Annotated in this window: 57 protein-coding genes, 1 tRNA gene and 1 pseudogene (1 of these 59 only partly in view); 34 read left to right on the forward strand and 25 right to left on the reverse strand. The window is 62.3% G+C overall.

The window, feature by feature from the left end:
- Positions 1 to 84: 84 nt before the first annotated feature.
- Complete coding sequence (locus PQQ96_RS18610) at positions 85 to 1,665, reverse strand: S41 family peptidase (RefSeq protein ID WP_408294724.1); 1,581 nt, start codon at positions 1,663 to 1,665, stop codon at positions 85 to 87.
- A gap of 306 nt (positions 1,666 to 1,971) precedes the next feature.
- Positions 1,972 to 2,718, reverse strand: a complete 747-nt coding sequence (gene gpmA, locus PQQ96_RS18615; RefSeq protein ID WP_408294727.1) for a 2,3-diphosphoglycerate-dependent phosphoglycerate mutase — start codon at positions 2,716 to 2,718, stop codon at positions 1,972 to 1,974.
- Between the two features lie 137 nt (positions 2,719 to 2,855).
- On the opposite strand from gpmA, the gene PQQ96_RS18620 reads away from it, so the two are divergent.
- The 5 genes from PQQ96_RS18620 to PQQ96_RS18640 all read left to right on the forward strand — a co-directional run bounded on the left by PQQ96_RS18620 (position 2,856) and on the right by PQQ96_RS18640 (position 5,841).
- Entirely contained in the window at positions 2,856 to 3,281 is a 426-nt protein-coding gene (locus tag PQQ96_RS18620) for a rhodanese-like domain-containing protein (RefSeq protein ID WP_408294730.1), read from the forward strand.
- Positions 3,278 to 3,538 (forward strand): glutaredoxin 3, encoded by a 261-nt coding sequence (gene grxC / locus PQQ96_RS18625; RefSeq protein ID WP_028199035.1) that lies wholly within the window; start codon positions 3,278 to 3,280, stop codon positions 3,536 to 3,538. Before PQQ96_RS18620 ends, grxC begins: the two co-directional genes overlap by 4 nt.
- Before the next feature lie 165 nt (positions 3,539 to 3,703).
- Positions 3,704 to 4,174 (forward strand): protein-export chaperone SecB, encoded by a 471-nt coding sequence (gene secB / locus PQQ96_RS18630; RefSeq protein WP_054035743.1) that lies wholly within the window; start codon positions 3,704 to 3,706, stop codon positions 4,172 to 4,174.
- 21 nt (positions 4,175 to 4,195) lie between these two features.
- On the forward strand, positions 4,196 to 5,194 hold the full coding sequence (locus PQQ96_RS18635; RefSeq protein ID WP_408294733.1) for an NAD(P)H-dependent glycerol-3-phosphate dehydrogenase: 999 nt from the start codon (positions 4,196 to 4,198) through the stop codon (positions 5,192 to 5,194).
- Positions 5,195 to 5,292: 98 nt separating this feature from the next.
- Positions 5,293 to 5,841 carry an O-acetyl-ADP-ribose deacetylase gene (locus tag PQQ96_RS18640; protein WP_408294736.1) on the forward strand — a complete coding sequence of 183 codons (549 nt, stop codon included), beginning with the start codon at positions 5,293 to 5,295 and terminating at the stop codon, positions 5,839 to 5,841.
- On the opposite strand, the gene trmL is transcribed toward PQQ96_RS18640, so the two are convergent.
- Positions 5,814 to 6,284, reverse strand: a complete 471-nt coding sequence (trmL, locus tag PQQ96_RS18645; RefSeq protein ID WP_408294739.1) for a tRNA (uridine(34)/cytosine(34)/5-carboxymethylaminomethyluridine(34)-2'-O)-methyltransferase TrmL — start codon at positions 6,282 to 6,284, stop codon at positions 5,814 to 5,816. The genes PQQ96_RS18640 and trmL overlap by 28 nt on opposite strands.
- Positions 6,285 to 6,313: 29 nt before the next feature.
- A complete protein-coding gene (locus tag PQQ96_RS18650) occupies positions 6,314 to 7,108 on the reverse strand; it encodes a ComF family protein (protein ID WP_408294742.1) in 795 nt (264 codons plus the stop codon).
- A gap of 84 nt (positions 7,109 to 7,192) precedes the next feature.
- On the opposite strand from PQQ96_RS18650, the gene PQQ96_RS18655 reads away from it, so the two are divergent.
- The 8 genes from PQQ96_RS18655 to PQQ96_RS18690 all read left to right on the forward strand — a co-directional run bounded on the left by PQQ96_RS18655 (position 7,193) and on the right by PQQ96_RS18690 (position 14,431).
- On the forward strand, positions 7,193 to 8,158 hold the full coding sequence (locus PQQ96_RS18655; protein WP_408294745.1) for a methyltransferase domain-containing protein: 966 nt from the start codon (positions 7,193 to 7,195) through the stop codon (positions 8,156 to 8,158).
- A gap of 312 nt (positions 8,159 to 8,470) precedes the next feature.
- Complete coding sequence (locus tag PQQ96_RS18660) at positions 8,471 to 8,944, forward strand: DUF2244 domain-containing protein (RefSeq protein WP_074285554.1); 474 nt, start codon at positions 8,471 to 8,473, stop codon at positions 8,942 to 8,944.
- A 66-nt stretch (positions 8,945 to 9,010) separates the two neighbouring features.
- Positions 9,011 to 10,630 carry a cytochrome c oxidase subunit II gene (gene coxB / locus PQQ96_RS18665; protein WP_408294749.1) on the forward strand — a complete coding sequence of 540 codons (1,620 nt, stop codon included), beginning with the start codon at positions 9,011 to 9,013 and terminating at the stop codon, positions 10,628 to 10,630.
- A 44-nt stretch (positions 10,631 to 10,674) separates the two neighbouring features.
- A complete protein-coding gene (gene ctaD / locus PQQ96_RS18670; RefSeq protein ID WP_120297519.1) occupies positions 10,675 to 12,288 on the forward strand; it encodes a cytochrome c oxidase subunit I in 1,614 nt (537 codons plus the stop codon).
- A 117-nt stretch (positions 12,289 to 12,405) separates the two neighbouring features.
- Positions 12,406 to 12,540, forward strand: coding sequence for a cytochrome oxidase small assembly protein (locus tag PQQ96_RS18675; RefSeq protein ID WP_220700811.1), 135 nt, complete (start codon positions 12,406 to 12,408; stop codon positions 12,538 to 12,540).
- A 43-nt stretch (positions 12,541 to 12,583) separates the two neighbouring features.
- Complete coding sequence (locus tag PQQ96_RS18680) at positions 12,584 to 13,198, forward strand: cytochrome c oxidase assembly protein (protein WP_175051996.1); 615 nt, start codon at positions 12,584 to 12,586, stop codon at positions 13,196 to 13,198.
- Positions 13,199 to 13,232: 34 nt separating this feature from the next.
- Complete coding sequence (locus PQQ96_RS18685; protein WP_408294754.1) at positions 13,233 to 13,442, forward strand: DUF2970 domain-containing protein; 210 nt, start codon at positions 13,233 to 13,235, stop codon at positions 13,440 to 13,442.
- A gap of 131 nt (positions 13,443 to 13,573) precedes the next feature.
- Positions 13,574 to 14,431, forward strand: a complete 858-nt coding sequence (locus PQQ96_RS18690) for a cytochrome c oxidase subunit 3 (RefSeq protein WP_408294757.1) — start codon at positions 13,574 to 13,576, stop codon at positions 14,429 to 14,431.
- Between the two features lie 187 nt (positions 14,432 to 14,618).
- On the opposite strand, the gene PQQ96_RS18695 is transcribed toward PQQ96_RS18690, so the two are convergent.
- The gene (locus PQQ96_RS18695; RefSeq protein ID WP_007179452.1) at positions 14,619 to 14,828 is read right to left on the reverse strand and encodes a twin transmembrane helix small protein; all 210 of its coding nucleotides are present in this window, start codon (positions 14,826 to 14,828) and stop codon (positions 14,619 to 14,621) included.
- 111 nt (positions 14,829 to 14,939) lie between these two features.
- Here PQQ96_RS18695 and PQQ96_RS18700 point away from each other — a divergent pair, with 111 nt between their 5' ends.
- From PQQ96_RS18700 to PQQ96_RS18720, 5 genes are all read left to right on the forward strand, one after another.
- On the forward strand, positions 14,940 to 15,656 hold the full coding sequence (locus PQQ96_RS18700; protein WP_408294759.1) for an SURF1 family protein: 717 nt from the start codon (positions 14,940 to 14,942) through the stop codon (positions 15,654 to 15,656).
- Positions 15,657 to 15,728: 72 nt separating this feature from the next.
- Positions 15,729 to 16,391 carry an SCO family protein gene (locus tag PQQ96_RS18705; protein WP_408294762.1) on the forward strand — a complete coding sequence of 221 codons (663 nt, stop codon included), beginning with the start codon at positions 15,729 to 15,731 and terminating at the stop codon, positions 16,389 to 16,391.
- 22 nt (positions 16,392 to 16,413) lie between these two features.
- Positions 16,414 to 17,523, forward strand: coding sequence for a COX15/CtaA family protein (locus tag PQQ96_RS18710; protein ID WP_408294764.1), 1,110 nt, complete (start codon positions 16,414 to 16,416; stop codon positions 17,521 to 17,523).
- 6 nt (positions 17,524 to 17,529) lie between these two features.
- On the forward strand, positions 17,530 to 18,435 hold the full coding sequence (cyoE, locus tag PQQ96_RS18715; protein ID WP_408294767.1) for a heme o synthase: 906 nt from the start codon (positions 17,530 to 17,532) through the stop codon (positions 18,433 to 18,435).
- Positions 18,436 to 18,440: 5 nt separating this feature from the next.
- Positions 18,441 to 19,070: an SCO family protein gene (locus PQQ96_RS18720; protein ID WP_408294770.1), complete on the forward strand. Its 630-nt coding sequence runs from the start codon at positions 18,441 to 18,443 to the stop codon at positions 19,068 to 19,070.
- Positions 19,071 to 19,136: 66 nt separating this feature from the next.
- Here the strand turns inward: PQQ96_RS18720 and PQQ96_RS18725 are convergent, their stop codons facing one another.
- Positions 19,137 to 19,427: a YciI family protein gene (locus PQQ96_RS18725; protein ID WP_201072279.1), complete on the reverse strand. Its 291-nt coding sequence runs from the start codon at positions 19,425 to 19,427 to the stop codon at positions 19,137 to 19,139.
- Positions 19,428 to 19,707: 280 nt separating this feature from the next.
- Here PQQ96_RS18725 and PQQ96_RS18730 point away from each other — a divergent pair, with 280 nt between their 5' ends.
- Complete coding sequence (locus PQQ96_RS18730) at positions 19,708 to 21,273, forward strand: methyl-accepting chemotaxis protein (protein ID WP_408294774.1); 1,566 nt, start codon at positions 19,708 to 19,710, stop codon at positions 21,271 to 21,273.
- Positions 21,274 to 21,424: 151 nt separating this feature from the next.
- The gene (locus tag PQQ96_RS18735) at positions 21,425 to 22,237 is read left to right on the forward strand and encodes a MetQ/NlpA family ABC transporter substrate-binding protein (RefSeq protein ID WP_408294777.1); all 813 of its coding nucleotides are present in this window, start codon (positions 21,425 to 21,427) and stop codon (positions 22,235 to 22,237) included.
- Between the two features lie 174 nt (positions 22,238 to 22,411).
- On the opposite strand, the gene PQQ96_RS18740 is transcribed toward PQQ96_RS18735, so the two are convergent.
- Entirely contained in the window at positions 22,412 to 23,338 is a 927-nt protein-coding gene (locus tag PQQ96_RS18740; protein ID WP_408294780.1) for a bifunctional helix-turn-helix transcriptional regulator/GNAT family N-acetyltransferase, read from the reverse strand.
- Between the two features lie 374 nt (positions 23,339 to 23,712).
- Here PQQ96_RS18740 and PQQ96_RS18745 point away from each other — a divergent pair, with 374 nt between their 5' ends.
- The 5 genes from PQQ96_RS18745 to nagE all read left to right on the forward strand — a co-directional run bounded on the left by PQQ96_RS18745 (position 23,713) and on the right by nagE (position 31,140).
- Positions 23,713 to 24,447, forward strand: coding sequence for a GntR family transcriptional regulator (locus tag PQQ96_RS18745; protein ID WP_074285541.1), 735 nt, complete (start codon positions 23,713 to 23,715; stop codon positions 24,445 to 24,447).
- 110 nt (positions 24,448 to 24,557) lie between these two features.
- Positions 24,558 to 25,661, forward strand: coding sequence for an N-acetylglucosamine-6-phosphate deacetylase (gene nagA, locus PQQ96_RS18750; RefSeq protein ID WP_201072284.1), 1,104 nt, complete (start codon positions 24,558 to 24,560; stop codon positions 25,659 to 25,661).
- Complete coding sequence (locus PQQ96_RS18755) at positions 25,654 to 26,661, forward strand: SIS domain-containing protein (protein ID WP_408294918.1); 1,008 nt, start codon at positions 25,654 to 25,656, stop codon at positions 26,659 to 26,661. Before nagA ends, PQQ96_RS18755 begins: the two co-directional genes overlap by 8 nt.
- A gap of 38 nt (positions 26,662 to 26,699) precedes the next feature.
- Complete coding sequence (ptsP, locus tag PQQ96_RS18760) at positions 26,700 to 29,264, forward strand: phosphoenolpyruvate--protein phosphotransferase (protein ID WP_408294784.1); 2,565 nt, start codon at positions 26,700 to 26,702, stop codon at positions 29,262 to 29,264.
- 97 nt (positions 29,265 to 29,361) lie between these two features.
- Positions 29,362 to 31,140, forward strand: a complete 1,779-nt coding sequence (gene nagE, locus PQQ96_RS18765; RefSeq protein ID WP_408294787.1) for an N-acetylglucosamine-specific PTS transporter subunit IIBC — start codon at positions 29,362 to 29,364, stop codon at positions 31,138 to 31,140.
- A 148-nt stretch (positions 31,141 to 31,288) separates the two neighbouring features.
- On the opposite strand, the gene cydX is transcribed toward nagE, so the two are convergent.
- The 5 genes from cydX to rpoH all read right to left on the reverse strand — a co-directional run bounded on the left by cydX (position 31,289) and on the right by rpoH (position 35,735).
- Positions 31,289 to 31,405 (reverse strand): cytochrome bd-I oxidase subunit CydX, encoded by a 117-nt coding sequence (gene cydX / locus PQQ96_RS18770; RefSeq protein ID WP_408294790.1) that lies wholly within the window; start codon positions 31,403 to 31,405, stop codon positions 31,289 to 31,291.
- Positions 31,406 to 31,433: 28 nt separating this feature from the next.
- Positions 31,434 to 32,570, reverse strand: coding sequence for a cytochrome d ubiquinol oxidase subunit II (gene cydB, locus PQQ96_RS18775; protein ID WP_408294793.1), 1,137 nt, complete (start codon positions 32,568 to 32,570; stop codon positions 31,434 to 31,436).
- A 34-nt stretch (positions 32,571 to 32,604) separates the two neighbouring features.
- On the reverse strand, positions 32,605 to 34,200 hold the full coding sequence (locus tag PQQ96_RS18780) for a cytochrome ubiquinol oxidase subunit I (RefSeq protein WP_408294796.1): 1,596 nt from the start codon (positions 34,198 to 34,200) through the stop codon (positions 32,605 to 32,607).
- Positions 34,190 to 34,450: a cytochrome oxidase putative small subunit CydP gene (gene cydP, locus PQQ96_RS18785; RefSeq protein WP_408294799.1), complete on the reverse strand. Its 261-nt coding sequence runs from the start codon at positions 34,448 to 34,450 to the stop codon at positions 34,190 to 34,192. Before cydP ends, PQQ96_RS18780 begins: the two co-directional genes overlap by 11 nt.
- Before the next feature lie 349 nt (positions 34,451 to 34,799).
- Positions 34,800 to 35,735 (reverse strand): RNA polymerase sigma factor RpoH, encoded by a 936-nt coding sequence (gene rpoH, locus PQQ96_RS18790; RefSeq protein ID WP_408294802.1) that lies wholly within the window; start codon positions 35,733 to 35,735, stop codon positions 34,800 to 34,802.
- A 362-nt stretch (positions 35,736 to 36,097) separates the two neighbouring features.
- On the opposite strand from rpoH, the gene PQQ96_RS18795 reads away from it, so the two are divergent.
- Positions 36,098 to 36,661, forward strand: a complete 564-nt coding sequence (locus PQQ96_RS18795) for an acyloxyacyl hydrolase (RefSeq protein WP_408294805.1) — start codon at positions 36,098 to 36,100, stop codon at positions 36,659 to 36,661.
- 43 nt (positions 36,662 to 36,704) lie between these two features.
- Positions 36,705 to 37,088 carry a nuclear transport factor 2 family protein gene (locus tag PQQ96_RS18800; RefSeq protein ID WP_408294808.1) on the forward strand — a complete coding sequence of 128 codons (384 nt, stop codon included), beginning with the start codon at positions 36,705 to 36,707 and terminating at the stop codon, positions 37,086 to 37,088.
- Positions 37,089 to 37,346: 258 nt separating this feature from the next.
- Here the strand turns inward: PQQ96_RS18800 and PQQ96_RS18805 are convergent.
- A pseudogene (locus tag PQQ96_RS18805) lies at positions 37,347 to 38,336 on the reverse strand (2-isopropylmalate synthase); the annotation flags it as partial.
- Between the two features lie 353 nt (positions 38,337 to 38,689).
- Positions 38,690 to 39,661 carry a DNA-binding protein YbiB gene (gene ybiB / locus PQQ96_RS18810; RefSeq protein ID WP_408294811.1) on the reverse strand — a complete coding sequence of 324 codons (972 nt, stop codon included), beginning with the start codon at positions 39,659 to 39,661 and terminating at the stop codon, positions 38,690 to 38,692.
- A 237-nt stretch (positions 39,662 to 39,898) separates the two neighbouring features.
- On the opposite strand from ybiB, the gene PQQ96_RS18815 reads away from it, so the two are divergent.
- Both PQQ96_RS18815 and maiA read left to right on the forward strand, forming a co-directional pair.
- Positions 39,899 to 40,597: a fumarylacetoacetate hydrolase family protein gene (locus tag PQQ96_RS18815; protein ID WP_408294814.1), complete on the forward strand. Its 699-nt coding sequence runs from the start codon at positions 39,899 to 39,901 to the stop codon at positions 40,595 to 40,597.
- Positions 40,598 to 40,622: 25 nt separating this feature from the next.
- A complete protein-coding gene (gene maiA / locus PQQ96_RS18820) occupies positions 40,623 to 41,267 on the forward strand; it encodes a maleylacetoacetate isomerase (protein ID WP_408294817.1) in 645 nt (214 codons plus the stop codon).
- A gap of 75 nt (positions 41,268 to 41,342) precedes the next feature.
- Here the strand turns inward: maiA and ftsY are convergent, their stop codons facing one another.
- Positions 41,343 to 42,509: a signal recognition particle-docking protein FtsY gene (gene ftsY / locus PQQ96_RS18825; protein ID WP_408294820.1), complete on the reverse strand. Its 1,167-nt coding sequence runs from the start codon at positions 42,507 to 42,509 to the stop codon at positions 41,343 to 41,345.
- Between the two features lie 240 nt (positions 42,510 to 42,749).
- Between ftsY and rsmD the strand changes: the two genes are divergently transcribed.
- The 3 genes from rsmD (at position 42,750) to PQQ96_RS18840 (ending at position 44,312) form a co-directional block, all read left to right on the forward strand.
- The gene (rsmD, locus tag PQQ96_RS18830; RefSeq protein WP_408294823.1) at positions 42,750 to 43,364 is read left to right on the forward strand and encodes a 16S rRNA (guanine(966)-N(2))-methyltransferase RsmD; all 615 of its coding nucleotides are present in this window, start codon (positions 42,750 to 42,752) and stop codon (positions 43,362 to 43,364) included.
- 111 nt (positions 43,365 to 43,475) lie between these two features.
- The gene (coaD, locus tag PQQ96_RS18835; RefSeq protein WP_408294826.1) at positions 43,476 to 43,991 is read left to right on the forward strand and encodes a pantetheine-phosphate adenylyltransferase; all 516 of its coding nucleotides are present in this window, start codon (positions 43,476 to 43,478) and stop codon (positions 43,989 to 43,991) included.
- Between the two features lie 63 nt (positions 43,992 to 44,054).
- The gene (locus PQQ96_RS18840) at positions 44,055 to 44,312 is read left to right on the forward strand and encodes a YfhL family 4Fe-4S dicluster ferredoxin (RefSeq protein ID WP_408294829.1); all 258 of its coding nucleotides are present in this window, start codon (positions 44,055 to 44,057) and stop codon (positions 44,310 to 44,312) included.
- 94 nt (positions 44,313 to 44,406) lie between these two features.
- Here PQQ96_RS18840 and hisC read toward each other — a convergent pair whose 3' ends face one another.
- The 8 genes from hisC to PQQ96_RS18880 all read right to left on the reverse strand — a co-directional run bounded on the left by hisC (position 44,407) and on the right by PQQ96_RS18880 (position 51,624).
- Positions 44,407 to 45,486 (reverse strand): histidinol-phosphate transaminase, encoded by a 1,080-nt coding sequence (gene hisC, locus PQQ96_RS18845; RefSeq protein ID WP_408294832.1) that lies wholly within the window; start codon positions 45,484 to 45,486, stop codon positions 44,407 to 44,409.
- 51 nt (positions 45,487 to 45,537) lie between these two features.
- Entirely contained in the window at positions 45,538 to 46,143 is a 606-nt protein-coding gene (gene pth / locus PQQ96_RS18850) for an aminoacyl-tRNA hydrolase (RefSeq protein WP_408294835.1), read from the reverse strand.
- Between the two features lie 142 nt (positions 46,144 to 46,285).
- Positions 46,286 to 46,909 (reverse strand): 50S ribosomal protein L25/general stress protein Ctc, encoded by a 624-nt coding sequence (locus tag PQQ96_RS18855; RefSeq protein WP_408294838.1) that lies wholly within the window; start codon positions 46,907 to 46,909, stop codon positions 46,286 to 46,288.
- Between the two features lie 164 nt (positions 46,910 to 47,073).
- The gene (locus PQQ96_RS18860) at positions 47,074 to 48,030 is read right to left on the reverse strand and encodes a ribose-phosphate pyrophosphokinase (RefSeq protein ID WP_074285517.1); all 957 of its coding nucleotides are present in this window, start codon (positions 48,028 to 48,030) and stop codon (positions 47,074 to 47,076) included.
- Positions 48,031 to 48,075: 45 nt separating this feature from the next.
- Positions 48,076 to 48,152, reverse strand: a tRNA-Gln gene (locus PQQ96_RS18865).
- A 51-nt stretch (positions 48,153 to 48,203) separates the two neighbouring features.
- The gene (gene ispE, locus PQQ96_RS18870; protein WP_408294842.1) at positions 48,204 to 49,085 is read right to left on the reverse strand and encodes a 4-(cytidine 5'-diphospho)-2-C-methyl-D-erythritol kinase; all 882 of its coding nucleotides are present in this window, start codon (positions 49,083 to 49,085) and stop codon (positions 48,204 to 48,206) included.
- Positions 49,086 to 49,150: 65 nt separating this feature from the next.
- Positions 49,151 to 49,783, reverse strand: coding sequence for a lipoprotein insertase outer membrane protein LolB (gene lolB, locus PQQ96_RS18875; protein WP_408294845.1), 633 nt, complete (start codon positions 49,781 to 49,783; stop codon positions 49,151 to 49,153).
- Positions 49,783 to 51,624, reverse strand: coding sequence for a tetratricopeptide repeat protein (locus PQQ96_RS18880; protein ID WP_408294848.1), 1,842 nt, complete (start codon positions 51,622 to 51,624; stop codon positions 49,783 to 49,785). Before PQQ96_RS18880 ends, lolB begins: the two co-directional genes overlap by 1 nt.
- Before the next feature lie 87 nt (positions 51,625 to 51,711).
- Between PQQ96_RS18880 and mutM the strand changes: the two genes are divergently transcribed.
- The gene (gene mutM, locus PQQ96_RS18885; protein ID WP_074285513.1) at positions 51,712 to 52,542 is read left to right on the forward strand and encodes a bifunctional DNA-formamidopyrimidine glycosylase/DNA-(apurinic or apyrimidinic site) lyase; all 831 of its coding nucleotides are present in this window, start codon (positions 51,712 to 51,714) and stop codon (positions 52,540 to 52,542) included.
- Positions 52,543 to 52,549: 7 nt separating this feature from the next.
- A complete protein-coding gene (mutY, locus tag PQQ96_RS18890; protein WP_408294851.1) occupies positions 52,550 to 53,665 on the forward strand; it encodes an A/G-specific adenine glycosylase in 1,116 nt (371 codons plus the stop codon).
- Positions 53,666 to 53,692: 27 nt separating this feature from the next.
- On the opposite strand, the gene PQQ96_RS18895 is transcribed toward mutY, so the two are convergent.
- The gene (locus tag PQQ96_RS18895) at positions 53,693 to 54,325 is read right to left on the reverse strand and encodes an LON peptidase substrate-binding domain-containing protein (protein ID WP_408294854.1); all 633 of its coding nucleotides are present in this window, start codon (positions 54,323 to 54,325) and stop codon (positions 53,693 to 53,695) included.
- A 39-nt stretch (positions 54,326 to 54,364) separates the two neighbouring features.
- Positions 54,365 to 55,074, reverse strand: partial view of an RNase adapter RapZ gene (rapZ, locus tag PQQ96_RS18900; protein ID WP_408294857.1) — the 3' portion only. It continues 184 nt past the right edge of the window; 710 of the gene's 894 nt are visible here — the last part of the coding sequence; its start codon lies off the right edge, out of view — the gene reads right to left on this strand; the stop codon is at positions 54,365 to 54,367.

Genomic DNA, 55,074 nt, shown 5'->3' on the forward strand with positions numbered 1-55,074 from the left:
TGGGGGGGGGGGGCGGGGGGGGGGGCGGCGTCGGCCCCTGGCCGCGGGTTGCGCCGCCAACCCCACGTCGGGTTTGCTGCTTACTTAGTTGCTTTGCGCGGCAGGTGCCGAGGCCGGGACCGATGCGCCCGGCACCGGTTGCGTCGGCTTCACCGCGACCGGCGCGGACGCCGACGTTGCCGGCTTGTTCTGCGCCAGACGCCGCTCGGTCAGCGACTTCGATTCCATTACCGGCTTGCCTTCCAGCTTGTTCAGCGCCTGTTGCAGCATGAAGTCGTCGGTCGAACCGAACTCGACCGGCTTGCGCTCACGATCCTTCTGACGCTGTTCCGGCGTCTTCTTGTCGTTCTGCTCTTCAAGCTGGCGCAGTTGGTCCATGCGCTCCTGTTCGCGCTGATCCGCTTCCTTCTTCTCGTTCGGATCCTGCGTGTTCGCAAGGTGGTTCGAGTAGTCGACTTCGCGGGTCACCAACGCGTCGTCCGGATCGCCTTCCGCGTACTGATCGACCGCGATGTCAGGACGGATGCCCTTGTTCTGGATCGAACGGCCGCTCGGCGTGTAGTAGTACGCCGTGGTCAGACGCAGGGCAGTGTCGGCCGTCATCGGGCGGACGGTTTGCACCGAGCCCTTGCCGAAGGTGGTCTTGCCGACAATCAGCGCACGATGCTGATCCTGCAGCGCGCCCGCGACGATTTCCGAAGCCGACGCCGAGTAGGCGTTGGTCAGCACGATCATCGGCACAGTCTTGAAGATCGGTGCTTCATCTTTCAGCGGATCGCTGTCGAACGATTGCAGGCGGTAGTTATCGTACGTGTCGCGATAGACCTGCTTCGAATCCGGAATCTGGCCATTGGTGGACACCACCACCGAATCCGCCGGCAGGAACGCGCCGGCCACGCCGACCGCGCTTTGCAGCAGACCGCCGCCGTTATTGCGCAGATCGAGCACGAGACCCTTCAGGTTCGGCTGTTGGCGCGCGATGTCTTGCAGCTTGGCGGCCAGATCAGGCGTGGTGCGTTCCTGGAAGCTGGTGATGCGGATATACGCGTAGCCCGGTGCCAGGATCTTCATCTTGACCGACTGGACCTTGATGATTGCACGCGTCACCGTGAGCGGGAACGTACGGTCGTCGGTCTTGCGGAAGATCGTGAGCGTGACCTTGGTGCCCGGATCGCCGCGCATCTGCTTGACGGCTTGATCCAGCGTCATGCCGCGCACGGGTTTGTCGTTGATGCGGGTGATCAGGTCGCCCGGACGGATGCCGGCGCGGAATGCTGGCGTGTCTTCAATCGGCGAGATCACCTTGATCAGGCCGTCTTCGGACGAAATTTCGATGCCGAGACCCGCGAAGCGACCCTTGGTCTGCTCCTGCAGTTCTTCGTAATCGGTCTTGTCGAGATACGACGAGTGCGGGTCGAGGCTCGACACCATGCCCTTGATCGCGGCGGTGAGGAGCTTTTTGTCGTCGACCGGTTCGACGTATTCATGCTTGATTTGCCCGAAAACTTCGGCAAACAGCCTGAGTTGGTCCAGCGGCAGCGGTGCCACGGCGCTCGAGGCGGCGCTGGCGGGTTGCTGGGCCGAGGCGGACAGTTGCAGGGTGGCAAATACGCCGGTAGCAAGGCCCGCGGCAATCAGGCCGATATTTTTCAGGTTCTTTCGCATAGAGTCTGTTGCGGTCGGAAGCGCGTGGCAGCGTCGATAGAGATGGGGACGGACAAGTATAACTGCACACCCGCCCAGTCAGGGCGCAGCACAGGCTATCGTGATTCGACAACCTCGGTCAGGCCTGGTTCTTGAGATAGGCGCCGCGGTGATGAAGTAATGTGCGGTAACAGCAAGATGGCAGCCAGATGGCGCGCTCGCCAGATGCGGACCGCGCCCCGGCCGGCATCTGGCGCCGGCGCGGGCCGGTCCGTTTGCTGCAACCCCGCTGCATTTTTCGCCGCGGGGCTGCGGCTACGGATGGGTTTAGCCCGCCTTGCCTTGCTGGGCAACGGCGGCCTGCGCCTTCGCAATCGCGTCCTGGTCGCCCAGATAGTAGCTCTTGATCGGCTTCAGATTTTCGTCGAGCTCATAGACGAGCGGTACGCCGTTCGGGATATTCAGGCCGACGATGTCGTCGTCCGAAATATCGTCGAGGTACTTGACCATGGCGCGGATCGAGTTGCCGTGCGCTGCAATCACGACCTTGCGGCCCGATTTGATGGCCGGCGCAATCGACTCGTTCCACAACGGCAGAACGCGCGCAACGGTGTCTTTCAGGCACTCGGTCAGCGGCAATTGTTCGCGCGGCACCTTGGCGTAGCGCGGATCGCTGTAGGGTGCGCGGTCGTCCGACGGATCGAGCGCCGGCGGCGGCGTGTCGTAGCTGCGGCGCCAGACCAGCACCTGTTCGTCGCCGAATTTCGCGGCGGTTTCCGCCTTGTTCAGGCCCGACAGCGCGCCGTAGTGGCGCTCGTTCAGACGCCACGAATGCACGACCGGCAGATACATCAGATCCATCTGGTCCTGCACGTGCCACAAGGTGCGGATCGCGCGCTTGAGCACTGACGTGTAGGCGATATCGAAGGTGAAGCCCGATTCTTTCAGCAGCACGCCCGCCTGTTGCGCTTCATGATTGCCCTTTTCGGTCAGGTCGACGTCGACCCAGCCTGTGAAGCGGTTTTCCTTGTTCCACGTCGATTCGCCGTGGCGGATGAGAACGAGTTTGTACATGAGATTGCCGGTCGGTAGTAAGGAAGCGGTAAAGCGTTGCGAGGGTCCTCTGAAGGAGCGCCGCCATCGCGTCAGACGGTTATTTTATAATGGGTGGATTGCCCTTTTCGATTTCTCTCTTTTTCGGCGGATTTTCCGTGAAGTTTTTCACTGATTACACAAACCTTGTACTGATCGCAATCGTCCTCATCTCCGGTGGGTTGCTGCTGTGGCCGACGATCAGCCGGCGTGGCCGTGGAGGCCTGTCGGCCGCTGAGGCGACCCAACTGATCAACCGGCGCAATGCAACGGTCATCGATCTGCGTCCGTCCGCTGATTTTGCTAAGGGCCATTTGCCCGCGGCGCGGCAGCTTGAATTTGCCGAGTTGCAGGCGAAAGTCGCGCAACTCGTGAAAAACAAGACCAACCCGGTGCTGCTGGTATGCCAGACCGGCCAGCAGTCGAACAAGGCGGCGCGTATCGTGCAAGATGCCGGATACGCCGAAGTCCATGTTCTCGAAGGCGGTGTCGACGCCTGGCAGAAGGCCGGCATGCCGGTTGTGAAACAAGGAGCAGCCAAGTGAACAAAGTGATCATGTACAGCACGCAGGTGTGCCCGTATTGCCAGATGGCCGAACGTCTTTTAAAGTCGCGCGGCGTCGAGCACGTTGAAAAGGTACTGATCGACAAGGACCCGGCCCGGCGTGAAGAAATGATGACCCGGACCGGTCGCCGTACGGTGCCGCAGGTGTTCATCGGCGAGACGCATGTCGGCGGGTACGATGACCTGTCCGCGCTCGATCGCGCGGGCGGTCTGATGCCTCTGCTCGAAGCTGCCTGAACGAAGTTGCCTGAATTCACGCGCCAGCCGGCGCGTGAATGGGGCGGATGAAATACAAGCCGGTGCGCTCCCGCGTTTTCAGGGCGGGCAATGCGCCGCAACGATCTGGCGGCCCGTGTACTCATGGGCCGCCGCCATGCATATCTATCAGGGAATCACTCAATCATGTCCGACGAGAATAACCAGCCGTTCTTCAACATCCAGCGCATCTACCTGAAGGACATGTCGCTCGAGCAGCCGAATTCGCCGGGTATCTTCCTCGAGCAGGAAATGCCGTCGGTCGAAGTCGAAGTCGACGTGAAGGCCGAGCGCCTCGCCGACACCGTGTTCGAAATCCTCGTGACGGGCACGGTCACGGCCAAGGTGTCGGACAAGGTTGCGTTCCTGATCGAAGCCAAGCAAGCCGGCATTTTCGACATCCGCAACATTCCGGCCGAGCAGATCGATCCGCTGGTCGGCATTGCCTGCCCGACGATCCTGTTCCCGTACCTGCGCTCGAACATCGCCGACGCGATCACCCGCGCAGGCTTCCCGCCGATCCACCTCGCCGAGATCAACTTCCAGGCGCTGTACGAGCAACGTCTCGCGCAAATGGGCGGCCAGGAAGGCGCGGCGCAAAACGGCGTCACGCATTAACGCGTCCGTTCGGTGCCGGCTATGAAGGTCGCTGTCCTCGGCGCCGGTGCATGGGGCACAGCCCTCGCCGGCCATCTGGCCGCGCGGCAGGACACGGTGCTGTGGGCGCGTGAACCCGCGCTCATTGCCGAGCTCTCCGCTTCGCACGAAAACGCCCGCTATCTGGCGGGCGTTGCTTTGCCGCCGTCCCTTCGCTATGAAGCCGATCTGAACGCAGCGCTCGACCATGCGCTCGCCGACGACGCGTTATGCGTCGTGGCGACGCCGGTCGCCGGTCTGCGCGGTCTGTTCCGGGCGATGCACGACGCGGGAAAAGTGCCGGCGCATGTGGTGTGGTTGTGCAAAGGTTTCGAAGCCGACACGCAGTTGTTGCCGCATCAGGTGGTCGCGGCTGAATTGCCGGGGCATGGCAGTAACGGCGTGTTGTCCGGCCCAAGCTTCGCGCGCGAAGTCGGGCAGGGCTTGCCGGTCGCGTTGACGATCGCGAGTACGTCTTTGACGTGCCGCGAGCGCACGGTCGCAGCGTTTCATCATGGCGCCATGCGCATCTATACCGGCGACGATATCGTCGGCGTGGAGGTGGGCGGCGCGGTGAAGAACGTGCTGGCGATTGCCACCGGTATTGCCGATGGTCTCGGTCTCGGTCTCAATGCGCGCGCGGCGCTGATTACGCGTGGTCTCGCTGAAATGTCGCGCCTCGGTGTGACGCTCGGTGGGCGGGCGGAGACGTTCACCGGTTTGACCGGCCTCGGCGATCTGATCCTGACCGCCACGGGCGATCTGTCACGCAATCGCACGGTCGGCCTGCAGCTCGCCGCGGGCCGTACCCTTGACGATATTCTCGGTGGCCTCGGTCACGTGGCCGAAGGCGTGCGTTGTGCGCAAGCCGTACTGGCGATCGCTCGCGCGCATGCGATCGAGATGCCGATCACGCAGGCAGTTTGCGCCGTGCTGTTCGACGGCGTAGCGCCTCGCGACGCCGTCAGCGCCCTGCTGCGGCGCGATTCGAAAGCAGAATGAGTCTCGTCTTTCAGCCGTTTGGCGCGGAAACGCGCTGAACGGCTGCCTGCCATCGCTGTCCCACGTTTTATCGACGCTTCGGACCAGCGAGGTTGCCCATGCTCAGTTTCAACAATTGGACGCTAGAAGCGCGCGCGGTCGACATCACGACACTCGCGGTGGACGCGATCGTCAACGCCGCGAATACTTCGTTGTTAGGCGGAGGCGGCGTGGATGGCGCGATTCATCGCGCGGCCGGCAAGGAATTGCTGCATGAGTGCGAGGCGCTCGGCGGCTGCGCGACCGGCGACGCAAAGATCACCGGCGGCTACCGCTTGCCGGCCAAACATGTGATTCACTCGGTTGGCCCGGTGTGGCGGGGCGGGGCGCATGGCGAGGCCGACCTGCTCGCCTCCTGCTATCAGCGCTCGCTCGAGGTAGCGCACCAGGCGCATTGCACGAGCGTGGCGTTTCCCGCGATTAGTTGCGGCATCTACCATTTTCCCGCTGACGAGGCGGTGCGGATTGCCGTCGGCACCGTACTCGAAACCTTGCCGCGTACGCCGAAGATCGAGCGCGTGGTGTTCGCGTGTTTCGACGATGCCATGCTCGCGCTTTACGAAGCCGAATTGAAACGCCGTCAGGCGCCGCCGTCGAAGCCGGTCTGACGCCACGCTTCGAACACGACCACGGCGACCGTATTCGAGAGATTCAGGCTACGGTTGCCCGGCCGCATCGGCAGACGCACGCGTTGTTCATGGGTGAAGTGATCGAGCACCGTGTCCGGCAGGCCGCGCGTTTCGGCGCCGAATACGAACCAGTCGCCGGATTGAAACGCATGCTCGTGAAACCGGCCCGAGCCACGGGTGGTGAAGGCAAACATCCGTGCGGGATCGGGCGCTTCCTTGGCGACGAACGCTGTCCAGTCGGCGTGCACGTTCATCTGCGCGTACTCGTGGTAGTCGAGTCCGGCGCGGCGCAACTTGGCGTCGTCGAGTGGAAAGCCGAGCGGCTCGATCAGATGCAATCGCGCGCCGGTGTTGGCGCACAGGCGGATGACGTTGCCGGTGTTCGGCGGGATTTCGGGTTCGACGAGAACGACATTGAACATGATGAGAGCAGGTAAAGACCGGGTAGAGACTAGTTTTTCGGCGTACGCAGGGAAACGAAGTTGGTGACGCGCCGGGCACCGGCGGCTTTGAGCGTACGTGCCAGCGCTTCGAGCGTCGCGCCGGTCGTCATGACATCGTCGACTATGCCGACATGCAGGCCGTGCACCGGTTTGATGACTTCGAATGCGCGGCCTACGTTTAACCGGCGCGCGTCCAGATCGAGCCGTGATTGTGGCGCAGTGTGGATCACACGATGCAGCAAGGTGGCGTCGCTGCGTACATTCAGCGCGCGGGCCAATGGCCTGGCAATTTGCCAAGCCTGGTTATAGCCACGCTCGATAAGGCGCTGCCTCGCCAGCGGCACAGGCGCGAGCACATCGGCTTTTTCGGACGCGTCTTTCCATGAGTCGCCCGCGAGACGAGCAAGGTGTCGTGCAAACTCGCGCGCCAGCATCAGCCGGGCGCGGAATTTGAGGCCGAGCGCGAGGGCGTCGAGCGGCTGGCGGTAATCGGCGAGAGCAAAAGTCGCGTCGAACGGCGGTGGCTCGCCGATGCAATCCGCGCAGCGATATTGCGCGTGACCCGCCGGGCGCGTTCCGGACAAAGGGACAGCACACACCGTGCATCGCAGCCTGCCTTCGTTCCAATACGTTTCGTCGCAACCGGCACATAACGTCTTATGCGACAAATTGCCGCACAGTGCGCACAGGTTCGGCAACGCGGCGTGTATCACATGCGGCCACGCTGAATAGATGCCGTGCGCGAAACGCGCAAAACCTGCGGCCGGGCCGCCGGAAGACGAAGAATATTTTCGGAATGGCATGATTGGACCGCCCGCGAAGGCCTCTCACGCTGAAGGGGAGGAAGCGAGCGAGTATACTTCGTGCTCTACGCCAGAACGACACCCATGCCCCCAACTTCGTCTCAATCTGGCCGTCCGGCCTATGATTCCCGGCGCCTCAGGCAGATTTTCGACCGCCGCGCGGTGACTTTCGATGACGTCGCGTTCCTGCCGCGCGAAATCGCGCAGCGCATGCGCGAGCGTCTCGACTACATCAAGGTCACGCCGGCGAGCGTGCTCGACGCCGGTTGCGGCGCGGGCGAAGACATCCCCGCATTGCGTGAACGCTTTCCCGAGGCGCCGGTGTTCGGCACCGACCTCTCGCATGGAATGCTCGCGCGCGCGCTGCGCCACGATTCCGGCGACACGAGTTGGCGGCGCTTTCTGCCGGCAACGCTCGGCAAGGCGCTCGGCGCCCGTGGTCCGCGTTTCGCGCAAGCCGACTTCTCGGCGCTCCCGTTCGCGGCCGGCGCCTTCGAATTCATCTGGTCCAATCTCGCCTTGCACTGGCACTCGCGGCCGGATCTCGTGTTTCCTGAGTGGCAGCGGGTGCTGAAAGTGAACGGCCTGCTGATGTTCAGCACGCTCGGTCCCGATTCGCTGAAGGAATTGCGCGGCGCCTACGCCGAGGTCGAAGCCGCGCACGGCGTGGCTTCCCGTAAGCATGTGATCGACTTTGTCGACATGCATGACCTCGGGGATATGCTGGTCGAGAGCGGTTTCGAGATTCCGGTGATGGACCAGGAAACGCTCACTATTACGTATAAGTCACCCGAGTCGCTGCTCGCGGACGTGCGCCGCTGGGGCGCCTATCCGTTCGAGCGCGAGGCCACCTCGAATGCCGTCGCGCGCAGGCTGCACAAGGCTTTGCTGGCGGCGCTCGAAGCCCGTCGCCGCGCCGACGGCACGATCGCGCTGACCTTCGAAGTGATCTACGGCCACGCTTGGAAAGCCGTGCCGCGTACCACGGCTGAAGGTCACGGCATTGTGCGGCTCGAGGATATCGGACGAGGTTCGTCGAGGAATCGATAAGGAATCAATGAAGCGGTAAAGAGGACATCTGTTATGTCTGAAATTACCGCTTCAAAAGACGCGCGAAAGTGGTGCCAAAACGGCGCGGAGGCTTGTCGCACCTGGCTTGTGAGCCGATTGAGGCTTGCTTGTGGATGCTATGGATCGCGCCTATAATGCGTCAGTTTGTCGCCCGGAGTTCCCACATTTGGGGCGACAGGCCCGAGGCACAGGGCCGCAACATGAAGTGACGCAACGGTGATTGAGTGGCCGTTCGGCGGTCGCGAGCAATGGCCGCAGGAGGCGATTAGAGACAGTTGGCAGGAGGCAGCGATGGAAGCATCAGATCTGCTGGCGGATTCAGAACCCGTTCTCAAAGACTGGACGATGAAGCGCAACTGTTCATTATCGCCGCGGCAGTTTGTTGGTTTCTACGTATCGCTTGCGTTGTTCTCGTTGGCAATTGCTTTCATGCTGGTTCTGGTCGGCGCCTGGCTGGTGTTGCCGTTCACCGGTATCGAATTGCTGGCGGTGGGCATCGCGTTTGCCATATATGCGCGTCATGCTGTCGATTACGAGCGCGTCCGGTTGTTTCAGAACCGGCTTGTGATCGAGCAGGTCAGCGCCGAGCGGCTCACGCAGTTCGAATTCAATCCGCGCTGGGTGCGGATCGAACCGGGTGCAACGCCGCGTGATCAGATCAAACTGGTCTCGCGCGGCCAGACGATCATGATCGGGCAACATCTCGCGCAGTATCGGCGCGCGCAGTTCGCAGGCGAACTGCGTATGTGGCTCACACGGTGTTAGACGTGTTGAGACGCGCGGCGTTCAGGGGGAGCGTGAGACAGCCTGCCAGCGGGGTCGAGGGTTTGAATGGAAATTTTGGGTAAGGAAGCTATGAAAACAATCAAGCGAGCCCTCATGGGCGTGCTGGCGATGAGCGGACTGCTTTTCGCCGGTGCGGCCCTGGCAGTGGGCGATGTTCCGGGCGGCCCTGCCGTCAACGAGATCAATCTCCAGCCGCCGGCGACAAAAATCGCTGAGGAGCTCTTCAGCCTCCACATGTTCATGCTGGTTCTTTGCCTGGTGATCTTCGTCGGCGTGTTCGGCGTGATGTTCTATTCGATCTTTGCTCACCGCAAATCGAAAGGTCACAAGGCTTCGAATTTCCACGAAAGCACCACCGTCGAAATCATCTGGACGATCGTGCCGTTCATCATCGTCGTGCTGATGGCGCTCCCCGCCACCAAGACCGTCGTCGCGATGAAGGACACCACCAACGCCGACCTCACCATCAAGGTCACGGGCTACCAGTGGAAATGGGGCTACGACTACGTGAAGGGTCCGGGCGAAGGCATCAGCTTCCTGTCCACGCTGGCCACGCCGCGTGCGGAGACGGATGGCCGCGAACCGATTTCCACCACGTATCTGCAGGAAGTCGACAATCCGCTCGTCGTCCCGGTCGACAAGAAAATCCGCATCATCACCACCGCGAACGACGTGGTCCACTCCTGGTACGTGCCGGCTTTCGGCGTGAAGCAGGATGCGATCCCGGGTTTCGTGCGCGACACGTGGTTCAAGGCTGACAAGACCGGCACGTTCCGCGGCTTCTGTACTGAACTGTGCGGCAAGGAACACGCGTTCATGCCGGTGGTGGTCGAAGTGCTGTCGGCAGACGACTACGCGAAGTGGGTCGATACGCAGAAGCAGAAAATGGCCGCTGGCCAGGACGATCCGAACAAGACCTACACGATGGCCGAGCTGATGGAGCGCGGCGGCAAGGTGTACGCATCGAACTGCGCGGTCTGCCACCAGCCGACCGGCAAGGGTGCAGGCGTATTCCCGGCGCTGGACGGCAGCAAGGTCGCCAACGGCCCGATCGCCGAGCACGTGAGCATCGTGTTGAAGGGCAAGAATGCGATGCCTTCGTGGGCGCCGACGCTGAGCGACGTCGAAATCGCCTCGGTCATCACGTTCGAACGTAATTCGTGGGGCAACCACACCGGCGACATTCTCCAGCCGAAGCAAGTGCTGGATGCGCGTAACGGCAAGCTGCCGGAAGGCGGCAACCATCTGGCCGACGCAGGCGCAGCAGCGAGCGGCGCGGGTGCTGAAGCTTCGGGCGCAGCGGCTGCTTCGGCTGCGGCCGGTTCGGACAGCGCGGCAGCATCGCAAGCAGCATTGCCGGCAAACGTCTACTTCGAGACCGGCAAGAGCACGCTGCCGGCTGACGCGAAAGCGGCGGTCGAGGCGGCCGCGGCTTACGCGAAAGCACACCCGGACGCAAAGTTCACGCTGTCGGGCTACACCGACGCCACCGGTTCGGCTGACGTCAACGCGAAACTCGCGAAGACGCGTGCCGAAGCCGTGCGCGACGCGCTGAAATCAGCCGGCATTGCCGAAGACCATATTATTTTGAAAAAGCCGGAAACGATCACGGGCGGCGGCGACGCGAAAGAAGCCCGGCGTGTCCAGATCAGCCCGGCTGCCTGACGTGTTCATGGTCAGCACCGCAGTATTCGTATTAGGAGATTGTCATGTCTAGCATCGGACACGATGTAACCGCGGGCCACGAGCACGTGCACGGCGACCATGCCCACGAAACGCCGCATGGCTGGCGTCGTTGGCTGTTCGCAACCAATCACAAGGACATCGGTACGCTGTACCTGATCTTCTCGTTCACCATGTTCCTCTCCGGGGGCGTGATGGCGCTGATGATCCGTGCCGAACTGTTCGAGCCGGGTCTGCAGATCATGCGCCCCGAGTTCTTCAACCAGTTGACCACCATGCACGGCCTGATCATGGTGTTCGGCGCGATCATGCCGGCCTTCGTCGGCTTCGCGAACTGGATGGTGCCGCTGCAGATCGGCGCATCGGACATGGCTTTTGCGCGGATGAACAACTTCAGCTTCTGGCTGCTGCCGGTGGCCGCGGTGTTGCTGGTCGGTTCGTTCTTCGCACCGGGCGGCGCGACCGCCGCGGGCTGGACGCTGTACGCGCCGTTGTCGACGCAGATGGGCCCGGGCATGGACTTCGCGATTTTCGCGATCCACTTGATGGGTGCTTCGTCGATCATGGGCGGGATCAACATCGTTGTGACGATCCTGAACATGCGCGCACCCGGCCTCACGCTGATGAAGATGCCGATGTTCGTCTGGACGTGGCTGATCACCGCGTACCTGCTGATCGCCGTGATGCCGGTTCTGGCAGGCGCGATCACCATGGTGCTGTTCGATCGCCACTTCGGCACGTCGTTCTTCAACGCGGCAGGCGGCGGCGACCCGGTGATGTACCAGCATATCTTCTGGTTCTTCGGGCACCCCGAGGTGTACATCATGATCTTGCCGGCGTTCGGGATCGTGTCGCAGGTGATTCCGGCGTTCTCACGCAAGCCGCTGTTCGGCTATAGCTCGATGGTGTACGCAACCTCGTCGATCGCGATTCTGTCGTTCATGGTCTGGGCGCACCACATGTTCGCGACCGGCATGCCGGTGACGGGCCAGTTGTTCTTCATGTACGCGACGATGCTGATCGCCGTGCCGACGGGTGTGAAGGTGTTCAACTGGGTCGCGACGATGTGGCGCGGTTCGCTGTCCTTCGAAACGCCTATGCTGTTCGCGGTCGGCTTCCTGCTGGTGTTCACGTTCGGTGGTCTGTCGGGCCTGATGCTCGCCATGGCGCCGCTGGATATCCAGTACCACGGTACTTATTTCGTGGTGGCGCACTTCCACTACGTGCTTGTTGCGGGTTCGCTCTTCGCGCTGTTCTCCGGCTGGTACTACTGGGCGCCGAAGTGGACCGGCTGGATGTACAACGAAACGCGCGGCAAGATCCACTTCTGGGCGTCGATGTTCTTCTTCAACCTCGCGTTCCTGCCGATGCACTTCGTCGGTCTCGCTGGCATGCCGCGTCGTTATGCTGACTACCCGGCGCAGTTCACGGACTGGAACCAGGTGATCTCGATCGGCGCATTCGGCTTCGGTCTGGCACAGGTCTACTTCCTGTTCGCGGTTGCACTGCCGGCCTACCGTGGCGGCGGCGAGCTCGAAAAGGCTGGCGACAAGCCGTGGGACGGCGCAACGGGCCTCGAGTGGACCGTGCCGAGCCCGGCTCCGTTCCACACGTTCGAACACCCGCCGACCGTCGAATAATCGGCGTTTAGTGAGGTTGCCGGTTCCGGCGGTGGCGTGCAAGCCGCCGCCCGAACCGGGCAGCCACGCAAGCCGTGGCGGCACCCTGTAGTCACGAAAGTATTCAGAAAGTCGAGCATGACGCGCAATCCTCAAGAGAGACGTACACCCGAGCAGATTCGCGCGGGCAACCGGCGGATAGGTATTGTGATGTTTGTCATCGCCGCGGCTTTTTTTGCGAGCGTCATCATCCATCAAAAGTGGTTCACCTGACGCGGCAGTTCGAGTCTGGTTTGCAGGTTTGTTGAGGATTGAGATGTCGACGCAACCGCCGGCTCAGGCCGATCGCTCTTTTAACCGTTCGATGCTGATCAAGCTGTTCGTCGTCGCGTTGATGATGTTCGGTTTCGGCTTCGCTCTGGTGCCGATGTACCGCGCGATCTGCCAGATCACCGGCATTAACAACCTCGTGCAGCGTGATGCCACAGTGCGCGAGGCGAAGAACACGCAGGTCGACATGAGCCGCACGATTTCGATCGAATTCGATGCGAACGCGCGCGGCCCGCTGGGTTTCAAGCCGGAGCAACGCAGTCTCGACGTGCATCCGGGCGAAGTGACAACCGTGATGTACGAGGTCAGCAACGAACAGGCGCGCACGATTCAGGCGCAAGCCATTCCGAGCTACGCGCCGAAGCAGGCCACCGAGTACTTCAAGAAGATCGAGTGTTTTTGCTTTACGCAGCAGACGTTGACTGCGAATCAGACAAAGCGGTTGCCGGTGGTGTTCGTGGTCGACCCGAAGTTGCCGAAGGATGTGAAAACGATCACGTTGTCGTACACGTTCTTTGAGTTGAATACGCCGGCAGCGGCGACGGCCGGAAGCGCGGCGCCCACGGCCAATACGGCGGCAACCACCGCCAACCCCGCCTGACGGTGAAAGTCGCCAGGCGAAGGAAGAAGACGTAATGAACGATAGCAGCGGCGGCCCACGCAAGAGCAGTTTTGGCCAGTCGATGAAAGCGGTGTTCTGGTCGTTTTTTGGGGTGCGCAAGCGTCGCGATCTGGAAGCGGACGCAACGCAGTTGAACCCGCTGCATGTGCTTGCAGCCGCGCTGATCAGCGTAGCCATCCTGATCGGGGTGCTGATCCTGATCGTGCACGCCGTAGTGGGTTGAGCCGGCAGGTGGACGTGTCGTACAGGGCGAAGCAGAGCCCACGAATTAGAGTGAAGCGGTGCGGTATCGACGCGCCGCCGAAGATACAGCCGGAGATTCCGGAACAACTGGACTGAAGTGGAGAATCAAGAATGAGCGGTCAAAACGAGAGCCCGTACTATTTCGTGCCGCATCCGTCGCGGCATCCGATCAGCGCCGCTACCGGGTTGCTGGTCATGCTCGGATCGCTTGCGGCATGGATCAACGAGCATGACTGGGCGCCGCTCGGCGTCGCCGTGGGTCTGCTGTGGCTGCTCTATACCTTGTGGCACTGGTTCGGCGACGCGATCACTGAATCGGAAGGCGGCATGTACGGCAAGAATGTCGACAAGTCGTACCGCTGGAGCATGAGCTGGTTCATCTTCTCCGAAGTGATGTTCTTCGGTGCTTTCTTCGGCGCGCTGTTCTATGCCCGTGAAATCGCGCTGCATCAACTCGGTAGCCTCGACTACAAGCTGATCTGGCCGGATTTCTCGGCGGTGTGGCCGAACAACGGACCGGCCGCGCTGGTCTCGACCTTCAAGTCGATGCAGCCGTGGCCGGTACCGACCATCAACACGGCGCTGCTGCTGTCGTCGGGTGCTACGTTGACGGTTTCGCACCATGCCCTGCGTGAAGATCATCGCAAGAAGGCGATCATCTGGCTGGCCGCTACCATTGTGCTCGGCGTCTGCTTCCTGTTCCTGCAAGGCTTCGAGTATTACCACGCGTACAACGAACTCAACCTGACGCTGTCTTCGGGTGTGTACGGTTCGACGTTCTTCCTGCTGACGGGCTTCCACGGCTTCCACGTGTTCCTCGGCGGCACGATGCTGACGGTGGTGCTGGTGCGGTTGATCCGCGGCCACTTCACGGCGGAGCATCACTTTGCGTTCGAAGGCGCCGCCTGGTACTGGCACTTCGTGGACGTCGTGTGGCTTGGGCTGTACGTCGTCGTGTACTGGCTGTAACGCAGTCTGGCCTGCATACTCTGCGAAACCAACCGGTTTCCGGAATGGGTGCAGGCCGTTGTTCGCGCATCGCCTTTCAAGGGCGCGGCGCACGAGCAGTACGCAAGTTATGCAGCGCCGCCCTCGACCCTGTCAGGGCGGCGTTTTGTTTGGTGAGTCTGGTGAAGTGACGTCTTGTCCGCCGAGCTCAACGCCCGTAAGGAATGCCGGTCGACTGAATCCACCCCATCCAGTGAGCGAACAGGATGAACAGGAACAGCGAGATCGACAGGCCCACCCGCGTGGCGAGCGACCAGACCATCCGCTTGGTTTTGCCCTTGTCATGCATCATGAAATACAGCGCCGACACCATGCTGGCGATGATCAGGACGAAGGCGATGGGAACGAGAATGTGCATGGAACCAACTGAAACCAGAAAGCGCAGAGGCAAGACGTTTATTATCTCACCGCGCGCCGGCGTCTGCCGTACGTTCCAGGCGAGGCCAGAAGCCGTAGTGGAGCGCGTCCGATGAAGTTCCGCCTGGTTCCCGCGCTGTTGATTCTGTTTGTCATCGTGGTGACGGTGCGGCTTGGTTTCTGGCAGCGCGACCGCGCGCATCAGAAGGAAGCGCTTGAGGCGCACATCACGCAGTTCGAAGACGCGCCCGCGCAGCCTGTCAGTACTACGCCGGTCGAGCTGAAGGACATCGAGTTCCATCGTGTGAAGGCGCGCGGCAGTTTCGTCGCGGATAAAGTCGTCTATCTGGATAATCGCCCGTATAACGACCAGCCGGGCTTTTACGTCGTGATGCCTTTTAAACTGACCGACGGCGGTTATGTGCTGGTCAATCGCGGCTGGTTGCCGCGTAACACGAGCAATCGCGAGACCATCGCGCCGTACGCGACGCCGCAAGGCGAGATCGAAATCGAAGGCATTGCGCGTGCCGATGCCTCGCGTGCTTTTGAACTGGGGCAGGGCGGGTCGGCCGCGCATCAGAAGATCCGCCAGAATCTGGATACGGCGGCCTACGCTGCGGAAACCGGGCTGCCGTTGCAATCGTTCGTGATCCAGCAATTGAGCGACGACGGCGACAAACTGGTGCGCGACTGGCCGGCGCCGACAAGCGGCGTCGAGCGCAACTATGGCTACATGTTCCAGTGGTGGGGCATGGCGGCCGCGGCCCTCGTCTTCGGCCTGTATGCCGCGCGCCGCGCCGCGAAGAAAGAGCACGCGCCGAACGCATAACGCATCACCCGCGGTATCCCGTGCCCTGAACAAGGGCCCCGAAGCCGCGCAATCATTGAAAGAGGTCCTGTAGTGTCGACGCAATCCCCCCGTTCGCCGCAAGCCGGCAAACCCGTAGCTCCGAAAGTGATGCCTGGTCAACCCAATGGCACGGGATCGTGGAAGCGCGGCCGCTGGATGCTGCTGTTGCTGGCGGTCATCTGCGCCGCGCCGATCGCCGTGTCGTATTTCGTTTATTACGTGGTCAAGCCGACCGGCGGCAGCACGAGCTACGGCATGCTGGTCGAACCACAGCGGCCGATTCCCGACTCGCTCGTCGTCACGGGTGAAGACGGCAAGCCGCTCAAGCTCGCGTCTTTGCGCGGCCGCTGGTTGCTGATCTCCGTCGACAACAGCGCATGCGATAAAGCCTGTGTCACCAAGCTGTACTTCATGCGACAAATCCGCGCAGCTCAGGGCCCGGAACGCGAGCGCGTCGTCGAAGTGTGGCTGCGCACCGATGCAGGCAACGTGTCCGATGTGATACAAAAGGCCTACCCCGGCACCGACATGCTGATCGCCAACCCGGCGCAGGTGTCCGCATGGCTGCCGACCGACACCGGCACCCAACTCACCGACCACATCTACATGGTCGATCCGAACGGCAATCTGATGATGCGTTTCCCGAAAGATCCGAACCCCAGCAAGATCAAGGGTGACGTGACCAAGTTGCTCAAGTGGTCGAGCATCGGCTGATGCCGCAACAAGGGTAAGAAAGATGTTCGTACTGCAACTGGCCCTGATCGGCTTGTGTATCGCGGCGTTGCCGCTGTCCTACATTTGGGTCAAGGCCGACGACGGCAAATTCCGCAAGCTGGTCTGGCTCACCACGTTCCTGACGCTGGATCTGGTGATGTTCGGCGGCTTCACGCGTCTCACTGATTCCGGTCTCGGCTGCCCCGACTGGCCGGGCTGCTACGGCACGTCGTCGCCGTTTATCGCGCACGCCTCGATTACCGCCGCGCATCAATTGATGCCCACCGGCCCGGTCAGTATGTCGAAGGCCTGGATCGAGATGATCCACCGTTACTTTGCGATGGCGATCGGCGTGCTGATCATCGCGCAGACCTTGATTGCGTGGACGGCGCGTATCAAGCGCCGTCCGCTGCACGTGTCGCCGTGGTGGCCGACTTCGCTGCTGCTGCTGATTCTCGTGCAGGGCGCGTTCGGCGCGTGGACCGTGACCATGAAGCTGCAACCGATCATCGTGACGACCCATTTGCTGCTCGGTCTCGCGTTGCTCGGCACGCTCGGCTGGCTGGCCGCGCGCCAAACGCCGCTGCCGGCTTATGAGCCCGAAGCCGCGCGTTGGCGCGCAGCAGCGATCGCCGGCCTCGTGCTGCTGGTCGTGCAGATCGCTTTGGGCGGCTGGGTCAGCACCAACTACGCGGTGCTCGCCTGCACGGACTTTCCGACCTGCAACGGCCAATGGATCCCGCCGATGGACTTCGCGCACGGCTTTCACCTGTGGCGCGCGCTCGGCATGACCGGCGACGGCGACATGATCACGCAAGATGCGCTGGTCGCCATCCACTGGACCCACCGCACCTTTGCGATCGTCGTGGTCGCCTATCTGGCGTGGCTCGCGCTGAAACTGCGCCGTTTCGAGTCGCTGCGGCGGCCGGCAAACGGCGTGTTGCTGGTGGTGCTGATCCAGTTCGTCACCGGCCTGTCGAACATCGTCCTGCAATGGCCGTTGCCCATTGCGGTCGCCCATAACGGGGGGGCCGCAATCCTGCTGCTGCTGCTCGTTATGTTAAACTTTCGGATCGCTTATAGCCGTCCCGGCCGCGCCGTGTTGCCTGCGCGCGATGCCGCGCCAGCGTGACCCCACATGGACAGCACAACTCTCTCCCAAACGCCCGGTAGCCGGGTCTCCCAGTACATCGCCCTGACGAAGCCGCGCGTCACGCAGCTCGCTGTGTTTTGCGCAGTCATCGGCATGTTTCTGTCGACGCCCGGCATGGTGCCGTGGACCGTCCTGATCGGTGGCACCGTCGGCATCTGGCTGTTGGCCGGTGCGGCGTTCGCCATCAATTGCCTGATGGAACAGAAGATCGACGCGAAGATGCGTCGCACGTCGTGGCGGCCGTCCGCGCGCGGCGAAATTACGACCCCGCAGATCCTGCTGTTTTCGGCCGTGCTCGGCGGCCTCGGCATGTGGACGCTTTATACGTTCGCCAATCCGCTGACCATGTGGCTCACGCTCGCCACCTTCGTTGGTTATGCGGTGATCTATACGCTGCTGTTGAAGCCCGCCACGCCGCAGAACATTGTGATCGGCGGCGCCTCGGGCGCGATGCCGCCGGCGCTCGGTTGGGCCGCTGTCACCGGTCACGTGCCGGGCGACGCATGGATTCTCGTACTGATCATTTTCGTGTGGACGCCGCCGCATTTCTGGGCGCTCGCGCTGTATCGCCGCAAAGACTACGAGAGCGCCGGTCTGCCGATGCTGCCGAACACGCACGGCGAAAAGTACACGCGCCTGCATATTCTGCTGTACACCGTGATCCTGTTCGCGGTCACGATGATGCCGTTCATCTCCGGCATGAGCGGTGTGGTGTACCTCGCGGCGGCCGTGTTGCTCGGCGCCGTGTTCCTCGCGTATGCGTGGAAGATCTATCGGGAATATTCCGACGATCTGGCGCGTAGGACTTTCCGTTACTCGATCGTTTATCTGTCGCTGCTATTCGCCGCGCTGTTGATCGACCACTATGCGCGCGTCGTGATCGGCGCGTAACACCCATGCTTATACAACGCTTTGTGCGCACGGCGAGTGCCGCCGCGCGTGTCACCGTGATCGCTTGCGCACTCGGCGGCGCGTTGCTGGCAGCGGGCTGCGGCAAGCAGCCGCCGGCGTTCCAGAACCTCGACATCACCGGCAATACCCAATTCGGGAGTGACTTCTCGCTGCCCGACACGTCCGGCAAAGTTCGCACGCTGGCGGACTACAAGGGCAAGGTGGTGGTGCTGTTCTTCGGCTACACGCATTGCCCTGACGTCTGCCCGACCACGATGGCCGAGCTCTCGCAAGCGCTCCAGCAACTCGGCCCGGAAGACGCGAAGCGGGTGCAGGTGCTATTCGTCACCGTCGATCCTGACCGCGACACGCCCGCTTTGCTCGCGCAATACGTGCCGGCGTTCAATCCGACGTTCGTCGGCTTGCGTCCGGCGGACCAGGCGCAACTCACCAAGATCACGAAAGACTTCCGCGTGTACTACGCGAAGGTGCCGGGCAAGACGCCCGATAGCTATACGATGGACCACACGGCGGCGAGCTATGTGTTCGACCCGGACGGCAAGCTGCGTTTGTTTGCACGTGACGGCCAGGGCGCCACACCGTGGGTGCACGATATCAAGCTGCTGCTCGATTGATGCATTGATGCAGACGGGCGCGTGCATCTGCCGCGCGCCCGTATTCAAATTCCTTCGCTGTCGTTCTCAAGCCGGCATCGGCAAATTCATCCCGGGCGCGAGGCGCGTCGCCTTGAACTCCGTCACCTCGTAACGTGCGAGCTTCTGCTCGGCGAACGGGTCGCTGGCGAGGATCTCATCCAGCTTATCGCGCTCGATGCGCACCGCCAGAATGATGCCGCCGTCGCGCGGCACCTTCGGCCCGGCGGCCACGAAAACCCCTGCTTCGAACTGCTTGGTCAGAAACGCGCGGTGCGCTTCGAGTGCGTCGTCGACGCGTTCGAGCGATGCGGTGTAGATGAGATTGATGACGTACATGAGCGTTCTCGTAAGCAATTGAATCCGCCCGTCGAGGTTCGCGGGCATGGGTCTCCGATTATCTGTCAGCAGACGATTCATTGCGTATGGTCAACGTCGATTCATCTCTCGCCCCCTTGTCGTTGCTTCCTTACAAGTTGCCTCAAGTTGAACGGCTGCCATGCCGATATACCTGAGGCAATCGTTTGCGCGTCAGCTATGCAAGCACGTTCGCGAGTCGCGATCGGATTGCAATTCAGACCGCAAACAGCGTACGAATCACACGAGAGAGACCACAACAATGAGCAGGATGAGTTTGAATCGCAAACTATGGCTGTCGCTCGCGCTCGTCTGGCTGGGGCTGCTTGGCGTCGGACTGTGGAGCGCGGTCGAAACGCGCAGCACAATGCTGGCCGAGCGCAAGGCGGGTATGAAGAACCTCGTCGATGCCGCGCAGGGCGTCGTGAACGGCTATTACGCGCTCTCGCAGAGCGGCAAGATGAGTGAGGCCGACGCACAGCGTGAAGCACTCGCACGCCTTGCGACGATGCGCTACGGCGAATCCGGTTATCTGTTCGTGATGGACTCGAAACCGGTCGTGCTGATGCATCCGACGCTGCCGCAAATGACCGGCAAACCCGTCGGCGATTTCAAGGACCCGGACGGCAAGCTGCTCTATGTGACGATCGTTGACGCCGCCAAGGCGACCGGCCGCGGCTTCGCGCAGTATCGCGGGCGCTTGCCGCACAGCGAAACCGCGGTGCCGAAAATCAGCTACGTGGTGCGTTTTGCGCCGTGGGACTGGAACATCACGAGCGGCGTGTTCATCAAGGATATCGACACGGTCTACTATGAAACGCTGCTTGGCCACCTGCTGGTCGTGCTGGTGATCGGCGCGATCATTTCGCTGGCGATGCTGCTGATCATTCGCAATGTGCGCGCGAGTCTTGGCGGCGAGCCGGAACAGGCGGCGCGCTTGGCGACGAGCATCGCCAGGGGCGATCTCACCCAGGTCGTCGACCTTCGTCCGCAGGACAAGACCAGCATGATGGCAGCCATGCACGACATGCAGAACCGTTTGCAACGGACCATCGGCGAGATCCGCCACGCGGCGGAATCGATCGCCTCGGCGACCCAGCAGATTGCCGCCGGTAACGGCGATCTGTCGCAACGCACCGAGCAGCAGGCGGCCTCGTTGCAGGAGACGGCGGCGAGCATGGAAGAGCTCACCGCGACGGTCAAGCAGAACGCGGACAACGCGCGTCAGGCGAGCGGTCTGGCGCACAACGCGTCGGAAATCGCGATGCGCGGCAACGACGTGGTGAGCCGCGTGATCGGCACGATGGGCGAGATCAACGACAGCTCGCGGCAGATCGCCGACATCATCGGTGTGATCGAAGGCATTGCGTTCCAGACGAATATTCTGGCGCTGAACGCGGCAGTCGAAGCCGCGCGCGCAGGCGAGCAGGGCCGCGGCTTTGCGGTCGTCGCCGGGGAAGTGCGCAGCCTCGCGCAGCGCTCGGGAACGGCGGCCAAGGAGATCAAGCAGTTGATCGGCGCGTCGGTGGAGCGCGTGCACAACGGGTCGACGCTGGTCCAGCAGGCGGGCACGACGATGGGCGAGATTCTGCAAGCGGTGCAGCGCGTCACCGACATCATGGGCGAGATCGCGGCGGCGTCCGAGGAGCAGAGCAGCGGCATTTCGCAAGTGGGCCGCGCGGTCACGCAGATGGACGAAGTGACGCAGCAGAACGCGGCGCTGGTGGAGCAGGCAGCGGCTGCGGCGGCTTCGTTGCAGGATCAGGCCGGGCGTTTGCGCGACACCGTGAGTGCGTTTCGCGTGAACGGCGTCGCGCAAGGTGCATAACGATATGCGATCGTGATATTTCCCATCTCGCCGGGCATATGAGACCATTTGCGGCCCAGTTGGCGGCGCACGGCCATAAGCACGCAAGCGCAGTAGGGCCGCCGCCGGCTTCCACCCGAATCTGACACCGATCAGAGAAAGCGAGAATCACATGCAGCGCAGAAATATCCTTAAAGCCCTCTCGGCCGTGGTCGCCAGTGCGGCGATCGTTACCAGCTTCGGCGCACACGCCGACGACAAGGTCATCAAGGTCGGCACCATCGGCGGCCCGGATGCGCAAATCTGGGAAGTCGTCACGAAAGTGGCGAAGCGCGAAGGCCTGAATGTGAAGGTCGTCGAATTCAACGACTATGTGCAGCCGAACGCCGCACTCGACGCCGGCGACCTCGACGCCAACAGCTTCCAGCACCAGCCGTACCTCGACAGCCAGGTCAAGCAACGTGGCTACAAGATCGTCAATGCCGGCCTGACGTACATTTCGCCGCTCGGCATCTATTCGAAGAAGCTGAAGTCGCTGAAGGATCTGGCGCAAGGCGCGAAGATCGCTGTGCCGAATGATCCGTCGAACGAAAACCGCGCGCTGCTGCTGTTGCAGGCGCAAGGCGTGATCAAGCTGAAGGCCGGCGCGGGCACGAACGGCAATAACGCCACGCCGCTCGACGTTGCCGAGAATCCGAAGAAGATCAAGCTGCTCGAGCTCGACGCAGCACAGCTGCCGCGCTCGCTGTCGGATGTCGATGCTGCCGCGATCAACACGAACTTCGCGCTGGCCGCCGGTCTGCAGCCGACCAAAGACGCGATCGCGCTCGAAGATATCCACAGCCCGTACGCGAACCTGATCGCCGTGCGCGCGCAGGACAAGGACAAGCCGTGGGTCAAGAAGCTGGTCGCGGCTTACCAGTCGGAAGACGTGCGCCAGTTCATCAAGACGCAGTTCAAGGGTTCGGTGGTGCCGTCGTTCTAAGCGCGATCGCACCTAGGCGGCCCCATCCGATCGACGCTGGAACCGCAAAACGAAAACGCCACGGGAAACTGTGGCGTTTTTTTTCGCCCATGCACGCGCCCGTTTGCCGCTCGCCCGCGCGTGCGTATCTGCCGTAGGCCGCATGCGCCGATGCACGCACCTCCAGGCGCGATCCTACAACTCCAGCTCCCATCGCTCGATCGTCAGATCCTTGCCGAAGCGCCGCTCCGCTGTCGCACAGGCGAGCTTAAAGCCGGCGCGTTCGCATAGCCGCCGCGGTTCCTCCAGCGTGCTGGCCGTGGTCAGCGTGAGTTTGGTATACCCCGCGCGCCGGGCGAACCGCACGCATTCGCTCATCAATTGCGTGCCGATGCCAAGACGCTGCACGTCCGACTCGACCCACAACAGCCGCACGCCCGCCACCGTCGTCGAGACCCCGACGATGCACACCGAGCCGACCACCACGCCTTCCTGATCGGCAACCCAGCACATCTCGCGCACCCGATCGTTGCGTTGCGTGTAATCGGCGACGACGCGGGCCAGCAAGCCTTCGAACGATTGATCCCAGCCATGTTGCGCGGCGAACCACTGCGCCTGCCGATGCACGAGCCAGCCGCAGTCGCCTGGGCGCGGTTGCCGGAGGATTACGAGTTCGTGCTGCGGCTTGCTGTCGAGCAGCCGCTCGATCACCTTCATCGCGGCGATCAACTGGTCCTGGGAGAGTGCTGTGAGGCTGTTCAGCACCATCGATACTTCGTCGATCGCTGCCGCATCGAGCGGTGCGTAGGCCGCATGACCGTTGTCTGTGAGGGCGATCAGCGACTGACGCGCGTCCGAGTCGGACGGCCGTCGCGTAATCAGATTGCGTCGTTCGAAGCTGGTCAGAAGGCGGCTGAGGTAGCCGCTGTCGAGGCCAAGGTTGCGCCCGAGCACCGAGGCCGTCTGCGCGCGTCCGCGGGACAGTTCATGCAGAACGCGCACTTCCGTCAGCGAGAAGGCGCTCTTTGCCAAATGCTCATGCAGTGCGCCAATGTGCTGCGTATAGAAGCGGTTGAAATGGCGGACGGCCTGAGCGCGCCGAAGCGCCTCGGAATCTGTCAAATGCGGCTCCCCGGGGGATTTTTATGGCTTGCTACACAGCACTATATTGGAACGGAACCCATTAAAAAAGCCGGGTGGCTAAGGGAGCGCATCAAAGTGGTATCAGACAGGTATCGATTTCCGGACGTCTCCTCAGCGAGGAAGAGAACCAATATGGACCACGAAAATGCTGACCGGCGTCTCGAATACGGGTAAATCCCGATCCCAGTAAACCACCCTCCGAGGCCCCCAGATTACCTTCTAAGGCTTATCCAGCAGGGCTCTCCGTCAATCCATACCAGCATGGGACCAGTCCGTTGACTGGTATTATGTTGGTTATATAATGGGCTCTCATTTTCGTAGGCCGCACTCTTCAAGACGACCGCCGGAGCCCCATGGAAACTCGCTGGTCCGCACTGATGCCTGACGCCCGCAACGTCACGCCGCTCTATTTGCAGCTCGCGCGCAATCTGGCGACGGCGATCCACTGCGGCGTGTGGTCGGCGGGTGAAGCGCTACCGTCGGAGCGCACGCTCTCGGATGCGATCGGCGTGTCGCGCATCACCGCGCGCAAGGCGATCGAGCTGCTGGTCGAGCAAGGCTTGATCCGACGGGCGCGGGGCGCGGGCAGCTTCATTACGCCGCGCGTCGAAGACCCGCTGTCGCGGCTTACCGGCTTCACCAAGAAAATGCAGCAGCGCGGCTTCCGGCCGGATTCGGTGTGGCTCGAGCGCGATATCCGCGCCGCCAACCGTGATGAGCTGGTGCACCTTGGCCTGTCGCCCGGTGCGGCGGTGGCGAGTCTGCGGCGCCTGCGGCGCGCGGACGGCATCGTGATGGCGGTCGAGCATTCGGCGTTGCCCGCGGCGATCGTGCCCGACCCGCTGGCCATCGGCGTGTCGCTTTACAGCTATCTCGAACAACGTGGCGCTGCTGTCGTGCGCGCCTTGCAGCACTTTCGCGCGGTCAACGCTTCGAGCGAGATCGCCTCGTTGATGGATATCGAACCGCGCTCGGCGCTGCTGGTCATTACCCGTATCGGGTATAGCGCGGACCAGCGTGCGATCGAATTGACCGACACCTATTGCCGCGACGATTACTACGACTTTGTCGCTGAATTGCGCACCTGATTGGCGTGCTTGATTTGCGCACCTGAGCACGCCACGCGGCCCGCCGTCACGTACGGCGCCATCGGGCGAAATTCAGTCACACCCCGCATTACGCCTCACCAGAGAGACTCATGCTGACCGGAAACATACTCACCACCGATGGGTGGATTCACGGCACGCTCGAATACGAAAACGGCCGTATCACGGCGCTGACAGGCGAACGCGTCGATCCGTCGAAGAACGACGCGCCGTACATCCTGCCCGGCTTCATCGATCTGCACGTGCACGGCGGCGGCGGCTCCGACGTAATGGAAGGCGGCGACGCGATCGAAACGATCACCCGCACGCATGCGCGTTACGGCACGACCAGCCTGCTCGCCACCACGATGACCGCGCCGCGCGACGAGCTGATGAGTGTCGTCGCGGGTCTGGGCAACAACGCGCGCATTCGCACACCGGGCGGCGCGCGCGTGCTCGGCGTCCATCTGGAAGGTCCGTACATCAACCCCGGCAAGCTCGGCGCACAACCCGACGCAGCCGTGTCGGCGGTGATGGACGAAGTGCTGAAGTATCTGTCGATCGCGCCGATTCGCGTGGTCACGCTGGCGCCGGAAATCGCCGGCCACATGGAGATCATCTCCGAGATGGCGGCGCGCGGCGTGCGCGTGCAGCTCGGCCATTCGCTCGGCACCTACGACGACGCCGTCGCCGCACTCAAGCATGGCGCATGTGGCTTCACGCATCTGTTCAACGCGATGTCGCCGCTGCATCACCGCAATCCCGGCCTCGTCGGCGCCGCGCTCGCGCACGCCGAATTCGCCGAAATCATTCCCGACTTGCTGCACGTCCATCCGGGCGCGATCCGCGCCGCGTTGCGCGCGATTCCGCGTCTCTACGTCGTGACGGACAGCACCTCGGCCACCGGCATGCCCGACGGCGAATACCGCCTCGGCAGCCAGCATGTGACGAAGTGCCTCGGCGGTGTGCGTCTCGCCGACGGCACGCTCGCCGGCAGCACCCTGACGATGGATCAGGCGCTGCGCAATCTCGTCTCGATCGGCTTGCCGATCGCCGATGTTTCAAACCGTTTGTCGCGCTACGCCGCCGACTACCTCGGCATCGAAGACCGCGGCCGCATTGCGCGTGGCGCGTGGGCCGATGTGGTGGTGTTCGATCGTGAACTGGCGTTGACCGCGACTTACGTCGAAGGAGAATCAATTGTCGAATATGCTTAAAGAGGCGCTGGCGTCCGCTGAAACGGTCGCCGCGCAACTCAGGGATACCTCGCGCGTCGAGGCGTTGGCGGCGAAGCTCGCCCAACAGCCGCGCCACGTCGCACTGACGGTTGCGCGCGGTAGCTCGGACCATGCGGCGAGTTACTTCGCCAGCCTGACCATGAGCCGCCTCGGCGTGCCGGTCGCCTCGCTGCCGATGTCGGTCGCGACGCTCCAGCAGGCGCCGCTTCAGGTGCGCGATCAGCTCGCGCTCGCGTTCTCGCAATCGGGCAAGAGCCCGGACCTGGTCGGCACGATGGAAGCATTGCGCAAGGCCGGCGCGTTGACGGTGGCCGCAGTGAATGCGCCGAACTCGCCGCTGGCGGACGCTTGCGAATTTCACCTGCCGCTCGTCGCCGGTCCGGAACTGAGCGTCGCGGCGACCAAGAGCTACATCGCCATGCTGTCGATCTCCGCGCAACTGGTCGCGCACTGGCAGAAAGACGATGCGCTGCTCAACGCGTTGAATACGCTGCCCGACGCGCTGCAAGCCGCGGGCAAACTCGACTGGTCGAAAGCGGTCGACGAATTGCGCGGCGTCGAACGCATGATCGTGATCGGCCGCGGTCTGGGTCTCGCGATCGCGCAGGAAGCCGCACTCAAATTGAAGGAAACCTCCGGCATCCAGGCCGAAGCGTTTTCGAGCGCGGAAGTGCGGCACGGTCCGATGGAACTGATCGACCGCGACTATCCATTGCTGGTCTTCGCACCGCGCGGCCCTGAACAAGCCGGCTTGCTGCAACTCGCGCGCGATATGCAGGCGCGCGGCGCCCGCGTGCTGCTCGCCGCACCGGCCGATGTGCCGGAAGCGACGCTGCCGCTCGCTACTACCGCTCATGCGGCGCTCGATCCGATCGCTGCGATCCTGTCCTTTTATGTGATGGCCGCCGGCCTTGCCGCCGCGCGTGGGCGCAATCCTGACGCGCCACGCCATCTCAACAAAGTCACCGAAACTCACTGACGAGAAATCAGATGCGACGTGTCGAGGAGTCCCGCTTGATGAGCCATTCTGAAGGCCATATTGTTTTGCTCGCGCCGATGACCGGTCCGGTCGTGCCGCTCGCGAATGTGCCCGACCCTGTGTTTTCGGGCGGCATGTTCGGCGATGGCATCGGCATCGATCCGCTCGAGGGGCGACTCGTCGCGCCGTGCGACGGCACCATCACCCATCTCGCGCGCACCGGCCATGCGGTCACGCTCGCGACGGCCGAAGGCGTGGAGATTCTGCTGCACATCGGCATCGACACGGTCGAGCTGAATGGCAAGGGCTTTGCGCCGATGGTCGCGCAGGGCGCACAGGTGCGCACGGGTGAAGTGCTGATCGAATTCGATCAGGACCAGGTTGCGCTGAATGCGCCGAGCCTTGTCTCGGTGATCGCGATTGCCAATTCGGATGCGTTCGAGATTGTCGAGCGTGCGCAAGGCGGCATCGTGAAGGCAGGCGAAACGCCATTGCTGATGCTGCGTGCTCGCGGCGGCGACGTGGCGCAAGCCTCGCGTCAGGCGAGTGCCACTAACGTGACCGAAGAAGCCCGTCAGCAAGTCACGCTGATCCACGCCGGCGGTTTGCATGCGCGGCCGGCGGCGCGCGCTCGTGAAGCGGCGCGTGGTTTCGATGCGCGCGTCGAAGTGCGTTACGAAGGGCGTAAGGCGGCGATTGAGAGTGTGGTCGGTTTGCTCGGCCTCGGCGCTGGTGAAGGGGCGACTGTCGAGCTGCTCGGCGTCGGTCCGCAAGCCAAAGCCGCAATTGAAGCGATTGCTCATGAATTGACACGTGAAGCGCACGGCGAAGTCGAAGAAAAACCGGCACGTCAAAGCTCACCGGCGCCGCAAGTGATTGCGCATCCGGCGGGCGAAGCGCTCGCGCCGAATACGCTCGCGGGTGTATGTGCGTCACCGGGCGTCGCGGTCGGCAAGCTGGTGCGTTGGGATGATGCGGATATCGATCCGCCGGAAAAGGCGAACGGCACGTCGGCGGCTGAAAGCCGTTTGCTCGACAAGGCGATTGCTACCGTCGACGCTGACCTCGGTACCACTGTGCGCGATGCGTCGCAACGTGGAGCGGTGGGTGAGGCGGGTATTTTCGCGGTGCATCGCGTCCTGCTCGAAGATCCCACGCTGGTCGACGCCGCGCGCGATCTGATCAGCCTCGGCAAGAGCGCCGGCTTTGCGTGGCGCGAAGCGATCCGTGCGCAGATCGCCATCCTGACGAAGATCGAAGACGCATTGCTCGCGGAACGTGCAGCCGATCTGCGCGATATCGAAAAGCGCGTATTGCGCGCGCTCGGTTATACGAATGCCGCGGCACGCACGCTGCCGGAAGAAGCGGTGCTGGCGGCTGAAGAGTTCACGCCGTCGGATCTGTCGTCGCTGGATCGCACGCGCGTCACCGCGCTGGTGATGGCGCGTGGCGGTGCCACTTCACATGCGGCGATTCTCGCGCGCCAGGCGGGCATTCCAGCACTGGTGGCAGTCGGCGATGCCTTGCATGCGATCCCCGAAGGCACGCAAGTGGTGGTGAACGCCACCACCGGCCGGCTCGAATTCGCGCCGACCGAGCTCGATGTCGAGCGTGCGCGTCTTGAGCGCAGCCGTCTTGCCGGCGTGCGCGAAGCAAACCGCCGTACCTCGCAACAGGCGGCAGTGACTGCCGATGGCCGCGCGATCGAAGTCGCAGCGAACATCGCCACGCTCGAGGACGCGAAAACCGCCGTCGACAACGGCGCCGATTCCGTCGGCCTGCTGCGCACCGAACTGTTGTTCATCCACCGCGCCTCAGCGCCGACCACTGACGAACATCGCCAGAGCTACCAGGCCATCGTCGACGCATTGAGCGGCCGCACCGCGATTATTCGCACGCTGGACGTCGGCGCGGACAAGGAAGTCGATTACCTGACGCTGCCGCCCGAACCGAATCCGGCGCTCGGCCTGCGCGGCATCCGCCTCGCACAAGTGCGCCCGGACCTGCTCGACGATCAGTTGCGCGGTCTACTGGCGGTGCAACCGCTCGGCGCCGTCCGCATCCTGCTGCCGATGGTCACCGACGTCGGCGAATTGATCCGTATCCGCAAACGCATCGACGAATTCGCCCGTGAATCGGGCCGGACCGAGCCGATCGAAGTCGGCGTGATGATCGAAGTGCCGTCGGCTGCATTGCTTGCCGATCAACTGTCGCAACACGCGGATTTCCTGTCGATCGGCACCAACGATCTGACGCAATACACGCTCGCCATGGACCGTTGCCAGGCCGACCTCGCGGCGCAGGCGGACGGCTTGCATCCGGCGGTGCTGCGCCTGATCGCGGCGACCGTGCAGGGCGCGAACAAGCATGGCAAATGGGTCGGCGTGTGCGGCGCACTGGCGGGCGATCCGCTGGCCATGCCGTTGCTCGTCGGCCTCGGCGTGACCGAGCTCTCGGTGGATCCGGTGTCGGTGCCGGGCATCAAGGCGCGAGTGCGCAACCTCGATTATCAGCTGTGCCGTCAACGCGCCCAGGATGCCCTGGCGCTCGAATCGGCGCAGGCGGTAAGAGCAGTGAGCCGCGAAACCTGGCCTTTGGACTGAACCCCACACGGTCCGCAACCAGCTTCGCATAGTCAGGACGTACAGCTACAAAATTCAACGACGACAGTCGACAACGAGACAAGGATTGGAGGTGTCAATGGATGGGAATCCGTTTCTGAAGATTCAGCGCCTGGGCCGGGCGCTGATGCTGCCGATTGCAGTGCTGCCGGTTGCCGGCTTGCTGCTGCGATTGGGCCAACCCGATGTGTTCAACATCAAGATGATCGCCGACGCCGGCGGCGCGATCTTCGATAACCTGCCGTTGCTGTTCGCAATCGGTGTGGCGGTCGGTTTCGCGAAAGACAACAACGGCGTGGCGGGTCTCGCGGGTGCGATCGGTTATCTGATCGAAGTCGCGGTGATGAAGGACATCAACGACAAGCTCAACATGGGCGTGTTGTCCGGGATCGTGGCGGGTATCGTGGCGGGCTTGCTGTACAACAAGTACAAGGACATCAAGCTGCCTGACTACCTCGCATTCTTCGGAGGGAAACGCTTCGTGCCGATTGTCACCGGCGTGGTCTGTCTGGGGATAGGCATTGTGTTCGGCTACGTATGGCAACCGGTGCAAGGCGTCATCGACACGGCCGGCCATTGGCTGACGACCGCGGGTGCGCTCGGCGCGTTCGTGTTCGGCGTGCTGAACCGTTTGCTACTCGTCACGGGTCTGCATCACATCCTCAATTCGCTGACGTGGTTCGTGTTCGGCACCTTCACGCCGCCGGGCGGTGTTCCGGTGACGGGCGACCTGCATCGCTTCTTTGCGGGCGACCCGACTGCGGGCACGTTCATGACGGGCTTCTTCCCGGTCATGATGTTCGGCCTGCCGGCCGCGTGTCTCGCGATGTATCACGAGGCACCGAAAGAACGCCGCGCGATGGTGTTCGGCCTGCTGGCGTCGATGGCGCTCACCTCGTTCCTGACGGGCGTGACGGAGCCGATCGAATTCAGCTTCATGTTCCTCGCGCCGGTGCTGTACGCGATCCATGCGGTGCTGACGGGCTTGTCGCTGGCAATCTGCTCGGCGCTTGGGATTCATCTCGGCTTCACCTTCTCGGCTGGCTTCATCGACTACGTGCTGAACTACGGGCTGTCGACCAAGGGCTGGTGGGCGATTCCGCTCGGCGTCGTGTACGCGGTGGTGTACTACGGCCTGTTCCGCTTCTTCATTCGCAAGTTCAACATGGCGACGCCGGGCCGCGAACCCGCCGCTGAAGAAGAACAGGTCGAGTCGTTCACGGCTGGCGGTTTCGTTTCGCCGGTTGCGGGTGCCGCCGTGCCGCGCGCACAGCGTTATATCGCTGCGCTGGGTGGGGCGTCGAACCTCTCGGTGGTGGATGCCTGCACGACGCGTCTGCGTCTGTCGGTGGTCGATGCCAACAAGGTCTCGGAAAGCGAACTGAAGACGATCGGCGCGCGTGGTGTGCTCAAACGCGGTTCGACCAACGTGCAGGTGATTATCGGACCGGAAGCGGACATCATCGCTGATGAAATTCGCACGGTGATCGCGCAAGGCGGTGGCGATGCTGTGAAGCCGGTGGCTGCTGCTGCGCCTGCTGTGGCTACCGCGCCTGTGGTTGCGGCAAGCGGTGCTCAGGACGGTCCGCTCGATCCGGATCCGCTGCGTTGGCTCGCCGTGTTCGGCGGCGCGGGCAACGTCGTGTCGCTGGATGCCGTGGCGGCAACACGTTTGCGTATTGTCGTGCGCGATCCGTCAGCGGTCGATCGTCAACGTCTCGCTACGCTCGATACCGCGTGGGTTGCGGCCGACACGTTCCACATCGTAGTTGGCAATGGCGCGCAGCGCTACGCCGCGCAACTGGCAACGCGTCTGTCGCCCGATACGGGTGCCGGTACGGCGCCGCAGCCTGCGTGATGCAACGTTAAGGAGCAGCCTGCGCTGCTCCATTGCCGCGCTTCTCTTCCGATAGCGCGGCAATAAAAAAAGCGGCACCTTGGATTCAAGGTGCCGCTTTTGCGTTTACCGGCCGGCGCCTACCGACGCGTGGCCGGCAACGGCTGCATCAATGCGTCTTATGCTTACCCGCTTCCAAAGGCCGGCGGTTTTCCAGCCACATCACGTTGATGATGCCGAACGCCAACGCCACGCCAATGCCGAGAAGCCAACTGAAATACCACATCACAAACTCCTGTTAATCGTATGCCTGATCAATACATCGAATGGTGATTTTCTTCGAGCGCCGCTGCGGTCACCTTGCCTCGCATCACGCGATACACCCAGCTCGTGTAGACCAGGACGATCGGCAGGAAGATGATGACGGCGACCAGCATGATCTGCAGCGTCAGGCGGCTCGAGGTGGAGTCCCACACGGTGAGGCTGCTGCGGCCGTCGAGCGAGGAGGGCATGATGAACGGGAACATCGAGAAGCCCGCCGTCAGGATCACGCCGATGATCATCAGCGAGGTCGACAGGAAGGCGCTCTTTTCAAAGCGCGAGCGCGCCAGCAGCAAGGCAAGTACACCGCCGACCAGGCCAGCGACCGGCGCGATCACCATCCACGGATAGTTTGCGTAGTTGGTGAGCCACAGACCGGGTGCGCCGATCACGTTCTTCAGCAAAGGATTAGCCACCGTATCGAGCGGCGCGGCATCGACGATCTGATAGCCGCCGATCATTGTGGCGATCAGTGCGCCGGCTAGCAGGAACAGCACCACGGCGGCCAGCGAAGCGATCCGCAGCGCGAGCGATGCACGCGCGGCGACGACGTCGTCCGCCTTCATCTTCACGAAGGCTGCGCCGTGTGCGGCGAGCATCGACACGCTAACGAGCCCGCACAGCACGGCGAACGGGTTGAGCAGCGCGAAAAAGCTGCCGTGATACGTAACACGCAGATCGGTGTCGAACGAGAACGGCACGCCTTGCAGCAGGTTGCCGAACGCCACGCCGAACACCAGCGCGGGGACGAAGCCGCCGACAAACAGCGCCCAATCCCACGCGTTGCGCCAGCGCGGGTCTTCACGTTTGCTCCGGTAGTCGAAGCCGACCGGCCGGAAGAACAGTGAGAACAGCACCAGCAGCATCGCGAAGTAAAAGCCGGAGAACGACGCGGCGTAAACCAGCGGCCACGCGGCGAACATCGCGCCACCCGCTGTGATGAGCCACACCTGATTGCCTTCCCACGTCGCGCCGACCGTGTTCACGACGATGCGTCGTTCCGCGTCGGTTTTCGCGATGAACGGCAGCAGAATCGCCGCGCCCATGTCGAAGCCGTCGGTGAGCGCGAAGCCGATCAGCAGTACGCCGATCAACACCCACCAGATCAGTTTGAGGGTTGCGTAATCCATGATGATCTTTCCCTTGGAACAGAGTGGCGGCGAATCATGCGGCCGTGTTGGTCGGCAGCGGCTGATTCAGCGGCTGTTGTTGTTCGTGGTGATAGCGCCCGGTGTGCAGCGACGAAGGCCCAAGTCGCGCGTACTTGAACATCAGCATGATTTCGATGATGAACAGCACCGTGTAGAACACGACGAAGCCGGCAATGCTCAGGTACAGATCAGTCGGTGTCAGGCTCGAGGCGGACAATGCGGTCGGCAGAATGCCGGCGATGGTCCACGGTTGACGGCCCACTTCAGCGACGATCCAGCCGAATTCAGCAGCCAGCCACGGCAACGGAATCGCCCACACGGCCCAGCGCAGGAACCAGCGGCGCTTCTCCAGCAACAGGGAGCGCTGCGCGCAGAACCAGAACGCCAGCACGAAGGTCGCAAGGAACAGGATGCCGAGGCCGACCATCAGGCGGAACGAGAAGAACACGGGCGCCACCGGCGGGATCGTCTTCTTGGCGGCTTGCACGATCTGATCCGGCGTGGCGTCGGTGACGTTCGGAGTGAACTGCTTGAGCATCAAGCCATAGCCGAGGTCCTCCTTGTGGGCGTCGAAAACAGCCTTGACTTCGTCCGTGGCGTCGCCCTGTTTAAGCCTTTGCAGTGCGGCGTAGGCGAGCATGCCGTTCTTGATGCGCACTTCGTTCTCGGCCATCAGATCTTTCAGGCCGACCACCGGTTCGTCGATCGAGCGGGTGGCGATGAGACCGAGCGCGTACGGAATGCGGATCGCATAGTCGGTGCGTTCTTCCTTCTGGTTCGGAATGCCAATGATCGTGAAGGGTGCGGGCGCGGGCGCCGTTTCCCATTCGGATTCGATGGCGGCCAGCTTGACCTGCTGAACTTCGCCGGTGCGGTAGCCGGATTCGTCGCCGAGCACGATTACGCACAACGTCGAGGCCAGACCGAAGCCGGCGGCGATGGCGAACGAGCGCAAGGCGAACTCGGTGTCGCGGCGCTTCAGCAGATACCAGGACGACACACCGAGCACGAACATCGAAGCGGTCACGTAGCCGGCCGACACGGTATGCACGAACTTCACCTGCGCGACCGGATTGAACAGCACCGAAAAGATGCTGTCGAGTTCCATGCGCATGGTCTGGTAGTTGAACGTGGCGCCGACCGGATTGTTCATCCAGCCGTTGGCCACCAGAATCCACAGCGCCGACAGGTTCGAGCCGAGTGCGACGAGGAACGTGACGGCCACGTGCTGCACTTTCGAGAGCCGCTTCCAGCCGAAGAAGAACAGGCCGACGAAGGTCGATTCCAGAAAGAATGCCATCAAGCCTTCAACGGCCAGCGGCACGCCAAAAATGTCGCCGACGTAGTGCGAGTAGTACGACCAGTTGGTGCCGAACTGGAATTCCAGTGTGAGACCGGTGGTGACGCCCATCGCAAAATTGATGCCGAACAGCTTGCCCCAGAACTGGGTCATGTCCTTGTAGATCTGCTTGCCGGTCATCACATAGACGGACTCCATGATGACGAGCAACCAGGACAGGCCGAGCGTGAGTGGCACGAACAGAAAGTGATAGAGCGCTGTGATGGCGAACTGGAGGCGCGACAGTTCTACGACTTCGCTAACGGGCATGTTGATCACCTTGTGACGGATGCGAGGCAGGCACGGACAGCAGCGCCTGCGCGACTTGTTCAGGCAGCAGCGACATATGCTCCGCCTGCGGATGATTGAAGAATGCGTATTTGAGCACCATCAGCAGTGCAAATTTGATGGTGAGGACGATGGCGATATCCCGCGCCAGAGTCGGACCGCGCGCCCAAGCTGCGAACCGTTTGCGCAGGCCCGAGCGAGGGTTGGTATTGCGATTCAGGGCTATGGTCATGATCGGTCGAAGGCGACTTCATACCGGTGAATCCGGCTAAATCCAGGCCGCCTGAGCGGTCTGGTGAGTGCATCCCGATTCTAGGAGTGATGACCTTGTGCGCATGAGTTCGGCACTGCGGCATTGGGTCGCGAACTTCGCTCCGGCCGCACAGTATTGCTATGAGGTTTGTGATACGTCAAGAAACACGTGTTTGGCGGACATGTTCTTAAGTGAGTGCGTATGCGTCTCGGATTGAGTGCATGCGGTGTCCAGTGGGCACAAAAAAGCCCTGCCTTCTTTCGAGGGCAGGGCTCTGCAACTCAACAGCGCGCGCCGGACGAGCCGGCGCGAATCAAGGTTTTAAGTGTTACGCATACTCGGTCAACGCACCGCGCATTTTCTTCATTGCGCTCGCTTCGATCTGGCGAATACGTTCAGCCGACACGCCGAATTCGTCAGCCAGTTCGTGCAGTGTCGAGCCACCCGAACCGTCGTCTTCCACCTTCAGCCAGCGTGCCTCGATGATGCGGCGGCTGCGGGCGTCCAGTGCTTCCAGTGCGCTCGCAATGCCGTCGCTTTGCAGCTTGTCGCGCTGACGCGAAGCCAGCACGGCAGTCGGCTCGCTATGCGAGTCGGCGAGGTAGGCGATCGGCGCGTACGACTCTTCGCCGTCTTCGACCTGGCCTTCCAGCGCGATATCGCCGCCGGACAAGCGCGTTTCCATCTCGGCCACTTCTTCGCGTTTCACGTTCAGCTCTTTGGCGAGACCTTCGATCTCGTCCGGCGTGAATGCGCCCAGGCCCTGCTTGTGACTGCGCAGATTGAAGAACAGCTTGCGCTGCGCTTTGGTGGTGGCGACCTTCACCATCCGCCAGTTGCGCAGAATGTATTCGTGGATCTCAGCCTTGATCCAGTGCATGGCGTACGACACGAGGCGTACGTTCTGCTCCGGGTCGAAGCGCTTCACGGCCTTCATGAGGCCGATATTGCCTTCCTGGATCAGGTCGGCGTGCGGCAGTCCGTAACCAAGATAATTGCGTGCGATCGATACGACCAGCCGCAGGTGCGACAGGACGAGACGGCGCGCGGACTCAAGGTTGTCCTGCTCGCGAAATTCGGTGGCGAACTGGCGTTCTTCCCCCGGCGTCAGCATCGGAATCCGATTTACGGCCTGGATGTAGGCGTCGATATTGCCCAGTTGACCGGGCAACAGCGAGGAATGCGAGAGCGCCAGCGCACCTGCCGAAGCGGCCTTAGCCGACGACGGGCTCAAAGTACTCGGAAGGGTCATTGCATGGCTCACGTAGGAAACTCCTTTGGAATCAGACAAAAGCGTATTCAGGTAAACGACTCCAGCGTTGGATGTTAGCACTCTGATTTGTCGAGTGCTAATACTTAGAGGCCGTAGGGGCATCCAAGTTCCGCATTTTCCTATTGAAATTTAGGTTTTGATAGCCATGGAGGCTGCTGCGCAGCATCGTACTTTGGACGTAGAACTTACCTGACAAATCGCCTTCATTCTCATAAGTGACCGATATTTTCTAATTTCGAAGTGACTAATTGCAAAGAATTAGATTTCTTCATACGATCCACCAAATTAGGATTGTCATTAGAATAAGCGGGACAGCTATCCGCTGATCAACGTTCGACTAGCTCGAGTGTGCGATGAAGAACAAAAATAATCCTTTGCGTGGTCTGGCTCTAAAAGTCGCCTTGGCGACCGTTCTGTTCGGCGCTGCGGGATTGGCCGCAGCCGATCAGTTCGGGGTGCAGGTCGCCGCCGGTGTGGCGGATCACCACGCAAAAAAACTCGATCTCGGCCTGGTCTGGGATCCGGATCTGACGTGGTGGCAAATCGGCGTTTGGCATTTCGCGCTGATCGGCGAAGCGCACGCGGCCTGGTGGCATACCAACGAAGGAAACGTCCACGACGACATCGGCGAATTCGGTGTGACGCCGATCATCCGCTTCATCAAGGGCTCGGGGTCGATTCGCCCTTTTATTGAAGCGGGCGCAGGCATCCGCGTGCTATCGAGTCCCAGAATCTCTTCTGACTTCACGTTCGCCACAGCGTTCCAGTTCAGCCCCATGGCAGGCGTCGGCGTGCAGCTCGGCGAGCGTCAGCAGTATCAGGTGGGCTACCGCTTCCAGCATATTTCCAATGGCGGTATCAAAGAGCCCAATCCTGGTATAAATTTCCAGCAGCTATATTTGCAATATAACTTCTGACGACCGTGGCCACGTTCGGCTCACCGGTGCAAGGGGCTGAGCAATGGCGGCAAAGATAATCGAAGCGATTCGCGGGCTCGAGCGGGAGCGCTTTCGTGCGATGGTCGACGGCGACGGGCAGTCGCTCGATACGCTGCTCGCGGACAACGTGAGCTATGTCCATACGAACGGCAAGCGCGAAACGAAGCGGCAGTTCATCGACGGCATTACCGCGGGGCGCCGCCGCTATCGGCAGATTGAGGTGCAGTCGCAAGAGGTGCTGCCTGTCGGGCCGGAGACCTGCGTCGTCACTGGCCGCGCGCTGATCGAAATGGAAGCAAACAACGGAGCGTTGCTGTTTCCGATCGCGTACACGGCGATTCATACCCAGGAGGACGGGCAATGGCGTCTGATCGCCTGGCAGGCGACGCGTTGCGCGATCGAGTGAGCCTTTTGAGCTCACGCCGTGGCGCCAGTCGCGCTCGACGAGCGCCTTGTGAGCGCCCGGACGGCACGAGCAGGCGGGGTGCGCCGCTCGTGCTGACATTGCCCCCTGCCGGGTTCCGGTTGGGCGGGTTTTAATGGCGTCGCGCTGTCACGGGCGCGGCTCCAGACCGCGGGGTTCAACTCCAGCCCCGCTTCAAATCGCTCAAGCCCCTCAAGCCGCCACGCGCTGCAGATCCTCATTGCTCCACACCCGCCGCTCCACTGCATCACCCGCATACGGATGCCGCGGATGCACCGGAATCTGGTTGCAGCGCTCCACCACGCGCCGCACTGCGTCAATATCGGAGAAATCGAGGCCCGTATCGACGCCCTGTGCGTAAAGGTTCATCGCGACCGTCACGAGGTCCACATTGCCGGTGCGCTCGCCGTTGCCGAACAGACATCCTTCGACGCGATCCGCGCCGGCCAGCAGCGCCAGTTCCGTCGCGGCTACCGCCGTGCCGCGATCGTTATGCGGATGCACCGACAGCACGATACTGTCGCGATAGCCGAGATTGCGGTCCATCCATTCGATCTGGTCGGCGAACACGTTGGGCGTCGCGGCCTCGACGCTCGCGGGCAGGTTGACGATCATCTTGTGATCGCGCGTGGGCCGCCACGTCTGTGCAACGGCGTCGCATACCTCGCGCGCGTACGGAAGCTCGGTCGTGTTGAAGGTTTCGGGCGAATACTGGAACGTCCAGTGCGTATCGGGCCGCGCCTGCGCGTGTTGCTTGATGAGGCGCGTGCCTTCCACCGCCAGCGCCTTGATTTCGTCCTTCGACTGCTTGAAGACGATCTTGCGAAACGACGGGCAGATCGCGTTGTACAGGTGCACGATGGCGCGCGGCGCGCCCTCCAGCGACTCGAACGTGCGCGCAATCAGGTCCGGGCGCGACGGCACGAACACTTCGATCGTCACGTCGTCGGGAATGCGCTTTTCCTCGATCAGCTTCCGGACGAAATCGAAGCCGGTTTGCGAGGCAGACGGGAAACCGACTTCGATTTGCTTGAAGCCGATTGCTACCAGCATCTCGAAGAATTCGAGCTTTTGCGCGGGATTCATCGGCTCGATCAGCGCCTGATTGCCATCACGCAGATCGGTGCTCATCCAGATCGGCGCCTGGTTGATCGTGCGGCTCGGCCATTTGCGCCCGGTGAGGCGCACGGTGGGGAAGGGGCGGTATTTTTCAGCGGGATTACGCAACATGAAATTGACCCTCGCGCTTCGTCCGACGGGTAAACGGACGAATGCAAACGACTACAGGTTGTGAAGGACTACGGTCGGGGGTGAAACGGGAACGGCGGAACTGCTTTGGGGACCGCGCTTTGGGCAACTAGCTGGGGTGATTCAGGCTGCCAACGCGCGGCGCTACGTCTGACTTACGCTAGACGTAGCGATAGGGGCCGCGCTAGGCGGCCGAAGGTAATTCGGAGGGTGTTCGGAAGGGAACGCATAGGTCTAATGTATGACGGCTCGCTGCGGCGTGTCAACCCGCAGCCGTCATATTCGGCGCGTGAGTGCGACGCCGCAGGCGCTGCGTTGCGCTCACGCCGCGCCTGTTACCCGGCCGTTTTCGCGACATCGACGATCAGCTCCACCTGCCGTTCGATCGCGCTCGGCACGGGCGCTTCGCCGCGCAGCACAGCGTCGATCCACGCGGCCGTGGTGGGGGCGTCGCGCGCTTCAGGCAAGTCGACTTCAGGCGCGTCGGGCGATGAGCGCTCGTGTGGTACGCGCGTTTCGCAGATGCCGTCGTGCAGCCAATCGACTTGCACCTGGCGCCGCGTGTCGGCCACCGCTTCGCCTTCGGTGCCGCGCGCGAGCAGGGCGCCACCCTCCGCGGCGTCCGGGTGCGTGTTGAACAATTGCGTGAGACTGTCACGATACGGCGGATGCGTGTAGTTCACGAGCCGCAGCCCCGCGGGCGCGAACGGCTGCAGGATTTTCACGAGCGTATGCGTGGAATTGCGCACGCCCATTCGTCGACGCAGCGAGAGAAGGCGCGCGAGCTTCGGCGCGAGGACGTCGATTGGCGCGAACGCAAGACGCCGTTCGGCGAGACCGTCTTCGATATCGGCGTGCGATTGTGCGTGCGGGATCTGCAGGTGCGTGAAGATTTCAGCGCTCGTCACGCGACCTGGATCTTCGGTGACGCCATGCACCAGCACCGGCACCCCCTCGCGTGCCAGCAACAGCGCGAGCAGCGGCACCAGGTTGGGCTGTTTGCGCGCGCCGTTGTACGTGGGTATCGACACGGGCCGGAACGCCGCGTGCGGCAAATGAATTGGTTCGAACGATGCATGCGCGCCGGCCAGCATGGCGGCGAGTTCGTCGGCGGTTTCGCCCTTCACCCGATAGGCGAGCAGCACCGCGCCGAGTTCGAGATCGGATACGCGGCCGTCGAGTATGGCGGCGTAGAGCGCACGCGTATCTTCGGCGGTCAGCGCGCGGGCGCCGTTCGGGCCGCGGCCGATTTCCTTGATGTAGCGGGCACAGGGGAAAGGATTGGCGGTGTCAGCGGAGTCAGTCATCGGGCGCAGGGGGACGGGGTAGCCTGGTGCCTGGGGCAGTCGGCGATGCTATTCAAAGGACGCTTGTCGGTGTGAGTATCGCATCTATAGCGATCCGGCGGTCCGGCGAGACGATCCGCGCCGCCACTGCCGGCCGCGCGCGCCTGCGCCGATCCGCTGCGCCGCGCCTGGCTGCGCGTTACACTCAACGTTTTATTGCCGCGCGGGCGCGGCACAATTCAGAAAACGGAGAACGGGATGAGTTACGTATTTGCACCCGCACCGGTAGTCGCGGTGCCGGTCGTGGGGTCCAGCGAGCAGTTCGCGGTGCGTCGCATCTACTGTGTGGGCCGCAACTACGAGGCGCACGCGCGCGAGATGGGGCACGATCCCGACCGTGAACCGCCGTTCTTCTTTGCCAAGCCGGCCGACGCCATGCTGTATGTCGCGCCTGGTGCGACCGGCGAATTTCCCTATCCGTCGCTGTCGAAGAACGTTCACTTCGAGATGGAACTGGTGGCGGCGATCGGCAAGGGCGGCAAGAACATTCCGGTCGAAAGCGCGCTCGACCACGTGTACGGCTATGCGCTCGGTCTCGACATGACGCGCAGGGATCTGCAGGCCGAAGCGAAGAAGCTGGGCCGTCCGTGGGATACCGCGAAGGGTTTCGATCATTCGGCGCCGCTCGGCCCGATCCATCCGGTCACGACGGTTGGCCACGTCGGCAAGGGCGCGATCTGGTTGTCGGTGAACGGCGAGGAAAAACAGAACTCGGACGTGTCGCAACTGATCTGGTCGATAGCCGAGACAATCGCCTATCTGTCGACGCTGTTCGAACTGCAACCAGGCGATCTGATTTTCACCGGCACGCCGGAAGGTGTCGGCGCGGTGGTGCAGGGCGATCTCATGAAGGGTGGCGTGGACGGGCTCGGCGAGCTCAGCGTACGCGTTGTCTGAAGCGCGGTTGGGGGAGACACATAACATGAAGCTTTACAGCTATTTCCGGAGCTCGGCGTCCTATCGCGTGCGCATCGCGCTGAACGTGAAAAATCTGCCGTACGACTATGTACCGGTGCACCTTGTGCGCGACGGCGGCGAGCAGTTGAAGCCCGAGTACCGCAAGGTGAACGTGGACGGCATCGTGCCCACGTTCGTCGACGGCAACGAAGTGATGCCGCAGTCGCTCGCGATCATCGAGTATCTGGAGGAAACGCATCCGCAGCCGCCGCTCCTGCCCGGAACGCCTGCCGACCGCGCGTATATACGCTCGGTAGCGTTGCAGGTGGCGTGCGAGATTCATCCGCTGAACAATCTGCGCGTGCTGAAGTACCTGAAACACACGCTGTGTGTCGACAACGACGCGAAAGACGCGTGGTACAGGCATTGGGTCGAAGCGGGTTTTGGGACGCTCGAGGCGCATCTGGCGGGCGATTCGCGCACTGGCAAGCTGTGCTTTGGCGACACCCCGACATTGGCCGACGCCTGTCTGATTCCGCAAGTGTTCAACGCACAGCGCTTCAACGTCGACACGGCGAAGTTTCCGACGATTCAGCGCATCTACGATCACGCAATGCAGCTCGACGCGTTCGCTCGTGCGGCGCCTGCTGCGCAGCCCGACGCGGAATGATGCAGTGGTTTGAATGAAAAAAGGGCGTTCGGAAGAGCGCCCTTTTTGCTTGTTCTGCGACGAACGTTGCCGTGCTCAACCGCCCAGCAATGCATCCGAAAATTCTTCCGCGCTGAAAGGCTGCAAATCCTCGACCTTCTCGCCGACGCCGATGAAGTACACCGGAATCGGACGCTGCCGTGCGATCGCAGCGAGAATGCCGCCCTTCGCCGTGCCGTCGAGTTTGGTGACGATCAGGCCGGTGAGGCCGAGCGCGTCGTCGAAGGCTTTCACTTGCGCGAGACCATTCTGGCCGGTGTTCGCATCGATCACCAGCAGCACCTCATGCGGCGCGCCATCTTGCGCTTTGCCGATCACGCGCTTCACCTTGCGCAGTTCTTCCATCAGATGAAGCTGGGTCGGCAGACGGCCGGCGGTGTCCGCCATCATGACGTCGATCTTGCGCGCACGCGCGGCGCCAACCGCATCGTAAATCACGGCTGCCGGGTCGCCGCTTTCCTGCGACACCACCGTCACGTTGTTGCGCTGGCCCCAGATTGCGAGTTGCTCGCGCGCGGCGGCGCGGAAAGTGTCGCCCGCAGCCAGCAGCACCGACTGATCGAAGCTCTGCAGATGTTTGGCGAGCTTGCCGATGCTGGTGGTTTTGCCCGCACCGTTGACGCCCGCGATCATCACGACCAGCGGTTGCGCGTGGCCGAGCATCAGCGATTTTTCCAGCGGCTTGAGCAGGTCGATCAGCAGCGTGCGCAGCGCCGCTTTTACCTGCTGCGGATCGGTGAGGCGCTCGGTGCGCACTTTCTCGCGCAGCGATTCGAGCAGGAACTCGGTGGCTTCGACGCCCGCATCCGACATCAGCAGCGCGGTTTCGAGTTCTTCGTAGAGATCCTCGTCGATCTTCGTGCCGACGAAAATGCCAGTCAGGCTCGAACTCGTTTTCGATAGACCGGTCTTCAGGCGAGTGAGCCACGAACGCTTCGCGCTCGCGTCCTGCGTGGGCGGCGGGACGATTTCGACGGTTTCGAGGGTGGGTGCTTCGGGTTCGACTTCGTTTGTGGACGCCGCGGCAGCCGGCTGCGTATCGACGCTAATGGGAGCCACCGGACGCGGCGCCGACGGCGCGACGGGCGCTGCCGGTGCCTCTACGGCGGGTTGGGGCGCCAAGGCTTCCGGCGCCGTCTGCGATTCTTCTGGCGCGTTATCGGACTCTTTCGAACCCTTGAATCGTTTGAAAAAGCTGAACATGATCTGGCGTGGTGAGAGCGCGCGCCGATGCGCGCAGCCGGGACAAGCCCATGGGAGCGGCAGGCAGCGTTGCGATGCGGGATGCAAGGCGCTGGAAGCCGCACATTTTATCAGGCGCGCCGCCGCCCGTCGTATTGGCCGAACGGCCAGGCTGGACGCCGTGCGCCCCTGTGGTAACGTTGGCGCTCCAGTCCGCGCGCATCGGCGTCGCGGGCGCCCCTATAACGTACTCGAAACTGCATGCCCCGTTCTGCTCCTTCACGCGCCCATGGCGCTTCGTCCAAAGGCGGCAAAGCGCACGCCATCCGCATCATCGGCGGCGACTGGAAGCGCACGCCGCTGCCCGTGCTCGACCTCGACGGCCTACGCCCCACGCCCGACCGCGTACGCGAAACGCTGTTCAACTGGCTCGGCCAACGGCTGGACGGCCAGCGCTGCCTCGATCTGTTCGCCGGCAGTGGCGCGCTCGGCTTCGAGGCCGCCTCGCGCGGCGCGGCGCGGGTGTTGATGGTCGAGCGCAATGCCCGGGCGGCCAGCCAACTGCGGGCGAACCAGGAACGCCTGTCGGCACGTACGATCGAAATCGCGGAAGCCGACGGCTTGCGCCTCGCTGCGAGTCTCGCGCCGGGATCGTTCGACGTGGTTTTCCTCGATCCGCCGTTCGGCGACGATCTGCTCGACAAGGCGCTCGCGCTGGCTGTGCCGCTGTTGAGCCCCGAGGGTTTTCTGTACGTGGAAGCCGGTGCTGCGCTCGAGCTCGATGGGAGCGAGACGCTCGCCGGCTGGGAAATCGTGCGGCAAGGCAAAGCGGGCGCTGTCCACTTTCATTTGCTGCAGCGCGAAAATAAGGAATAATGCGCGTTCCAAAACAAGCAGCGGACGGGTACCGTCACGCGTGCGGTCGGTGCCAAATGCGTCGTGTGGACGCTTTGACGTGCCCATTTGTCTGAAGAGAGGAGAAGTCTCATGGTAGTCGCCGTGTACCCGGGCACGTTCGACCCGCTGACGCGCGGTCACGAAGACCTCGTTCGACGCGCGTCGAGCATTTTCGACACGCTGGTGGTGGGCGTTGCCGATAGCCGCAACAAGAAGCCGTTCTTCACGCTGGAAGAGCGTCTTGACATCGCTCACGAAGTACTCGGGCACTACCCGAACGTTCAGGTGATGAGCTTCAAAGGGCTATTGAAGGACTTTGTCCGCAGCAATAACGCGCGGGTGATCGTGCGCGGCCTGCGTGCGGTGTCGGACTTCGAATATGAGTTCCAGATGGCCGGCATGAACCGCTATTTGCTGCCGGACGTCGAAACCATGTTCATGACGCCGTCCGATCAATACCAGTTCATTTCGGGCACCATCGTGCGTGAAATCGCGCAGTTGGGCGGCGACGTCAGCAAGTTCGTGTTCCCGTCGGTCGAAAAACGGCTGAAGGAGAAGGTTGCTGCAATGGATTCGAACGACCGTGCGTCGGCGGGGCAACCGTAACCGGCGTAAACTGTCGGTTTGACGGATCAAAGCTGGCTCCGGCTGGCGTGAAGTGAGAGAAGTATGGCCTTGATGATTACCGACGAGTGCATCAATTGCGACGTGTGCGAGCCCGAGTGCCCGAACGACGCGATTTCGATGGGCCCGGAAATCTACGTGATCGACCCAAAGAAATGTACCGAGTGTGTCGGCCATTTCGACGAGCCCCAGTGTATTCAGGTGTGCCCGGTCGAGTGCATTCCGCGCGACCCTGAGCATCTGGAGACGGCGGAAGGTCTGATGGCGAAGTACCACGCGCTGCAGGCAGTGAAGGGCGCGTGAGCGTTGAATGATGTTGGAAAACGGCGAGGCGTCTGCCTCGCCGTTTTCTTTTGCGTCAACGCCTGGTGATGAGCGCGCGCGGTGATCCCGATCGTTATCCGACGTAAGCGCTGAAGATGTCGTGCAGCGCCCCCAACAGCGTGTCGCATTCGGCGTCGGTGCCGACCGAGATGCGCAGATGCTGGTCGATTCGCGCCGCCTTGAAGTGGCGCACGAAGATTTCCTTTTCCCTTAGCCGCGCCACGAGCGCCGCTGCGTCGTAGCCTTCGTGGCGTGCGAACAGCAGATTTGCCGCCGACGGCACCACCTCGAAGCCCAGCGCCGTCAAGCCTGCCGCCAGCCGCTCACGGCTCGCAATCACTTTGGCGCAGTTGTCGCGGAACCATGCATCGTCCTCGTATGCAGCGACGGCCGCCACTTGCGCGAGACGATCCAGCGGATACGAGTTGAAGCTGTCCTTCACCCGGTTCAGCGCATCGATCAGTTCCGGATTGCCGAACGCGAAGCCGACACGCATGCCGGCCAGCGAACGCGACTTCGATACCGTTTGAATGACCAGCAGGTTGGGATAGCGGTCGATCAGCGTAATGGCCGATTCAGCGCCGAAATCGACATAGGCTTCATCGATGACCACAACCGATTCGGTGTTTCTCGCCAGCAGACGCTCGATATCGGCGAGCGGCAGCGGTCGTCCAGTCGGTGCGTTCGGGTTCGGGAACAGCACGCCGCCGTTAGGCGCTGTGTAGTCGTCGACATGGATGGCGAAGCTGTCGTCGAGCGCGATGGTCCGATAGTCGAGTTCAAAGAGCCGCGCGTAGGTCGGGTAGAAGCTGTAGGTGATATCCGGGAACAGCAACGGTTTATCGTGCTTCAGCAATGCCTGGAAGGTGAGCGCGAGCACTTCGTCCGAGCCGTTTCCCGCGAACACCTGCTCCGCGCGAATGCCGTGGTACGCGGCGACCGTTTCGCGCAACTTGCGCGCGGTCGGGTCGGGATAGCGTCGCAGCGACTCGCCCGCGCCGCCCAGTTCCTTCTGAATCGCTTCCAGCACGCGCGGCGACGGCGGATAAGGATTCTCGTTAGTGTTCAGCTTCACCGGATGCGCGACCACGGGCTGCTCGCCCGGCACATACGGCGTCAGACCGTGAACGATGTCACTCCAGTAGCGGCTCAAGCGATTCTCCTGTCGATGCGATACGGCGATACCGGGGCGGGCAGGGTGCGCTCAGGGATTATTGCGATGCAGTTGCATCGTTGCCCGTTCAAGCTCGCCCTGGATGATCTGCGGCATCACGGCCAAAGCACGTTCGATCGACGCATCGATCACGTCTTGCTCTTCCCGCCGCGGCGGCTTCAGCACGTAATTGGCGACGTCCGGCTTGGCGCCGGCGCGCGCGCTTTCGGGAATCAGGTCGCGCGGATGACCGATGCCGATCCGCAGCCGCCAATACTGTTGCGAAGACAGATGCGCAGTGATGTCCTTCAGCCCGTTGTGCCCGCCGCTGCCGCCACCGAGCTTCAGCTTGGCGCTGCCGGGCGGCATATCGAGTTCGTCGTGTGCGACCAGAATTTCGTCCGGAAGAATCTTGAAGAACTGCGCGACCGCCACGACCGACTGCCCCGAGCGGTTCATATACGTCTGCGGTTCCAGCAGATGCACTTCTTCACCGTGAAGTCGGGCTTTCGCGTAGAAGCCGTGGAAGCGCCGCTCGTCGCGCAGTGTCGCGCCTGCTTCGCGCGCCAGTTGATCGACCAGCCAGAAGCCGGCGTTGTGGCGCGTCGCAGTGTATTCAGCGCCCGGATTGCCGAGCCCGACGATCAGCTTGATCATGATTGCGTAGGTCCATCTGGCCCGGGCGTCGAACGCGGCCGAGCCGAAAAAAACCGAAAAAAAACCCGCCGGGGCGAACCTCGGCGGGTCACATCGACCGTTTCACAGAAACGGATCGAGAGGATTGCTCGCGCAGTGCAGCTTAAGCAGCCGGCTTTTCGCCTTCGCCTGCAGCAGCAGCGGCGTCGCCTTCAGCGATTGCGCCAGCCGGGATCGTTGCCAATGCGACGACCGGGTTTTCTGCTTCAACGTGAGCAACCAGTGCCACGCCTGCCGGCAGGACGATGTCCTTGGCGTGCAGCGAGTGGCCTGCTTCGATCTTCACCAGGTCGACTTCGACGAATTCCGGCAGTGCCGACGGCAGGCACTCGATTTCGATTTCGTTGAGGACGTGCGAGATCACCGCGCCCGACTGCTTCACTGCCGGGTTGGTTTCCTGGTTCAGGAAGTGCAGCGGCACCTTGGTGTGCAGCTTCTTCTTCGCGTCGACACGTTGGAAGTCCACGTGAAGCACGAGCTGACGGAACGGGTGGTATTGCACGTCGCGCAGCAGAACCTGTTGCGACTTGCCTGCCACTTCCAGTTCGAGGATCGACGAGTGGAAAACTTCTTTCTTCAGCGCGTGCCACAGTGCGTTGTGGTCCAGTTCGACCAATTGCGTTTCAGCACCAGCGCCATATACGATACCCGGGGTCTTGCCCGAGATACGCAGGCGGCGGCTCGCACCCGTACCTTGCAAAGAACGCTCGAAAGCGACTACTTTCATCTTGAATCTCCAATGCACTGCCCGCGACCAGGCAGTAAAAACGGGGCCTCCAAGCCGTTATGGCTGAGGCCCCAGAGCGATGGCACGAACCTTCGTTCGTTCATGCCAATTGTGCAAAAGCTCAGCGTGCGGTACTGCAACGCGCGCTGCGCCTTCGCAAATACTTAACTTTCAGCGAACAGCGACATCACCGAATCGCCGCGGCGAATCCGCGAGAACGTTTCGGCGAGCAGGCCGGCGCTGGTCAGCGAACGGATCTTGGCGCACGAGCGCGCTTCTTCGCCGAGCGGGATCGTATCGGTGACAACGAGTTCGTCGAGTGCGGAAGCTGCAATACGCTCGCCTGCACCGCCCGACAGCACCGGGTGGGTGGCGTAAGCGAACACCTGCTTCGCACCGCGTTCCTTCAAAACCTGCGCTGCCTTGCAAAGCGTGCCTGCGGTGTCGACCATGTCGTCCATGATCACGCAGGTGCGGCCTTCAACTTCACCGATGATGTTCATCACTTCGGCAACGTTCGCCTTCGGGCGGCGTTTGTCGATGATCGCGAGATCGCAATTCAGTTGCTTGGCCAATGCACGGGCACGCACCACGCCGCCGACGTCCGGCGAAACGACCAGCAGGTTCTCGTAGTTCTGCTTGCGCAGATCGCCGAGCAATACGGGCGTAGCGTAGATATTGTCGACCGGGATGTCGAAGAAGCCTTGAATCTGGTCGGCGTGCAGATCCATCGTAATGATCCGCTCGACGCCGGCGATTTCCAGCATGTTCGCCACGATCTTCGCCGAGATGGCGACGCGCGCCGAACGCGGGCGTCGATCTTGACGGGCATAACCGAAATAGGGGATGGCTGCGGTGATCCGGCCAGCGGATGCGCGCTTGAGCGCATCGACCATGATCATCAGTTCCATCAGATTGTCATTCGCCGGCGCGCAGGTGGACTGCAGGACGAAGACATCCTTGCCACGCACGTTTTCCTGAATCTCGACCTGGATTTCACCGTCTGAGAAACGGCTAACCATTGCTTTGCCGAGGGGAATACCGAGGATATTGACGACTTCCTGTGCAAGCGCGGGATTTGCGTTGCCAGTAAAAACCATCAGGCCGTCATGGCTGCTCATCGTGCACCTACTTCAGGCTGGGGGCGAGGGGAATGCGAGAAATTTTGGCAGGGGAGGAAGGAGTCGAACCTTCGAATGCCGGAATCAAAATCCGGTGCCTTAACCAACTTGGCGACTCCCCTACACTAACTTTGAGCTTCACCGAACGAGGGAACGTTCGACGAGGCAAAACTTTATGACGCGAAAGTAAGGAGTGGATGCTGATCGAGACCTGCAGTCACTGCGCTGCTCCATTCGGCTGGCAGTTTGGCTTGCGCCGCTTCTGCTTCAGCTTTACTACGGAACGCTGCAAATACACTTGCACCTGATCCAGACATCCGCGCTGGTGCGATGTTTTCAAACCACCGCAGCACTTGCGCTACTTCCGCGTATTTTCCCACGACAACCTGCTGCATGTCATTCCGGCCGAAACTTTCTGGCCATTCAGTGTTGCAGCTAAGTTCTGCAGGAAAGTCCGTAATTATGAGGGGTTTCGAATCTCTTGTCAACGCTTTTTCGGAAAAAATCGCTGCAGTTGGAACCTGAACCCCCGGCGTCACTACTAGGAAATGGCGCGGCGGCAATTGTACAACGACTAAAGCTTCTCCGACACCCTCTGCGAACGCATTTTTCCCAAAAATAAAAAATGGCACGTCGGCACCGAGCTTCAAGGCCAACTCTTGCAGTTCCAGACGCGGCAAATCGAGCTTCCAGAGACGGTTTAGCGCGAGCAGCGTGGTGGCCGCGTCCGAACTGCCGCCGCCGAGGCCCGCACCCATCGGCAGACGCTTGTCGATTTCGATATCGACACCCGCGGGCGAGCCCGTATGCGCCTTCAGAAGCTTTGCTGCGCGCACGGTGAGGTCGTGTTCCGGCGGCACGTCGGCAATCTCGGTGCTGCGCGTGATGAGCCCGTCGTCGCGCCGCTTGAAATGCAGCGTGTCGCCCCAGTCGAGCAACTGGAATACGGTCTGCAGCGTGTGATAGCCGTCCGGCCGGCGGCCGGTGATGTGCAGGAAGAGGTTGAGTTTCGCTGGCGCGAGACAATCGCGCAGTGAATCGGTCGTTTCAATCATGAGTCAGGGCTACATGCGCCATAGCGGCGCCGAAGAAGCGGCAAGAGTTGTGCGAACAGGCGCGACTACTGATCCAGCACGAGCTTGATGTTGATCGGCGGTACCGAACGGGTCAGGTTCACGCGCTTCACGCCGGTGGCCGGGGCATCGGCATAGGCCAGGTAGTCGATCGTCCAGCCGTCCTGCGTGATCTGCTTCAGACGCGAGGGCTGCTCCGCATCCTGCTCGGTCCTGGCGCGCGAAGTCGGCGCCGGCGAAGGCTGTAGCCAGTAGCGCAGCCCTTCGACCGGCAGCGCGAAGCCGAGTGCGTTCTGCATCAGCGTGGAGACGTTGTCGGCGGTGAGCGGTTGGCGGTTCGGCAGTTCGAGCGTGGCGGAAGCCGGCGACGAAGTCACGATCGCGAGTGTCTGGCCGAGCGGATTGCGCAATTGCAATGTGACCGTGTCACCCGTTTCCTGCCAGCTGAAGTTGCCATAGGCGTTGCGCTGCTGGCCGTTCTGATCGTCGTACTGGATCGCGAAACGGCCTTGATAAGCACGCGTGGTCTGCGCTGTGACGGACGTCGCCGCGTTCGACGTGGACGGCCCCTGCGGCTTCACCGATGCACAACCGGCCAACGCGACAACCGCTGCCGCTACGAATCCGAGCGCCACGCCACGCGGCGCCCGGGGATAGGAGATCAAGCGGGAAAGACGCATCAAAGATCGTTTACCTGAAGACGTTGCAGCGTTTTGACTAGCGTGTCGTTGTCCGGTTCGAGCTTGCGCGCGTCGCGGAAAGCGGCGCGAGCCTGATCCTGCGCGCCGGTTTTCCACAACACTTCGCCGAGGTGTGCGCCGATTTCGGCGTTCGGCTGGAGGTCGTACGCTTTGCGCAGCAACTTGATTGCATCCGACGTATCACCCATCCGGTATTTGACCCAGCCGACGCTGTCCATGATGAACGCATCATTCGGCGCCAGCGACGAGGCCTTTTCGATCAGCTTGTCCGCTTCCGCAAGGCGCTGATTGCGATCGGCCAGCGAATAACCGAGCGCGTTGTACGCCTGCGGGTTGTCTGGCTGCGTCTGGATCAGCTTGCGCAGTTGCGCTTCCATGATGTCGTAATGGCCGTTCTTTTCGGCGGACATCGCGTAGTCGTAGGTGAGATCGGGATCGTCGGGGAAGTTGGCGGTAGCGTCCTGCAGGCGCGCTTCCGCCTCCGGGTAGCGCTTCGCGTCGAACAGAATGGCCGCGTCGGTGCGTGCAATCAGTGCCTGGTCGCGTGGATCGGGCGCCTGCAGACCGGCCAGCAGCTTGCGCGCGTCTTCGGTCTTGCCCTGCTTGGCGAGCAATTGCGCACGCGTGATCTGCGCCGGCACGTATTGCTGGCTCGCGGGCGAAATCTTGTTTAACCAGTCGCTCGCCGCCGCGTCGTTCTTCTGTTCGAGCGACAGTTGCGCAAGATAGATATACGCCTGGCCCGGATCGGCGCCCGGCGTTTTTTCAGCTTGCTGCGCATACTGCGTGAGGTAGGTCTGCGCGTCGTTGAAATTCTTCTGCTGGATCTTGATCAGCGCGAGTGCCATCAACGGCGTGAGGTCACTCGCGTTGTTCTTGTGCATGACCTCGAACTGCTTCTGCGCGTCGTCCAGACGGTCGCTCGCGAGATACATCTGGGCGAGTGCGAGACGCGCGTCATGCGATTTCGGATTCTGCTGCACGTACTTTTCGAGCGATGCGATGCCTTCCGCGCGCTCTTCCGGACCCATCTGCGACAGCGTCAGCGCGGCCGGCAAATAGTCCGGCTTGAGCGTGAGCGCCTGTTCGAGCGACTTGCGCGCGCCCGGCGCGTCGTCCGAAACGAGCTGCTGGCGCGCGATGGCCAGTTGCGCTTCCGGCCGGTTCAGGTCGTTCTTCAGCAGGTCTTGCAGCACATGCAAGCCGCCGATCCGGTTCGGACCGCGCGAGAGCAGCAGTTGTAGCGCCAAAATCGCGCTGCCGCGATTGTCGGCGGGCACTTTCGCGAGTTCACGGGCGAGGATCGGCGAGGCGTCGTCGGGCTTGCCGGACAGCACGAGCAGAGACGCGTCGAGTTGTGCGGCGCGTTCCGAATCGGGCGCATACTGCTGCCACAATTGCGCGGCGGCCAACGCGTCCGACGGGCTTTGCGCGGCCAGCGCGATCTCCGTGGCGCGTTGCGCCATGCGCGGATCGTGCGTGTCGCGCGCAAGCGCGAGGTAGGTCTGGTAGGCGGGCGCGGGCTGGTCGCGTTGCAAGGCGACTTCAGCGGCGAGCACCTGGAATACGATCTGGCTGGACAGCGGCACGCCCGGCAGAGATTTCTGGTCTTCTGCCGTCGCCGGGCCGAGTGGGTCCGGCAGGGTGACGGATGTGTCATCCGAGTCTGGCGATGGGTCCTGCGCGTGCGCGGGCACGGCAGCCAGGGCCCAGACGGCGAGCGCGGCGGCACCGAGCATGCGGCGAGCGGACACGGCGTGCGGCACGCGGGATGCGCTAGCCGGGCGCTTCGAAAACAGCTTCACGAAGGACAAGTTCATGGAAATCCGTTCAATGTTTCGGACGATTGTAACGCGCTCGCTACAATACGCGCACAACCAACGACGCAAGTTGCAGACCAGTTAGACATGCCAGAGTTGCCAGAAGTTGAGGTTACCCGAAGGGGAATTGAACCGTATGTGTCCGGCCGCAAGGTTGAACGCGTCGATGTACGCACGCCCGCGCTGCGTTGGCCGATTCCGGCGGACCTTGCGAAAACCTTGCGCGGCAGCGTGGTGCGCAAGGTTGAGCGGCGCGGCAAGTATCTGCTGTTCGAAATCGACGCCGGCTGGTTCATTGTGCATCTGGGCATGACCGGCACGCTGCGTGTGCTGCGCCATGTGCCGCAGCCACCGGCCGCAGCAAAACACGATCACATCGACTGGATTTTCGACGAATTCATTTTGCGCTATCGCGATCCGCGGCGTTTCGGCGCGGTGCTGTGGCACCCGCGCGAAGCCGGTGACGTGCTCGAGCATCCGCTGCTCGCGGGCCTTGGTGTCGAGCCGTTTTCGCCGGCATTCTCCGGCGCGTTGATGCACCGGCTCACGCGGGGGCGCAAGGTGTCGGTGAAGCAGGCGTTGCTGGCGGGGGAGATCGTGGTCGGCGTGGGCAATATCTATGCATCCGAAAGCCTCTTTCGTGCAGGTATCCGGCCCACCACCGCGGCGGGCCGCGTTTCGCTCGTGCGCTACGATTTGCTGGCGGACGCGGTACGCATTACGCTCGCTGCAGCGATCGAAAAGGGCGGCAGCACGCTGCGCGATTTCGTCGGCAGTGATGGCGAAAGCGGTTACTTCCAGCTCGACTATTTCGTCTATGATCGCGCGGGGCTGCCATGCCGCGTGTGTGGAACGCCGATCAAACAGATCGTGCAGGGGCAGCGTTCTACGTACTTCTGTCCCACCTGTCAGCGCTAAATTTTCGATGCCTTCTCGTCTAAGCCCGTCTGTCCCGTCCGCTGCGCCTGCTTTTCCCGTCATGTCTGATTTTTCCGCGCGGCTGATTGCGTGGCAGCGCCAGCATGGCCGGCATGACCTGCCATGGCAGAACACGCGCGATCCGTATCGCATCTGGCTGTCGGAAATCATGCTGCAGCAGACCCAGGTATCGACGGTGATTCCGTACTACGCAAAGTTTCTTGCGCGTTGTCCGGATGTTGCCTCGCTCGCCGCCGCGCCGGCAGACGACGTGATGGCATTGTGGGCCGGGCTCGGCTATTACTCGCGCGCACGCAATCTGCACCGCTGCGCGCAGGTGGTGGTCGAGCAGCATGGCGGCGCGTTTCCTGCGTCGGCCGACGAGTTGGCGGAATTGCCGGGCATCGGCCGCTCGACGGCGGCGGCGATCGCCTCTTTCGCGTTCGGCGCGCGCGCGACGATTCTCGACGGCAATGTGAAGCGCGTGCTGGCGCGGGTTTTCGGTGTCGAAGGTTTTCCGGGTGAAAAGAAAGTCGAGAACGCGATGTGGACGCTGGCGGAATCGTTGCTGCCGTCCAACGCAACGGACGACGACGTCAGTGCGTACACGCAAGGTCTGATGGACCTCGGCGCAACGTTGTGCGTGCGCGGCAAGCCGGACTGCCTGCGCTGCCCGTTCGCCCCCGACTGCGTCGCCAACGTGACCGGACGTCAACGCGTGCTGCCCACGGCACGACCGAAGAAAGCGGTGCCGACACGCCGCACGTGGATGCTGGTGCTGCGCGACGGTAACGCCGTGATGCTGGAAAAGCGTCCGCCGTCAGGCATCTGGGGCGGCTTGTGGAGCCTGCCCGAAGCGGCCGACGAAGCCGCGCTCGCCGAGCGTGCGCGCGCCTTCGGTGGCGACGGAGCGGTCTCGCCGCTCGCGCCGCTTACGCACGTCTTTACGCATTTCAAGCTGGATATCGAGCCGCGGCTCGCTGAACTGGATCGCGGTGTGGGCGCATTTGCCGCGGCAGGCGACGCGGATACCGCATGGGTCGCATTAAGCGATCTCGACTCGTTCGGTGTGCCCGCACCAGTGCGCAAACTACTGGATAGTCTGCAGGGCTCGCTGATCTAGCCAACTCCGGGCAAAAAGCACGTCAAATCAAAGCAGTTGATGCTGCTGCATGTAGTGGTGAACCACGTCGATTCGCGCGCCGGCGTCCTGCAATTCCATCAGCTTTTGCCTTGCACGAAGGGCGATCGGCAACACTTCCGCGAGACGGTTCGACACCCATGACGGATCTTCCAGTCTGAACGGTTCCGCGAACGGCAGGCTGTCCGGGTCGCGTTCGCGGATCGTTGCGATGATACGTTCGAGCACTTCCGCACATGCGCCGAATTTGGCCAGTTGCTCATTGCCTTCGAGCGGTATGTCTTCGCCGAGCGGCTCGGCCATGCCGACCAGCAAGCCGCTACTCTCCACACGATGCGACAGCAGGCGAAATCGCCGTGTGCCGCGCGCGCGAATCAGTAGCATGCCGAAGGCTTCGACATCGCACTCTTCGATTTCGGCGAGACAGCCAATTGCTTCGGGCACCGAAGGCTCTTCTTCGCGCGCCACTTCCGCGCCGCTTTTCAGCAGACACACGCCGAACGGCGTTTTTTCGCGCAGACAGTCACGCGCCATATCAAGGTAGCGCGCTTCGAAGATTTTCAGCGGCAGTAGTCCGTCGGGGAACAACACCGTATGCAGCGGAAACAGCGGCACATCGGCAAGCACAGTAGAAGAAGGCATGGCGCAACGCTTCGAGTTGAGGCCGCGCGATGCGGCCGGTTAAGCCACTAACTTCGATGATTCGTCGGCATTCACCGGCGTATCGCGGTGCCGCACAATGACATTTGCTGAAGCTGCGAGACGCGCGGCGAGCGTCTCCGCAATGAACACCGAGCGGTGCTGGCCGCCGGTGCAACCGATCGCGACCGTCAGATAACTGCGGTTGTCGTCACGGAAATGCGGCAGCCATTTGGCGAGAAACTTTTCGATGTCGTCGATCATTTCATGCACGACCGGTAGCGCATCGAGAAAGTCGATCACCGGTTGGTCGAGGCCTGTGAGCGCCCGCAATTCATGATCGTAGTACGGGTTCGGCAGCGTGCGTACGTCGAAAACAAAATCGGCGTCGAGCGGCACGCCGCGTTTAAAGCCGAAGGACTCGAACATCAGCACGAGCCCCGCATCTTCCTGTTCGATGAAGCGTTTGACCCACGCGCGCAGCACATTCGCGCGCAGATTGCTGGTGTCGATCTGATGGCCGAATTCGGCGAGGCCCGCCACGAGTTCGCGTTCACGTTCGATCGCTTCGGCGAGCGACGTCAACAAGCCGACGTCTGCATCGTGCGCGGTGGAACCAGACAGCGGATGGCGGCGGCGCGTTTCGGAGAAGCGTTGAATCAGCGACTGCGTGCTCGCGTTCAGGAAGAGTACGCGCACGTCGTGGGCGCGCGACAGGTCGCGGATCATCGCGGGCATTTCGTCGAGCGAAG

Origin of the sequence: Paraburkholderia sediminicola (assembly GCF_046027825.1) — a bacterium.
Taxonomy (GTDB): Bacteria; Pseudomonadota; Gammaproteobacteria; order Burkholderiales; family Burkholderiaceae; genus Paraburkholderia; species Paraburkholderia sediminicola_D.

Coding starts and splice junctions, on each gene's coding strand:
- PQQ96_RS18685 (WP_408294754.1), top strand. CDS start 13,233: ATGAACGATAGCAGCGGCGGCCCACGCAAGAGCAGTTTTGGCCAGTCG.
- cydB (WP_408294793.1), bottom strand. CDS start 32,570: ATGGATTACGCAACCCTCAAACTGATCTGGTGGGTGTTGATCGGCGTA.
- PQQ96_RS18675 (WP_220700811.1), top strand. CDS start 12,406: ATGACGCGCAATCCTCAAGAGAGACGTACACCCGAGCAGATTCGCGCG.
- PQQ96_RS18880 (WP_408294848.1), bottom strand. CDS start 51,624: ATGAACTTGTCCTTCGTGAAGCTGTTTTCGAAGCGCCCGGCTAGCGCA.
- cyoE (WP_408294767.1), top strand. CDS start 17,530: ATGGACAGCACAACTCTCTCCCAAACGCCCGGTAGCCGGGTCTCCCAG.
- PQQ96_RS18650 (WP_408294742.1), bottom strand. CDS start 7,108: ATGCCATTCCGAAAATATTCTTCGTCTTCCGGCGGCCCGGCCGCAGGT.
- ptsP (WP_408294784.1), top strand. CDS start 26,700: ATGAGCCATTCTGAAGGCCATATTGTTTTGCTCGCGCCGATGACCGGT.
- PQQ96_RS18755 (WP_408294918.1), top strand. CDS start 25,654: ATGCTTAAAGAGGCGCTGGCGTCCGCTGAAACGGTCGCCGCGCAACTC.
- mutY (WP_408294851.1), top strand. CDS start 52,550: ATGCCTTCTCGTCTAAGCCCGTCTGTCCCGTCCGCTGCGCCTGCTTTT.
- coaD (WP_408294826.1), top strand. CDS start 43,476: ATGGTAGTCGCCGTGTACCCGGGCACGTTCGACCCGCTGACGCGCGGT.
- PQQ96_RS18700 (WP_408294759.1), top strand. CDS start 14,940: ATGAAGTTCCGCCTGGTTCCCGCGCTGTTGATTCTGTTTGTCATCGTG.
- PQQ96_RS18860 (WP_074285517.1), bottom strand. CDS start 48,030: ATGAGCAGCCATGACGGCCTGATGGTTTTTACTGGCAACGCAAATCCC.
- mutM (WP_074285513.1), top strand. CDS start 51,712: ATGCCAGAGTTGCCAGAAGTTGAGGTTACCCGAAGGGGAATTGAACCG.
- lolB (WP_408294845.1), bottom strand. CDS start 49,783: ATGCGTCTTTCCCGCTTGATCTCCTATCCCCGGGCGCCGCGTGGCGTG.
- coxB (WP_408294749.1), top strand. CDS start 9,011: ATGGAAATTTTGGGTAAGGAAGCTATGAAAACAATCAAGCGAGCCCTC.
- PQQ96_RS18655 (WP_408294745.1), top strand. CDS start 7,193: ATGCCCCCAACTTCGTCTCAATCTGGCCGTCCGGCCTATGATTCCCGG.
- ctaD (WP_120297519.1), top strand. CDS start 10,675: ATGTCTAGCATCGGACACGATGTAACCGCGGGCCACGAGCACGTGCAC.
- PQQ96_RS18730 (WP_408294774.1), top strand. CDS start 19,708: ATGAGCAGGATGAGTTTGAATCGCAAACTATGGCTGTCGCTCGCGCTC.
- PQQ96_RS18610 (WP_408294724.1), bottom strand. CDS start 1,665: ATGCGAAAGAACCTGAAAAATATCGGCCTGATTGCCGCGGGCCTTGCT.
- PQQ96_RS18635 (WP_408294733.1), top strand. CDS start 4,196: ATGAAGGTCGCTGTCCTCGGCGCCGGTGCATGGGGCACAGCCCTCGCC.
- PQQ96_RS18735 (WP_408294777.1), top strand. CDS start 21,425: ATGCAGCGCAGAAATATCCTTAAAGCCCTCTCGGCCGTGGTCGCCAGT.
- gpmA (WP_408294727.1), bottom strand. CDS start 2,718: ATGTACAAACTCGTTCTCATCCGCCACGGCGAATCGACGTGGAACAAG.
- secB (WP_054035743.1), top strand. CDS start 3,704: ATGTCCGACGAGAATAACCAGCCGTTCTTCAACATCCAGCGCATCTAC.
- PQQ96_RS18660 (WP_074285554.1), top strand. CDS start 8,471: ATGGAAGCATCAGATCTGCTGGCGGATTCAGAACCCGTTCTCAAAGAC.
- maiA (WP_408294817.1), top strand. CDS start 40,623: ATGAAGCTTTACAGCTATTTCCGGAGCTCGGCGTCCTATCGCGTGCGC.
- ybiB (WP_408294811.1), bottom strand. CDS start 39,661: ATGACTGACTCCGCTGACACCGCCAATCCTTTCCCCTGTGCCCGCTAC.
- PQQ96_RS18800 (WP_408294808.1), top strand. CDS start 36,705: ATGGCGGCAAAGATAATCGAAGCGATTCGCGGGCTCGAGCGGGAGCGC.
- nagA (WP_201072284.1), top strand. CDS start 24,558: ATGCTGACCGGAAACATACTCACCACCGATGGGTGGATTCACGGCACG.
- PQQ96_RS18690 (WP_408294757.1), top strand. CDS start 13,574: ATGAGCGGTCAAAACGAGAGCCCGTACTATTTCGTGCCGCATCCGTCG.
- cydX (WP_408294790.1), bottom strand. CDS start 31,405: ATGTGGTATTTCAGTTGGCTTCTCGGCATTGGCGTGGCGTTGGCGTTC.
- PQQ96_RS18720 (WP_408294770.1), top strand. CDS start 18,441: ATGCTTATACAACGCTTTGTGCGCACGGCGAGTGCCGCCGCGCGTGTC.
- PQQ96_RS18815 (WP_408294814.1), top strand. CDS start 39,899: ATGAGTTACGTATTTGCACCCGCACCGGTAGTCGCGGTGCCGGTCGTG.
- PQQ96_RS18640 (WP_408294736.1), top strand. CDS start 5,293: ATGCTCAGTTTCAACAATTGGACGCTAGAAGCGCGCGCGGTCGACATC.
- PQQ96_RS18895 (WP_408294854.1), bottom strand. CDS start 54,325: ATGCCTTCTTCTACTGTGCTTGCCGATGTGCCGCTGTTTCCGCTGCAT.
- ispE (WP_408294842.1), bottom strand. CDS start 49,085: ATGATTGAAACGACCGATTCACTGCGCGATTGTCTCGCGCCAGCGAAA.
- PQQ96_RS18710 (WP_408294764.1), top strand. CDS start 16,414: ATGTTCGTACTGCAACTGGCCCTGATCGGCTTGTGTATCGCGGCGTTG.
- rsmD (WP_408294823.1), top strand. CDS start 42,750: ATGCCCCGTTCTGCTCCTTCACGCGCCCATGGCGCTTCGTCCAAAGGC.
- PQQ96_RS18680 (WP_175051996.1), top strand. CDS start 12,584: ATGTCGACGCAACCGCCGGCTCAGGCCGATCGCTCTTTTAACCGTTCG.
- trmL (WP_408294739.1), bottom strand. CDS start 6,284: ATGTTCAATGTCGTTCTCGTCGAACCCGAAATCCCGCCGAACACCGGC.
- cydP (WP_408294799.1), bottom strand. CDS start 34,450: ATGACCATAGCCCTGAATCGCAATACCAACCCTCGCTCGGGCCTGCGC.
- PQQ96_RS18855 (WP_408294838.1), bottom strand. CDS start 46,909: ATGAAAGTAGTCGCTTTCGAGCGTTCTTTGCAAGGTACGGGTGCGAGC.
- pth (WP_408294835.1), bottom strand. CDS start 46,143: ATGATCAAGCTGATCGTCGGGCTCGGCAATCCGGGCGCTGAATACACT.
- PQQ96_RS18840 (WP_408294829.1), top strand. CDS start 44,055: ATGGCCTTGATGATTACCGACGAGTGCATCAATTGCGACGTGTGCGAG.
- PQQ96_RS18780 (WP_408294796.1), bottom strand. CDS start 34,200: ATGCCCGTTAGCGAAGTCGTAGAACTGTCGCGCCTCCAGTTCGCCATC.
- PQQ96_RS18725 (WP_201072279.1), bottom strand. CDS start 19,427: ATGTACGTCATCAATCTCATCTACACCGCATCGCTCGAACGCGTCGAC.
- ftsY (WP_408294820.1), bottom strand. CDS start 42,509: ATGTTCAGCTTTTTCAAACGATTCAAGGGTTCGAAAGAGTCCGATAAC.
- PQQ96_RS18745 (WP_074285541.1), top strand. CDS start 23,713: ATGGAAACTCGCTGGTCCGCACTGATGCCTGACGCCCGCAACGTCACG.
- nagE (WP_408294787.1), top strand. CDS start 29,362: ATGGATGGGAATCCGTTTCTGAAGATTCAGCGCCTGGGCCGGGCGCTG.
- PQQ96_RS18695 (WP_007179452.1), bottom strand. CDS start 14,828: ATGCACATTCTCGTTCCCATCGCCTTCGTCCTGATCATCGCCAGCATG.
- PQQ96_RS18795 (WP_408294805.1), top strand. CDS start 36,098: ATGAAGAACAAAAATAATCCTTTGCGTGGTCTGGCTCTAAAAGTCGCC.